The organism is Neobacillus niacini (genome assembly GCF_031456445.1).
GTDB lineage: Bacteria > Bacillota > Bacilli > Bacillales > Cytobacillaceae > Neobacillus > Neobacillus niacini_I.
The window spans coordinates 1-57671 of the sequence record NZ_JAVDUQ010000024.1; the positions used below are offsets into that span (position 1 = coordinate 1).

44 protein-coding genes, 2 pseudogenes and 1 riboswitch (1 of these 47 running past the window's edge) are annotated in these 57671 nt (G+C 40.3%); of the genes and pseudogenes, 7 read left to right on the forward strand and 39 right to left on the reverse strand.

Annotation, left to right across the window (positions count from 1 at the left end):
• Window positions 1-362: 362 nt before the first annotated feature.
• The 5 genes from J2Y67_RS17950 to J2Y67_RS17970 all read right to left on the reverse strand — a co-directional run bounded on the left by J2Y67_RS17950 (window position 363) and on the right by J2Y67_RS17970 (window position 7584).
• Window positions 363-1781, reverse strand: coding sequence for an aldehyde dehydrogenase family protein (locus J2Y67_RS17950; protein ID WP_310176220.1), 1419 nt, complete (start codon window positions 1779-1781; stop codon window positions 363-365).
• Window positions 1782-1799: 18 nt separating this feature from the next.
• Complete coding sequence (gene gabT / locus J2Y67_RS17955; RefSeq protein WP_310176221.1) at window positions 1800-3143, reverse strand: 4-aminobutyrate--2-oxoglutarate transaminase; 1344 nt, start codon at window positions 3141-3143, stop codon at window positions 1800-1802.
• A 130-nt stretch (window positions 3144-3273) separates the two neighbouring features.
• On the reverse strand, window positions 3274-4071 hold the full coding sequence (locus J2Y67_RS17960; RefSeq protein WP_310176222.1) for a carbon-nitrogen hydrolase family protein: 798 nt from the start codon (window positions 4069-4071) through the stop codon (window positions 3274-3276).
• Window positions 4072-4134: 63 nt separating this feature from the next.
• Window positions 4135-5487, reverse strand: a complete 1353-nt coding sequence (locus tag J2Y67_RS17965; protein ID WP_310176223.1) for an APC family permease — start codon at window positions 5485-5487, stop codon at window positions 4135-4137.
• Between the two features lie 363 nt (window positions 5488-5850).
• Window positions 5851-7584 carry a sigma-54 interaction domain-containing protein gene (locus J2Y67_RS17970; RefSeq protein ID WP_310176224.1) on the reverse strand — a complete coding sequence of 578 codons (1734 nt, stop codon included), beginning with the start codon at window positions 7582-7584 and terminating at the stop codon, window positions 5851-5853.
• Window positions 7585-8028: 444 nt separating this feature from the next.
• Between J2Y67_RS17970 and bacA the strand changes: the two genes are divergently transcribed.
• From bacA to J2Y67_RS17985, 3 genes are all read left to right on the forward strand, one after another.
• Window positions 8029-8826, forward strand: coding sequence for an undecaprenyl-diphosphate phosphatase (bacA, locus tag J2Y67_RS17975; protein WP_310176225.1), 798 nt, complete (start codon window positions 8029-8031; stop codon window positions 8824-8826).
• A 186-nt stretch (window positions 8827-9012) separates the two neighbouring features.
• Window positions 9013-9999 carry a metal-dependent hydrolase gene (locus tag J2Y67_RS17980; protein ID WP_310176226.1) on the forward strand — a complete coding sequence of 329 codons (987 nt, stop codon included), beginning with the start codon at window positions 9013-9015 and terminating at the stop codon, window positions 9997-9999.
• A 112-nt stretch (window positions 10000-10111) separates the two neighbouring features.
• The gene (locus J2Y67_RS17985; RefSeq protein ID WP_310176227.1) at window positions 10112-11263 is read left to right on the forward strand and encodes an MGDG synthase family glycosyltransferase; all 1152 of its coding nucleotides are present in this window, start codon (window positions 10112-10114) and stop codon (window positions 11261-11263) included.
• A gap of 21 nt (window positions 11264-11284) precedes the next feature.
• Here the strand turns inward: J2Y67_RS17985 and J2Y67_RS17990 are convergent, their stop codons facing one another.
• On the reverse strand, window positions 11285-12610 hold the full coding sequence (locus tag J2Y67_RS17990) for a S8 family peptidase (protein WP_310176228.1): 1326 nt from the start codon (window positions 12608-12610) through the stop codon (window positions 11285-11287).
• A gap of 200 nt (window positions 12611-12810) precedes the next feature.
• Here J2Y67_RS17990 and J2Y67_RS17995 point away from each other — a divergent pair, with 200 nt between their 5' ends.
• The gene (locus J2Y67_RS17995; RefSeq protein ID WP_310176289.1) at window positions 12811-13569 is read left to right on the forward strand and encodes a TrmB family transcriptional regulator; all 759 of its coding nucleotides are present in this window, start codon (window positions 12811-12813) and stop codon (window positions 13567-13569) included.
• Window positions 13570-13597: 28 nt separating this feature from the next.
• Here the strand turns inward: J2Y67_RS17995 and deoD are convergent, their stop codons facing one another.
• From deoD to J2Y67_RS18020, 5 genes and pseudogenes are all read right to left on the reverse strand, one after another.
• Window positions 13598-14302: a purine-nucleoside phosphorylase gene (deoD, locus tag J2Y67_RS18000; RefSeq protein ID WP_310176229.1), complete on the reverse strand. Its 705-nt coding sequence runs from the start codon at window positions 14300-14302 to the stop codon at window positions 13598-13600.
• A 29-nt stretch (window positions 14303-14331) separates the two neighbouring features.
• Window positions 14332-15510 (reverse strand): MFS transporter, encoded by a 1179-nt coding sequence (locus tag J2Y67_RS18005; RefSeq protein ID WP_310176230.1) that lies wholly within the window; start codon window positions 15508-15510, stop codon window positions 14332-14334.
• A 775-nt stretch (window positions 15511-16285) separates the two neighbouring features.
• Window positions 16286-19696 (reverse strand): S8 family peptidase, encoded by a 3411-nt coding sequence (locus J2Y67_RS18010; RefSeq protein ID WP_310176231.1) that lies wholly within the window; start codon window positions 19694-19696, stop codon window positions 16286-16288.
• Window positions 19697-19849: 153 nt separating this feature from the next.
• Window positions 19850-20691 (reverse strand): annotated as a pseudogene (locus J2Y67_RS18015) (aldo/keto reductase).
• 14 nt (window positions 20692-20705) lie between these two features.
• Window positions 20706-21911 carry an MFS transporter gene (locus J2Y67_RS18020; protein WP_310176232.1) on the reverse strand — a complete coding sequence of 402 codons (1206 nt, stop codon included), beginning with the start codon at window positions 21909-21911 and terminating at the stop codon, window positions 20706-20708.
• Window positions 21912-22091: 180 nt separating this feature from the next.
• Here J2Y67_RS18020 and J2Y67_RS18025 point away from each other — a divergent pair, with 180 nt between their 5' ends.
• Window positions 22092-22460: a winged helix-turn-helix transcriptional regulator gene (locus J2Y67_RS18025; protein ID WP_310176233.1), complete on the forward strand. Its 369-nt coding sequence runs from the start codon at window positions 22092-22094 to the stop codon at window positions 22458-22460.
• 50 nt (window positions 22461-22510) lie between these two features.
• Here J2Y67_RS18025 and J2Y67_RS18030 read toward each other — a convergent pair whose 3' ends face one another.
• Window positions 22511-23446, reverse strand: a complete 936-nt coding sequence (locus J2Y67_RS18030; RefSeq protein ID WP_310176234.1) for a helix-turn-helix transcriptional regulator — start codon at window positions 23444-23446, stop codon at window positions 22511-22513.
• A 140-nt stretch (window positions 23447-23586) separates the two neighbouring features.
• On the opposite strand from J2Y67_RS18030, the gene modA reads away from it, so the two are divergent.
• On the forward strand, window positions 23587-24378 hold the full coding sequence (gene modA, locus J2Y67_RS18035) for a molybdate ABC transporter substrate-binding protein (RefSeq protein WP_310176235.1): 792 nt from the start codon (window positions 23587-23589) through the stop codon (window positions 24376-24378).
• Between the two features lie 42 nt (window positions 24379-24420).
• Here the strand turns inward: modA and J2Y67_RS18040 are convergent, their stop codons facing one another.
• Entirely contained in the window at window positions 24421-25689 is a 1269-nt protein-coding gene (locus J2Y67_RS18040) for an MFS transporter (RefSeq protein ID WP_310176236.1), read from the reverse strand.
• A gap of 228 nt (window positions 25690-25917) precedes the next feature.
• Window positions 25918-26406: a nucleoside deaminase gene (locus J2Y67_RS18045; RefSeq protein WP_396954100.1), complete on the reverse strand. Its 489-nt coding sequence runs from the start codon at window positions 26404-26406 to the stop codon at window positions 25918-25920.
• 169 nt (window positions 26407-26575) lie between these two features.
• Here J2Y67_RS18045 and J2Y67_RS18050 point away from each other — a divergent pair, with 169 nt between their 5' ends.
• Complete coding sequence (locus J2Y67_RS18050) at window positions 26576-27178, forward strand: DedA family protein (protein ID WP_310176237.1); 603 nt, start codon at window positions 26576-26578, stop codon at window positions 27176-27178.
• Between the two features lie 24 nt (window positions 27179-27202).
• On the opposite strand, the gene J2Y67_RS18055 is transcribed toward J2Y67_RS18050, so the two are convergent.
• From J2Y67_RS18055 to mglA, 25 genes and pseudogenes are all read right to left on the reverse strand, one after another.
• On the reverse strand, window positions 27203-28192 hold the full coding sequence (locus J2Y67_RS18055) for a LacI family DNA-binding transcriptional regulator (RefSeq protein ID WP_310176238.1): 990 nt from the start codon (window positions 28190-28192) through the stop codon (window positions 27203-27205).
• A gap of 12 nt (window positions 28193-28204) precedes the next feature.
• On the reverse strand, window positions 28205-29254 hold the full coding sequence (locus J2Y67_RS18060; RefSeq protein WP_310176239.1) for an aldose epimerase family protein: 1050 nt from the start codon (window positions 29252-29254) through the stop codon (window positions 28205-28207).
• A gap of 18 nt (window positions 29255-29272) precedes the next feature.
• On the reverse strand, window positions 29273-30748 hold the full coding sequence (galT, locus tag J2Y67_RS18065; RefSeq protein WP_310176240.1) for a UDP-glucose--hexose-1-phosphate uridylyltransferase: 1476 nt from the start codon (window positions 30746-30748) through the stop codon (window positions 29273-29275).
• A 91-nt stretch (window positions 30749-30839) separates the two neighbouring features.
• On the reverse strand, window positions 30840-31829 hold the full coding sequence (galE, locus tag J2Y67_RS18070; protein ID WP_310176241.1) for a UDP-glucose 4-epimerase GalE: 990 nt from the start codon (window positions 31827-31829) through the stop codon (window positions 30840-30842).
• Complete coding sequence (locus tag J2Y67_RS18075; RefSeq protein ID WP_310176242.1) at window positions 31826-33007, reverse strand: galactokinase; 1182 nt, start codon at window positions 33005-33007, stop codon at window positions 31826-31828. Before J2Y67_RS18075 ends, galE begins: the two co-directional genes overlap by 4 nt.
• A gap of 546 nt (window positions 33008-33553) precedes the next feature.
• Window positions 33554-33985, reverse strand: a pseudogene (locus J2Y67_RS18080) (DMT family transporter); the annotation flags it as partial.
• A 73-nt stretch (window positions 33986-34058) separates the two neighbouring features.
• A complete protein-coding gene (locus tag J2Y67_RS18085; RefSeq protein ID WP_310176243.1) occupies window positions 34059-35807 on the reverse strand; it encodes a sigma 54-interacting transcriptional regulator in 1749 nt (582 codons plus the stop codon).
• Window positions 35808-36018: 211 nt separating this feature from the next.
• Window positions 36019-36513 (reverse strand): prolyl-tRNA synthetase associated domain-containing protein, encoded by a 495-nt coding sequence (locus tag J2Y67_RS18090; RefSeq protein ID WP_310176244.1) that lies wholly within the window; start codon window positions 36511-36513, stop codon window positions 36019-36021.
• Between the two features lie 99 nt (window positions 36514-36612).
• A complete protein-coding gene (locus tag J2Y67_RS18095; RefSeq protein ID WP_310176245.1) occupies window positions 36613-38220 on the reverse strand; it encodes an APC family permease in 1608 nt (535 codons plus the stop codon).
• Window positions 38221-38605: 385 nt separating this feature from the next.
• Entirely contained in the window at window positions 38606-39628 is a 1023-nt protein-coding gene (locus J2Y67_RS18100; RefSeq protein WP_310176246.1) for an ornithine cyclodeaminase family protein, read from the reverse strand.
• 608 nt (window positions 39629-40236) lie between these two features.
• Window positions 40237-41478 (reverse strand): Zn-dependent hydrolase, encoded by a 1242-nt coding sequence (locus J2Y67_RS18105; RefSeq protein WP_310176247.1) that lies wholly within the window; start codon window positions 41476-41478, stop codon window positions 40237-40239.
• 280 nt (window positions 41479-41758) lie between these two features.
• On the reverse strand, window positions 41759-42943 hold the full coding sequence (locus tag J2Y67_RS18110) for an ABC transporter substrate-binding protein (RefSeq protein ID WP_310176248.1): 1185 nt from the start codon (window positions 42941-42943) through the stop codon (window positions 41759-41761).
• Window positions 42944-43101: 158 nt separating this feature from the next.
• Window positions 43102-43833: a hypothetical protein gene (locus tag J2Y67_RS18115; protein ID WP_310176249.1), complete on the reverse strand. Its 732-nt coding sequence runs from the start codon at window positions 43831-43833 to the stop codon at window positions 43102-43104.
• Complete coding sequence (locus J2Y67_RS18120) at window positions 43830-44564, reverse strand: hypothetical protein (protein ID WP_310176250.1); 735 nt, start codon at window positions 44562-44564, stop codon at window positions 43830-43832. Before J2Y67_RS18120 ends, J2Y67_RS18115 begins: the two co-directional genes overlap by 4 nt.
• Window positions 44545-45447 carry an ABC transporter ATP-binding protein gene (locus J2Y67_RS18125; RefSeq protein WP_310176251.1) on the reverse strand — a complete coding sequence of 301 codons (903 nt, stop codon included), beginning with the start codon at window positions 45445-45447 and terminating at the stop codon, window positions 44545-44547. Before J2Y67_RS18125 ends, J2Y67_RS18120 begins: the two co-directional genes overlap by 20 nt.
• On the reverse strand, window positions 45444-45824 hold the full coding sequence (locus J2Y67_RS18130; protein ID WP_310176252.1) for a GntR family transcriptional regulator: 381 nt from the start codon (window positions 45822-45824) through the stop codon (window positions 45444-45446). The genes J2Y67_RS18125 and J2Y67_RS18130 overlap by 4 nt, the downstream gene beginning before the upstream one ends.
• A 391-nt stretch (window positions 45825-46215) precedes the next feature.
• Window positions 46216-46683 (reverse strand): flavodoxin domain-containing protein, encoded by a 468-nt coding sequence (locus tag J2Y67_RS18135; RefSeq protein WP_310176253.1) that lies wholly within the window; start codon window positions 46681-46683, stop codon window positions 46216-46218.
• Between the two features lie 11 nt (window positions 46684-46694).
• Window positions 46695-47741, reverse strand: coding sequence for a ribonucleotide-diphosphate reductase subunit beta (locus J2Y67_RS18140; RefSeq protein WP_310176254.1), 1047 nt, complete (start codon window positions 47739-47741; stop codon window positions 46695-46697).
• A gap of 748 nt (window positions 47742-48489) precedes the next feature.
• A complete protein-coding gene (locus J2Y67_RS18145; RefSeq protein ID WP_310176255.1) occupies window positions 48490-50757 on the reverse strand; it encodes a ribonucleoside-diphosphate reductase subunit alpha in 2268 nt (755 codons plus the stop codon).
• 142 nt (window positions 50758-50899) lie between these two features.
• A riboswitch (cobalamin riboswitch) is annotated at window positions 50900-51099 on the reverse strand.
• A gap of 144 nt (window positions 51100-51243) precedes the next feature.
• Window positions 51244-51765, reverse strand: coding sequence for an RNA polymerase sigma factor (locus tag J2Y67_RS18150; RefSeq protein WP_310176256.1), 522 nt, complete (start codon window positions 51763-51765; stop codon window positions 51244-51246).
• Between the two features lie 30 nt (window positions 51766-51795).
• Window positions 51796-53781, reverse strand: coding sequence for a DUF6449 domain-containing protein (locus J2Y67_RS18155; protein WP_310176257.1), 1986 nt, complete (start codon window positions 53779-53781; stop codon window positions 51796-51798).
• Window positions 53756-54655, reverse strand: a complete 900-nt coding sequence (locus J2Y67_RS18160) for an ABC transporter ATP-binding protein (protein WP_310176258.1) — start codon at window positions 54653-54655, stop codon at window positions 53756-53758. The genes J2Y67_RS18155 and J2Y67_RS18160 overlap by 26 nt, the downstream gene beginning before the upstream one ends.
• Complete coding sequence (locus J2Y67_RS18165; RefSeq protein ID WP_310176259.1) at window positions 54648-55037, reverse strand: GntR family transcriptional regulator; 390 nt, start codon at window positions 55035-55037, stop codon at window positions 54648-54650. Before J2Y67_RS18165 ends, J2Y67_RS18160 begins: the two co-directional genes overlap by 8 nt.
• A gap of 154 nt (window positions 55038-55191) precedes the next feature.
• Entirely contained in the window at window positions 55192-56214 is a 1023-nt protein-coding gene (gene mglC / locus J2Y67_RS18170; protein ID WP_310176260.1) for a galactose/methyl galactoside ABC transporter permease MglC, read from the reverse strand.
• Between the two features lie 12 nt (window positions 56215-56226).
• Window positions 56227-57671, reverse strand: the 3' portion of a protein-coding gene (gene mglA, locus J2Y67_RS18175; protein WP_310176261.1) for a galactose/methyl galactoside ABC transporter ATP-binding protein MglA. The gene runs 61 nt beyond the window's last position; only the last 1445 of its 1506 coding nucleotides appear in the window; the start codon falls outside the window, past its right edge; the stop codon is at window positions 56227-56229.

Consider the following 57671-nt stretch of genomic DNA (forward strand, 5'->3'; position numbering starts at 1 on the left):
TGAGCCAGGATCAAACTCTCCAAGAAAGTTGATGTAGCTCGAATGTTACGTTGGCTTCATTTCGAAAGAAATGAATATTATTGTTTGTTGACGTTTTGTTTGTTTAGTTTTCAAAGAACAAAGTTCAAATTGCCTTATTAAGTAATTCTTGTTTAACGCCTCATCTCGAAGCGACAAAAATTATTATATCACATCGCTCAAGTCATGTCAACAAATAATTATTTTTGTATAATATTTGTTTGCGCATTTCCGAAGCGGCTTTATTAGAATATAACAATTATACTATTACGTCAACATATATTTGAAATTTTATTAAAAAAATTCGGGTGGCGCTAGACACCACTCGAATTTTTTCGGATTCATTATTTTTTAATGCTGATCAATTTCATTTCGGTCATTTCTTCGATGGCGTATTTCAAGCCTTCGCGTCCAATTCCACTTTCTTTTACGCCGCCGTATGGCATGTGGTCGACACGGAAGGTTGGGATATCGTTGATCATGACGCCGCCCACTTCTAGTTCTTCAGCTGCATTGAGTGCTTTAAAGATGTCATTCGTGTAAATACCTGCTTGAAGTCCATATCTCGAATCGTTTACATAGGCGATAGCTTCCTCAACGGAAGAAACTTTGTTAATTAAGACGATTGGTGCAAATACCTCTTGACAGGATACCTTCTGTTTCGGATCGACATTTAGCAGAACAGTTGGCTCCACGATATTTCCTTCACGTCCGCCTCCTGCAGCAACAACAGCACCGGACCGCCTTGCTTCCTCAATCCACGAAAGTGCTCTTTCAGCATCCTTTGGACTAATTACAGCAGAAACATCTGTTTCTGGATCAAGCGGGCTGCCGAGTTTCAGCGTCTTCGTTTGTGCAACGAATTTTTCGACAAACTCCTCATAAAGGTCCTCATGGACATAAACCCTTTGCAATGAAATACAAACCTGGCCAGCAAAGGAGAAGGCACCGGTAACGGTTCTTGGAATAATCGAATCAATGTCAACACCCTTATCAACGATTAACGCTGAGTTTGAGCCAAGTTCAAGTGTTACCTTCTTCAATCCTGCCTTATTACGGAGACCAATTCCTACTGCAGGACTGCCTGTAAAGGTAATCACTTTTACACGATCATCCTGAATTAAGCGGTCACCGACTACACTTCCACTACCTGTTACCACATTGATGGCGCCATTAGGTAAGCCCGCTTCCTGAAGCAGCTCCGCTAAGAAAATAGAAGTTAACGGTGTTTGTGATGCAGGCTTCAATACGACTGTATTCCCTGCTGCAATGGCTGGACCGACTTTATGAGCCACTAAATTCATGGGAAAGTTAAACGGAGTAATTGCTGCTACAACGCCGACTGGCTCCCTTAAAGTAAACGTAATCCGCCCTTCTCCACCTGGAGCTGCATCCAACGGAATCGTTTCCCCATGAATACGTCTTGCTTCTTCGGCTGCAAATTTATAGGTCATGATTGTCCGTGCTACCTCAGCCTTTGCTGTCGTCCAAGGTTTTGCTGCTTCAAGTGCAAGCAAACGGGTACATTCTTCTTCATTTTTCGTTAAAAGTTCCACTAGTTTTTCTAAAATGGATGCCCGCTGATGTGCCGGCATTTTTGCCATAACAGGCCTTGCCTTCTCGGCAGCTGCTATCGCATCATCTACATCCTGTGCATCAGCATAAGCAATTTCAGCTAGAAGTTCATTATTGTAAGGACTGTATAATGGACGATACTCTTTTGTTTCCTTCCATTGTCCATCTATTAAAAGATGTTTTTTCATCTAGAACACTCCTATTCTTTAAACCAATTTTTTAAACACGGATTCAATTGTATCAAGAGCCTCATCCAATTGATCATCGGTAATGACAAGTGGTGAAAGGAATCGCAGTACATTTCCGTATAATCCCGCACTAAGAACAATTACACCTTGTTTCTGACATTCTGCAACAAGCTTGTTTGTTAAGTCCTTGTCGGGCTCTTTTGTTTGCGAATCTTTTACAAGTTCTACCGCACACATTGCACCTAGGCCGCGGACATCGCCAATTACATCATATGTTTGTTTTAGGTCGTTGAAACGGGAGATGATCTTTTCGCCAATCACATTTGCACGGTCGAGAAGCTGATCTTCTTCGATTGTTTCAATAACCTTTAAGCCGGCCACACAACCAAGCGGGCTTCCGCCATACGTACCGCCGATTTCTCCCGGAGCCGCAGCGTCCATAATTTCCGCACGGCCTGTTACAGCACTGATTGGCAGCCCGGCAGCGATTGATTTTGACATGGTCATGAGGTCCGGTATGACATCAAAGTGCTCAATCGCAAACATTTTTCCTGTTCGTCCAAAACCAGTTTGAATTTCGTCTGCAATAAATAGAATACCATGCTGTTCACAAATTCGTTTCACACCTTGTACAAAGGTCTTGGATGGTACAATAAATCCGCCCTCACCTTGAACTGGTTCCATAATAATCGCCGCGATTTCTTCTGCAGGAACTTCAGATTTGAAAAAGTCTTCAAGTTGATGCAATAGATTCGCATCTAGCTCTTCTTGGCCAACACCAAATGGCGCACGATAATAATACGGATAGCGGACTTTATAAGTATCCGGTGCAAATGGACCAAAACCAAATTTATAAGGTTTCACTTTACTAGTTAGTGACATTGCTAGTAGTGTTCTGCCATGGAAGGCACGGTCAAAAGAGAGAATGGCCTTTCTGCCGGTATATTTACGAGCAATTTTTACTGCATTTTCAACGGCTTCCGCACCGCTATTTAGGAAAAAGGTCTTTTTCGCATGTGAACCAGGTGTAATTTCATTTAACTTTTCAGCAAGTTCAATATATGGTTCGTACATCATCACGTTAAAGCCAGGGTGAATATACTTTTGAATTTGCTCCGTCAATGCTTCAACCACTTTTGGCGGGCAATGACCTGTATTTTGTGTACCAATAGCACCCGCTAAATCAATATAAACATTTCCGTCCACATCTTCTAAGACTGCACCATTACCTTTTGCTGCAAAGGACGGCACATTATTCGATACACCCACTGGTACATTTTTTGCTCTTCTTTCTAAAAGGGCTTCAGCTTTTGGTCCTGGAATCGATGTTTTAAGTTCAATTGTTTTTGTTGTTGTACTCATGTTATTTACCCCTTTTTTAATTTATTTAACTACTTATCTACAATGCAAAAAGCGTGCCAAGCGATAAATTCCCTTTTTACCATCATTCACGAAAAAGTTTCATTCAAAAATGAATAATCGATATTCAAAATTAAATGGATTGATAGAGTTCATGTCTGCGGTCGGCTAAATAGTCAAAAGCAGATGAAGATTTTTTAAAATTTTCTTTAGAAAAATCAATGATTTGTACAGTTTCTAAATCCGCACCAAGTTCAGAAATGATTTTTCCATCCGGTCCAATGACTGCACTTTGACCATGGTATTCATATTTTTCATTGGACCCGATGCGATTGCAGTAAACCACATAAAATTGATTTTCTAGCGCTCTCGCCTGAATAAATAGACGATGGATATATTCATATGGTGCCATATTGGCAGAATTCACAATTAAGAGATTCACCCCTTGTAACGCTAGTGCTCTTGCAGGTTCAGGGAATTCAATATCATAACAGGTGAGGAAACCGATGGAAAAGCCGTCTTGATTCACGGCTTTCAGCTCATTTCCCTTGCTGAATAATTCATTTTCTTCTGTAAACAAATGCGTTTTACGGTAATAAGCCAGAGCTTCACCATCTTTCCCAATGAGGCAAGAGGTAATATAGATTTCTTCATCCGATACATACTCTGGAAAAGAATACAGCACAGAAACCGGGAAATTCGCCAGCATGCCTTTAATTCTTTTAAAGCTCTCCCCTTCACGCACCTCCGCTATTCCTTTCAGTTGCTCCTTTAAGACTAAGCCAGTCAGGTTTAACTCTGGTAATATCAAAAGATCCGCCGATTCCTCCGAAGCCCTCTTGATGGCAGACTCCATTTTTCTTAAATTTTCTTCTTTATTTCCATCCACTACATCCAGCTGTGCGAGTGCAATTCTAAAAGCTTTTTCCATTTAAACATCCTCCTTTTTGCGAGAAAAGAAGGACCTGTTTTTCCGAGCCCTTATTTTCATCCATTACACAGCCTCATCTATTTTCTCAAAATGCATTTCAGGCGGCTGCCTTTTAAACATTTTCGTAAGAACCATCAGGTAGACAAATCCGATCACGGCCCATGCCCCACCCAAAATCAGCGCATTCTTATCTAGATTTACAAATAACCAAGCATCAAAACAACAGCCTAATGCAGGAAATAATAAATAGAAAATTTTATCCTTTCCTGACCGTTTTCCACCTTTTATATAAAAGTGAGCGATAACGGATACATTGACTAACGTAAAGGCGACAAACGCACCAAAGTTAATGAATGAAGTAGAGGTTGAGACGCTTAGTTTTAATGAAAGCAAACCAATTACCGCGACTATCAATATATTAAAAACCGGTGTTTTAAACTTTGGATGTAGAACCCCAAAGATTTTCTTCGGAAGCACGGAGTCGCGGCCCATTGCAAACAGCAATCTTGATGCACTTGCTTGCGCGGAAATACCTGAAGCAAACTGAGCAATAATAATCCCCGCTAGAAAAATAGCACTAAATAAATTCCCGCCAATTTGTTTGGCAATTTCAAACCCGGCGGAATCCACCGCTTTAAAATGGGTAAAATCCGGGTGAGCCAAATGAGTGAAATAAGTAGAAACGACAAAAATCACCCCGCCAATTACGGTTGTTAAAATAATGGCTTTTGGAATCGTCTTTTCAGGATTTCTTGTTTCTTCGGTAAAGGTTGAGATTGCATCAAAACCAAGGAAGGAATAGCATGCAATCGAAGCCCCGGCAAGAACAAATGAAAACGATACATGGTTATTAACGAACGGGCTGATGGAAAGAAGTGTGCCTGCTCCTCCCCCTCCTAAAACACTTTTAATGCTTAGAATAATAAATAGTGCAATGACCAAAAATTGAAACACCATCATAATAAAGTTGACCTTGGTGCTTAATTTGATTCCAAGAATATTGATAGCAGTTGTCACGCAAATGAATATGAGGATCCATAACCATGATGGTACAGCAGGAAATGCCGCATTCAAATAGGCGCTCCCAATCAACCAGATGGCCATTGGAATAAAGACATAGTCAAGCAAGGTAGCCCAGCCGACCATAAATCCGAGGTGAGAATTAAGAGATTTCCTTGTGTAGGTGTAGGCAGATCCAGCTACCGGATAGGCTTTAACCATTTGCGTATAGCTGAAGGCAGTAAAAAACATCGCAATTAAGGCAACTAGATAGGCACTTGCCTCAAGTCCATGAGTTACTTCTGCTACGGTTCCATAGATTCCGAAGACAATCATTGGAGCTAAATAAGCTAGTCCAAATAAGACCAGATGTGATAATGTAAGTGAACGTTCGAACGACACCTCGTGATTTTCCATATATTGTTCCCCCTTAAGTCGTCGCAATTTTTTTAAGATAACGCTAACAATTTCCTTCTTTATGCAAGCGCTATCTATTTGACTAGTCCCCCTAGTAGGAATAATCTGAATTTTTAAGTCATGGATTGACGATTCCTTTGTATGACTCCCTTCTACCCTTTTTAGTAAAACAACTTCCTCCAAATATCTATATATCAATCCCTATTATTCTAATATGCATATTTCGTGCCAAACCCCTAGATATCGACATTTCAACCTTTTTAATATGTATAAATCGACAGTTCATTCATTTTTGAATGACGATTATTCAAAAATGAATGAACTGCACATTTTCACTATATTAGAAAAACATTCGTGTTATTTTTAACGTACCTGAAGGCTGTTCTTTAATTTGTTATAAAGCCTGCTAATGGTCGGCTGACTCACTTCCAACACTTCCGCTACTTTTGTTAGGGTCTTATATTTTAATAGAGCTAATTGAAGCAGCTGTCTTTCCGTATCCTGGACTGCATGTTGAAGAGGGATAATGGTATGCACTTCCACTGGATGTTGGTTTTTCTGACGGTTGTCCAATATTTTTACAAGATCGTTCGCTGTAATCATTTGCTCCGCCGTTACGACCATTGCTCTTTCCGTTACATTTTGCAGCTGGCGGATATTCCCCGGCCACTTGTATATCTTTAACACTTCCATCGCATCTTCTGAAAAATACTTTTTCGACGAAAATCTCTCATTATAATAGTCTAGAAAGTGATAAACAATTGGTTCAATGTCTTCTATTCTTTCACGCAAAGGAGGAATAAATAAAGGAATGACATGAATCCTGTAAAATAAATCCTCACGAAACGTTCCTTTGGTAACCATTTCTTCTAAATTTTTATTCGTTGCGGTAATAATACGAATATTGATCGGAATCGCTTTACTTCCACCAATTTTCATAATCTCTCGTTCTTGTATCGCCCTTAAAAGCTTTACCTGTAAATTGAGCGGCAATTCCCCTATTTCATCTAGGAAAAGCGTTCCCTCATTAGCTAATTCGAATAAACCCTTTTTCCCATTGTTTAGCGCACCGGTAAAGGCCCCTTTTTCATAGCCAAACAGCTCGCTCTCCAATAAATTTTCGGGAATGGACCCGCAATTGATCCGAATAAACGGTTTTTCCACTCTTGGGCTCAGCTGATGTATAGCCTGTGCAAACAGCTCTTTTCCTACACCCGATTCCCCGTAGAGGGTAACCGTTGATTCGACCCGGGCAACCCGCTCGACTTCAAACATTAAATTTTTGATTTGTTCAGATTGATAGATAATCCTTTTATCATTTCCCTGCTGGACTTTCTTTAGGATATCTACTTCTTTCCGGTATTTTTCTTTTAATGATTTGGCCTCTTCCAGTTCTTCCTCTAATTTCTTAACAGCTGTAATATCACGAGAGGCAATGACAATTCGTTCTAATTCATTTTTTTGATTAAAAATAGGATTCCCGACAGCCAGGATTTTCCTTCCAAATCGATTATGCTGGACTATCGAAATTTTCTTTTTTTCCTCCATTACTTTTCTTGTAACAGAAGGCTTAAACCAGCCCTTTTCTTCAAGTTCTAAAATATTTTCACCAATGACCGTCTCCGGATTCACTCCCCATAAATGATGCGTGCTTCGATTGGAAACCCGAATAATTTTGCCATAGCTGTCAACTACCAAGACCTCATCATAAACCGATTCGACAATCGCTTCTAAATCAGTGGTAATCGCCCTCAAATCTTTGGAGTACATTTGCTTTACGTACTCTATTTCTATTGATTTTTGATCAGTCCAGCCCATTATATTCCCTGTACTGTTGACCAACAGGGCATAGGAGAAATTATCTTTGAATTGAGATAGCAGCTCCTGGTCCGCCCCCATAATAAAATCTGAATGATAGACCAACTTTTGTTCAGGCTGGTCTTTTTGCATTAAAAGGTGCAAGCTATCACAAATCCCAACAGGCTTTCCCTCTGATTCTATTACCAATAACCGGACACCAGATTGAAGCATAGTATCCAGGGCTTCCTTTACGTTTGTCGAGGTATTGATTACGGCAAAGTCTTTATTATAATTCAAGTGAATTTCTTCCTTTCCCGCTACTTAAAATCATAATCTTGCGATAATTTTTTACTACTATTATGATAACACGGTTCCAAAGAAAAAACCGCTATTAGCAGCGGCTCTACTTACCTGGTTCTTCTCTTATTTTTAAAATATGCTCTAACTGTTGGGAACAGCCTTTTTCAACTTAAGTTTTTCCATTCTACCCGATATAAATCATGTCTGCGGTCGCGCAGCTTCCTTAGTGACCCGGAATTCCGAGATCGCCTCAATATCTCAAGATCAACATCTTCAACACGTAAAAAAGACCCCTACTAAATTAGAATGTTAAGATTGTGTAATTTCCTTGTAATAAGGCTTGAAATAAAAATACAGGTGATACTATACTTCCTTATACATATTGGAATTCATTCTTGATTAAGGTTCAAAACAAATCACAATGAAAGGATTAAGAAGAACATGCATGATCATATCATAGCTTTTATATTAGGAATTGTAGAAGGATTGACTGAATTTTTGCCAATTTCCTCTACAGGGCATTTAATTTTAGTGGGCAGCTTATTAGGGTTTAAAGGTCAAAAGGCCAATACTTTTGAGGTTGTCATACAACTTGGTTCCATGCTTGCTATCTTAGTATTGTATTGGAAAAGATATTTATCTCTATTAAATTTCAGTACGATTGGAAAGCGCGAACAGAAATTAGATGCTGTTCACATCATATTAGGAGTTATACCTGCCGCAATTGCCGGTTTGGTTCTGCATGACTTTATAAAAACTCAGCTATTTTCACCGAAGGTTGTAGTTTATAGCCTTATTGCTGGTGCTATTTTAATGCTATTCGCAGAAAAAAAGCATGGAAAATTCATCACTAATACGGTTGATGAATTGACATACAAACAAGCTTTAGCCATAGGACTTTTTCAATGCTTAGCTGTTATCCCTGGTTTTTCTCGGGCTGGGTCCACCATTTCAGGAGGACTATTAGTTGGTGCAAATCATCGAACAGCCGCCGAATTTTCCTTTTTAGTCGCTCTCCCCATTATGGTGGGTGCAACAGGATTGGACTTAATTAAGAGTTTGAATTTTCTGCATACAAGTGACATTCCCATGTTTGCTATCGGTTTTATCACTGCCTTTGTAGTAGCAATGGTTGTAGCAGTCGTGTTCCTGAAATTAATTCAAAAAATCGGGTTAACTGTGTTCGCCTATTATCGAATTGTATTGGCTATTCTATTTACGGTATTTGTTATTCTTTAATATCGTTCAATACACGAAATCTACCTGCCTTAAACAAACCAAAGAGCCATAAATAAAAGGAGATAATTCTCCCCTTTTATTTATGGCTCTTACAAACTCTTTACATTCTTTTAATAGTTGGCCAAGCTTGAAAACCCGATTTCTTCAATACAATAAAAGTAACTTTATTAATTGGAGAGTGGTCAAATGGACACATTTTCTCATATCATTATTGGTTTAGGATTAGGTGCCCTTGCTCAAGTCGACCCAGCCGTCATAGATCATACATCTTTATCCCAAGCAGTCATAGCAGGTACAGTAATTGGTTCAAATGCACCTGATTTTGACATTATCTATCGCTTTAAGGGAAAAGGAAGCTATCTGCGACATCATCGAGGGATATCTCATTCGCTTCTTGCTCTTCCATTATGGGGTTTGGTTGTATCAAGCATTGTTTACCTCTTCTTCCCAAATTCTCCATTTCTCCATCTGTATTTTTGGACACTTTTAGCCGTATTGGTACATGTGTTTTTGGATTTATTTAATGTGCACGGTACGCAGGTTTTGCTGCCTTTTTCGCGAAAATGGATCGCCTTTGATTCCATCCCGCTGGTGGATCCTTATTTTTTAATCCTACATGTTCTAGGATTTAGCTTACTCCCCTTCTATCAGGCAGGGAAAACCTTTCTAATTATTTATATTTTCTTACTCCTATACCTTGTTATTCGAGCATTTTCCACCCTTTTAATAAAGATACACTTACAAAATCATTTTCAAAATGCAGTTCGATTAAAATTAATTCCACGTATGACTATGTTTAAATGGGATATTATCATTGAGACCAAGGAAGAGTTAATATTTGGAGTTTTCTTTAAAAATAGCCTTTATATTGACCACACTTTCTCCAAAAAGATTAACTTTCCGGAATTGGTCCAAGAAAGTAAAAAGGACCCTTCCGTTTTAGACTTTCTATCTAGTACACACTATGCCTATCCTTTTGTTCAGGAACGAAAAAAAGGCTTTTATGTATATTGGAAGGATTTAAGATTTCGCACAAATAAATTTTTCCCTTCACTTGTAATAATGTTCATTTCCTCTGACCTCAAAAACAAAAAGAGTTTTATAGGGAATTTTCATTCCTTAAAACAATACAAAAAAGTGCTTAGAGATTTAAAACGCATCGATTCAAATTAGTAAATTCATTTACCCGGTTTGTAAAAACTTAACATGGTTTTTACACTACTCAAATATGGAATTATTCATTTTTTGTTATGGTTTTACTAGGTCAATATGAGAGGCTGATAACATGGGGAAAACTGTACTTATTATTTCTTCAGATTATACTGGGCAAGGTCATAAAAGCATAACAGAGTCTTTATGTGAAAAAACTGAATCTCATCCTACCGTTAAAATTCATGTTGTAGATGGCTTTTCACTAGGTGGACCATTTCTAATGAATATCGGCAAATTGTATGGGCCCATTACAAGAAATTCAGAAAATCTATGGAAGTTTTTGTGGAAATTATCAGCAATTAAACCATCGTTCGTTAACAATTTGATAGAAGTTCTAATAAAAGATAACCTTCAAAAATTATTGGATGATGTGAAACCTGATATGATTTTATCTGTTCATCCTAATTTTAATGGTTCAATATTAAACATCTTAGAGAAACAACATCTCCCAATACCTTTTATTACGCTTATAGCAGATCTTGTAAATATTTATCCTTTATGGGCAGACCTAAGGGCAGATTATATTATCAGCCCCACTTTCGAAGCCCGGCACAGGTGTTTAGAATTTGGGATTTCTAATGAGAAAATAAAAGTTTTAGGATTTCCAGTGCGTTCTAGATTTTTCAAAAAAAATAAAATTGAAAAAGTTCGTTATAAAAAAGAACAACCCTTCACATGCCTAATCATGAGCGGCGGTGAGGGCGTTGGAAATATGAAGATGATCGCTGAAAACTTGCTTAATCATTTTGATTGTTCAGTAAAAATTGTAGCTGGAAGAAATGAAAAACAAAGAATTAAGCTAGAAAAATTGCTTAAAAGTCAATATGGAGATAAAGTAGAAATTTACGGTTTTATCAAAAACATTCAGGACCTAATGTTAGCTTCTGATATCATTTTTACTAGAGGAAGTCCTAATGTCATGTTTGAAGCGATTGCTTCTAATACTCCTCTAATCATCACAGGGGCCTTGCCAGGTCAAGAGGAAGATAATCCTGCTTTTGTTGAAAAATTAAATTTGGGAGTGGTATGTAAAAATCCGAATGATATTAAACATACCATCAACACATTGCTTGAAAATAACGGTGAAAAACTAAACATGATGAAGAAATGCCAGCAGGAATTTATCAATTCAAATGCTGCAGAAGATATCTTCCGATTTATATTAGAAGCTGCAGATCCTTATTATGAAGTGAAAATACTACCCAAAAAGAGGCGATTACTATAATAATCGCCTTTCTTCCATTATTTATGGAATCGAATTATTTGCGTTTATATAACCTGCTCCGTATATATTGTCATCTTTTTCTCTCCATAAGTCGGCACCGTTTTTTAGCATGTTTTTTACATCATCTGGCTTTAAATTAGGATTTTGCTGCTTGATCAATGCTATAATGCCGGCACAAATCGGTGTTGCCATCGAGGTACCGGATAAAACAAAGTAATCATTATCTACCCGGCTTGATTTTTGCAGCTTGTCCAAATAAGAATTAGGTGAACGTAGTGAAATAATGTTTACTCCTGGTGCAAGGATATCCGGCTTTGTTGCGCCGTAGATCGTCGGTCCTCTACTCGAAAAGCTGGCCACATCATCATCACTTCTCGTCTCAGCCGTATTACGGTCATCTAATGCCCCGACTGTGATGACTTGGTCACTAATACCAGGACTTGCGATTGTTTTCGCATCCGGACCTTCATTCCCCGCAGCCACGCACACAACAATTCCAGAGACCCAAGCTTCCTCGACAATTTTTACCATCGGGTCATCATTTTCACTTGAAAACTGCTGTGCTGAACTGCCTAATGACATACTGATGATATCAATTTTATTTGGAGGATTTGTCTCATTATACTGAATGCACCATTCAACCCCATCCATGACGGTTTCTAAAGAACCCGACCCTAATTTATCCAGCACCTTCACACCAATCAGATTCGCTTCCGGTGCTGGTCCAGCATAACGAAACCCGGATGCCAGTCCATTCCCTGCTGCATCACCGGCGCAATGTGTCCCGTGGCCATTATCATCATAAGGATCTGTTAGGTTATTAATAAAATCCTTAAAATTGATAATTCTTTCCCCTAAATCCTGGTGTGAGTAAATTCCCGTATCGACAATCGCGATTGTTACTCCTTTGCCGGTTAACACCTGGTTGTTTCTAACCACTTTTTTTGCTCCAGCTGAAGGGATAGCCACATCAAGTAAGGCTTTCACCTCTCTGTTTAAATAGATTTTATGAATATGTTCACAGCCTGATAGTATCGCTTCTAATCCATTGGGGGTTACATCGGCACTGCAGCACGATACCCTCGGAAAATCCCGCTTCATCTTATTTCTTACATGTTGGTTCATGATTTCCTTTACGTCATCGCAGCCCGTTTGATAACAGCCTTTTTTAAACTCGATAATGACGGAAAGCTTTTTTCCTTTTTTGATAAATTCCTCAAACATGTTGTGCAAAAAACAAGGTGTCCATTTGAATGGTTTATAAAGGTTCAAAATTTCTTCACGCAATGGCCGTTCCAGCTTATGTGCATGGGCTCGTACCATTTGGACCATTGAATAACCAAACATCAGCATTCTCCTTTTCATAGTTTTTTTATAGACTATGAAAGAAAGAAAATATCGTAACGGTAGTAGTCTATTCTTTATAAAAAAGGCTCTTATTTAATAGATTAATGATTACAGCTGTTTGCATTGATTTTACAAAAATTCTGTATTCCAATATGATAAAGACTATATCGATGAACTTTTCTAAAAAAGAGGGCGGAATGATGCTGCAAAAGTTTGGTTTTTCACAGTACGAAAGCAAGGTTTATGAAATCCTTTCCTCCAATGATGGGCCGCTCGATGCGACACAAATTGTAAAATACTCCGGGGTCCCAAAAGCAAAGGTATATGAAGTGTTAACACGAATGATTGAAAAAGGGCTGGTGCTGGATTCTGTTTCCGAAAAGAAAAAGCTCTATACGGCACTGCCGTTGAATCTTGTTATAGAAATGCTGACAAAGCAATTCCAAGACAATATCAATCATTTGAAACAAAATTCATCCAAAAAACAAATTACCGATGACCGGGTGTGGAGCTTAAAAGTCGATTCCTCGATTCAATTAAAATGTAAACAATTGCTTCAAGAGGCAAAGAAGTCGATTCAGATTTCTCTTTGGAAAGATGACTTTCAAGAAGTTTTGCCCATTTTACTCGAAAAAGAACAAACAGGGGTGAAAGTAGAGGCACTTGTTGTTGGGGATGTGGAAGCAGACGTTTCTTCGCTCACGGTTTTGTCTCCTAATGAAGAACACCGCATGTTGGAGAATAGCCGCTTAATCATTATTGATGAAGAAGAGATTCTGTTCGCAGGTGTCGAAAACGATGCATGGCAGGCGATGATTACAAAGTCACCGCCATTTGTAAAATTTTTCGCCGACTTCTTTTATCACGATGTGGCCTTAGCCAAGATTACGAAAAGATTTGAAGACATTTTAATGCAGGATGAGGAAATCAAGAGCCTTTTAATGAGGCTTCGATATTAAAAAAAGCAGCGGGGTTGACCCGCTGCTTTTATTTTATAATCGTTTCAAGCGCAATAACTGCCATATCATTAAATGTGGTTTGCCGTTCTTCGGCTGTTGTTTCTTCCCCGGTAAAAATATGATCACTAACGGTTAAAATCGATAGGGCATTCACGCCATATTTTGCAGCCAGCGTATATAATGCGGTGGTTTCCATTTCCACTGCGAGCACACCATAATCAGCCAGTTTTTTCACAATATCCATGCTGTCACGGTAGAATACATCCGCAGACAATACATTGCCAACCTTTATTTCCATGCCTTTTTGTGTGCCTGCTTGATAGGCATTCTGCAGCAAATTAAAGTTGGCACACGGCGCATAATCAATTCCTGGAAAAGCCATCCGATTCGAATTGGAATCTGTTGAGGAAGTCATCGCTAGAACCACATCCCGGACGTTTATATCCTTCTGAATTGCCCCGCAGGAACCGACACGAATTAGGTTTTTCACCCCGTATTCACGGATTAATTCATTTACATAAATAGAAATTGATGGAATCCCCATCCCCGTACCTTGAACGGATACTCTTTTCCCTTTATAAGTTCCTGTGAAGCCAAGCATGCCGCGCACTTCATTATAACAAGTAACATCTTCCAAAAAAGTTTCCGCGATATATTTGGCACGCAAAGGATCTCCCGGTAGCAAAATATTTTCTGCAATTTCCCCTTGTTCTGCATTGATATGAACACTCATTCGACCATGATCATGGAGAGGAATATCCCCTACTCCATCATCATGCTCACCTCCTCTTTTCTATTTTCAGTTGTTTTTCTTGTAATGGAAAAAATGGCGCAAAGTAATGAAAGGATGATGAATACTCCGCCCACCGACGCATTCGCTTGAACTGAATACTGATTGATAACCATTCCTCCAATTACGGAACCTAAGGCAATCCCAATATGCAAGGCTGAGTTATTCAAGCTTTGCTGGATATCTGACGTTTCCGGCGCAGTTTCAATTAAATAGTTTTGCTGCGCAGGTGTAATCGCCCAGCTTAACATGCTCCAAACCATCATGACGATAACAAAAAGTGTAATCGAGAAAGTGACAGTCGGCAAAATAAACAGAGCAACCGCAAACACTACCACAATGGTTATGATGCTTTTCTTTGAACCCCATTTGTCTGCCAGCCAACCGCCAAAGCCGCCGCCGAAGACAGCTGAAATGCCAAAGATAAAGTAGAATATGCTGACCCAGGTTGCATCTAAATGTAGGGTTGTTTTTAAAAATGGAGTTAGATACGCATAGAGAGTTAAATGCCCCGTTAAAAATAAAACAGATGTTAATTGTGCTGATAAGGTCTTTGAATTTTTTAATGTTTGTAATTGCTGTTTTAGCGAAATCATTGGTTTAGGCTCAATTTTATTTAAAAAGGCATACACCCCGGCCATCGAAATCAGCGTTAACACCGCGATAAACAGAAACGGTGAGCGCCAGCCAAAATGGTTCCCAATCACAAGTCCAATCGGTACCCCTAATACAAGTGACCCGCTGATTCCCATAAAAATGACTCCGATCGCCCTCGCCCGATACTTTTCTTTTACAATACTTGAAGCAATGGTTACGGAAAGAACCACTAATAGTGATCCACTTGCAGCTGAGATGATTCTTGAAAGAAATAAAACGAGAAAATTAGGGCTGAGAAAGGTCATCATATTCCCGAATAAAAAGATAAGTAATGTCCAAAGCAGCAGCCGTTTTCTTTCGATTTTTGCCGTTACGGTCAAAAGGACCGGTGAGGCAATAGCAAAAACAAGCGAATAAACCGTGATGAGTTCTCCCGCGGTACTAATTGAAATGCCAAGACCGTCTGAGACAATGTCAAGAATCCCGCCGACTATCAACTCAGCCATTCCGACCACAAATGAAACGATGGCTAAAAGATAGATCCTAAAATTCAATTGGTGACTCCTCCTTTCGGCTGGTTAGTTTTTTAAATGTTTATTTTGGTTACTACTATTATAGTAACCTTAATAAATATTCTATGCAAGGATTTTTTTTAGCATGGAAAAATCAATGAAATCTTAGGAAAAACTAGCTGGAAGGTTCTATGCGACCGAATCAAGGGAAGAATCTCGTCCACGGTAGTGTAGCCGGGCTCTATGCGACTGAATCAGGGAAAGAATCTCGTCCACGGTAGCGCAGCTGGGTTCTATACGACCCAATCAGGGGAAGAGTCCCGTCCACGGTAGTGTAGCCGGGCTCTATGCGACTGAATCAGGGAAAGAATCTCGTCCACGGTAGCGTAGCTGGGTTCTATGCGACCCAATCAGGGGAAGAGTCCCGCCACGGTAGCGCAGCCGGGTTCTATGCGACCCAATCAGGGGAAGGGTTCCGCCCACGGTAGCGTAGCTGGGTTCTATGCGACCCAATCAGGGGAAGAGTCCCGCCACGGTAGCGCAGCCGGGTTCTATGCGACCGAATCAGGGGAAGGGTTCCGCCCACGGTAGCGTAGCTGGGTTCTATGCGACCGAATCAAGAGAAGAGTCCCGTCCACGGTAGTGTAGCCGGGTTCTATGCGACCGAATCCAGAAAAGAATCCCGTCTTCGGTAGCCTATATAAATTCTTTTAATGACAGGCACCACGTGAAGAACTGCAAAATACAGCACCCAACAAAAAAAGGCGGTTCGTTGAGCACTTGTGCACTCAGGTAACCGCCTTACTCTGTACTTCCGTTATTTTGTTACTTTGATCGTATATGGCTTGATTGTTGCGTTGCCATTTACATCCCTAACCTTGATATAGTATTTTCCTTTTTTGAGATGAACGCGCATGACTTCCGATTGCCCTTGCGCATAATAATCTGCATAGGCAACTCTTTTGCCTTTTTGGTAAAGGGAGATTACCCCATCAATCTCAGGACCGCCCGAAACCGAAATGTATCCATTCCATTTGTCCTTTACATTTAACACATACCAGTCCTCGTCGCCATATCCGACACCACTGTTTAAATTACCAGTAGCCATCAGCGTATGGGAGCTTGTCTTTTTCAAGGCAAGCGGCTTGGAAGGAATATTGTTCTTTACTTTCGATTTTGCGTCTTCGTCCTTTGCTGGAACTGGGGTAATCGATAAATTATACGGTACCAATGAAATTTGTGAAGAACTAGCTGTGAGCCCAATAATCACCACGATATAGTTGCTGCCCTTTTCCACTTTAAAGGAGCCGTAATTATTGGGTGCCCCCTCAAACAGTCCTTTCGCCATGACGCTGGCCATTTCTGCATCTGCCTCATCAATTTTCCGATTCTTATTGACATCCTTGTAAACAATCGCAGCTCCGTAAATTTGTGAGAAAAGCTCTTTTGGATATTTTTTCTGCAAAGCAGCACTAGGTTTTCCGCTCTCAAATAGCAGACTGTAAATACTTGATTTTTTCCCTGTCAAATAAAACATATCAACATCATTTGGTGTCGCAAAATTCCCATGAATCGTCGAGGGCGGAAGATTTTTTGGAACTGTATCATTGTCCTCATACTGATCTCCGGCATTCGTAATGATTAACTTCGATGATAATTGATACGGATCAAAGGAAGTACCTCCTCCTGTCATTGGATTCCCCATAAAGTGGATAAGATAGGTTTCATTCTCTTTCAATCCAGCAAAAATGTTATTGGTTAATTCTCCTGAAAACCAGCTCGCATCATTCATATTGGATCCTACTAAATTAAAATCAACGATGTCTTTACCATTTTCATCCTTTCCGTTAAGCACATGCACAATTTCTATATAGGGCTTCCTTAAAAGTCCTTTAGGCAGACTTAATTGATAAATCCCCGTTTTAGACGGCTTAATCTGATACCAATCCTCATCATCCGGCGTTTGCAAATAACCAACAAGTGTTTTACCGGCAGGCGAAGAAACGGCGCCATCTAAAATCGATTGATAATAATCAGAAAGAGAGCCATCCGGATTCGTATTACTGCTATGGTCTTCATCCGGCGGAATCACCTTTCCTTGAATTTTAACGGTATAGGGCTCAAGTGATGATTGCGCTTCCTCACTCGACTTGTCAACAAGAACCATCCCTTTATCATCTGCAAATTCCAGCATTGGCTTGCTCGAAACCTTGACTAAATATTCTGTATTAGGCTGAGCAGGGAACGTCAACGTTTCCCCTTCACCCATTCCTTTACTATCTGCGGCTGCAAGTGGCGGGAGCTGATCAAGCGGTACATTACTATCCTTGCCGTTTTCATCCTTTTTTTCCGTATCTCCGTTCACCGCAGACAGACTATAGACTTGAATATTTGTATCAATCCCCGGAATCCCAGACAGCTCTACTTTCGCAGCATTCTCATTTTTCGTCTTAAGAAAAAAGTAATCATCATCCCCATTTTCCCCCATTAACCTTTGCTGTGCGGATGTAAAGGGCAATGATGTTACCGCTATTGGGGCGTCCGATGTCGACTCGTCAGCAGGCATTTCAGCAGAGCGTTTAATGGAAAGATGATAGGTTGACTGTTTTGCTGATGAATCGTCATAATTTCCATTGATATCATTCACACCAATTGCCATCATTCCGGAAAAAGGAACCTGGATTAGTTTCCCTTCTGTTTTTCCTGCTTGTACCTTGTTTACATCAATCGAAAGGCTCTGGTCCTCTCCATAAACGCGAAGGGTCATTTTATAATCAAATTGTTTTGCCCCCGCAAGCGCCGTTTGGATATACTCACCCTTTTGAACAGGAAACTGGTACCACTTTTGCTGCCGTGGTTTCATTAACGATCCTGTTACTTCCTTTGTTCTTTTCACTGTAAGCGCCGTTGCATTTTGCAAAATTTCCTTCTTCGTCCATGCGGTGCTTACAAAAGAAGGAAGTTTTTTAATATCATATTTCAATGCTGCAACGGGATTGACGAGACCCTTTCCGTATGTAACGTCGTATCCTTTCGCTCCTAAATCGTTGGCTGTATGCTCAAGAATATATTCAACCTGAGCTGGTTTTAATTTCGGGTACTTGGATATAAGCAAGGAGGCTACCCCCGCCACCATGGGTGAAGCCATGGATGTTCCGCTCAAAGTTCGAAAGGTTGATTTTTTCTCATAATCATAGAATGGGGCATAAATATCCTCCCCTGGTGCGACGATGTCCATCGATGGACCATAGGACGAGAAATAACTTAAATGCTTCGATTTATTGATAGAGCCGACCCCAATGACACCTTCGTAGCTTGCCGGATAATTCGGAGCAGAAGTCCCATCATTTCCGGAAGCTGCAACAATGGTTACCCCTTTTTGAATCGCAGTTTTAACCGCATCTCCTAAAATAGAAGAGGGAATGGGCGAACCAAGACTCATATTAATCAATTTTGCACCGTGGTTTGCTGCGTATAGAACTGCCTGAGCAATCGTATAGTCCGTAATAAAACCATCACGATCAAAAACATCGATCGGCAGTATTTTTACATTCGGATTGATTCCATAACCGCCAATGCCATTTCCTTTTGCTGCAGCAATAATACCTGTCACATGGGTGCCGTGCTGGTCAGGGGCTCCATGATTCATTGGATTAATTTCATTTACGGCTGGAAGCACTTTTCCTTTTAGTTCTGGATGGTTCCCGTCAATTCCTGTATCAATGATGGCAATCGTTACTTTACTTTTCCCCGCTAGTTTTTGGGCTTCGGTGATATTTAACATCGATAGATAGTATTCATCCTTTTCCTTCGGATCTGAAGGTACCGAAAATGGTTTATAGAGGACACTTCTTTCCACCGAAAGAACCTTGCTATTTTTTTGAAATGCTTGGGTTACCTTTTGAAGATTGTCCTTTTTTAGCAGCTTGACCACCATGTATCCCAGCTTTTCCACATTTTGAACGACAATATAATCTTTGTTTGCCCCTGTTACTTCACCGAGCAAAAGTGGCTGCTTATACTTGATGATGAGAGTATCTTCGCTAAATAATGGAGTCTTGTTTTCCTCAAGCCTTTGCTTTAGTGATGCTGTTTTCTGTTGAATCAATGCCTTTGATGTACTTAACTTGCTTGCTGCCGATACATTGACAGTGGTAGTCATAAGTGTCGATGTCACTAGTGTTGCGCCAATTCCAATTGCACTAAGTTTTCGCCAAACTGACTTCATGGATCTCCCTCTTTTCTATGAAACTAGCAATATCATACCATATGTTTCCAAAATATAAGTATTTTGTTTTAGGTAAATTTCCACTCTTTTTCGACAAACATAGGGGGCAAAAAAAGAGACATCAGGTCTTAAACCCTGATATCCCTATGCTTTTTAAAAATCAATATGATCCGGATCTGGTCCAACTCGATGATTTTGATTCAACTGGTCAATCCTCCCCATCTCTTCTTTCGTCAACATAAAATCAAAAACCGAGGCGTTTTCGACGATACGATACTCTTTCGTAGATTTCGGAATCGTCACAACCCCATTTTGCAAGTCCCAGCTCAAAATGACTTGTGCAGCTGATTTATTATACTTTGAGGCAATTTCTTTCAGTACAGGGTTATCAAGCAATTGTCCCTGCATCAGCGGCGACCAAGCCTCCAGCTGTATATCATGCTCCCGGCAAAATGCTTGAAGTGTTTTTGGGTTAGGCGAGGATGGTATTCAACCTGGTTTACCACTGGTTTGATTTCTGCGTCTTTCATTAAAGCCTCAAGATGGTGGATTTGAAAATTACTCACCCCTATTGCTTTAACCCTTCCCTCTTTATAAAGAGTTTCTAATGCTCTCCAAGCCTCTTTATATTTCCCATCAACAGGCCAGTGAATGAGATATAGATCCAAGTACTCTAAACCTAGTTTCTGCAGGCTTGTTTCATAGGCTGCTAGAGTGGATTCATATCCTAAGTCGGAGTTCCAAACCTTTGAGGTTACAAATAATTCTTCTCTAGCAATTCCAGCCTCTTCTAGTCCTTTACGAATCCCCTTTCCGACTCCTTCTTCATTTCCGTAAATCGCAGCTGTATCGACACTGCGATAACCATGTTTTATCGCAGTTCTAACCGCATGGACCAGCTCAGGACCTTCTTCTACTTTAAATACGCCAAGGCCAAACCAAGGCATTTTGACACCGTTATTTAATAGTGTTGTATCTTGTAAGTTTTTCATCATTATCCTCCTCATTTTTAAGAAATCTTTTGTAAAACGATTTTTTCATCCTTCCGTTCTAAAGCAAGACTCCAACCTGTTAGCATAACAGCACCTAAAACCATTAATGCACCTGCCTCGGCTGTATGAATCAATCCAATCGAATCGGTAATGACACCGCCCAAATAAGACCCAATTGCTATTCCAGCGTTAAATGCGGCAATATTGATTGCAGAAGCGATATCTACCGCACTCGGTACAAAACGCTCAGCCAACATCACAACATATACCTGTAATCCTGGAACATTCATGAAGGCTAATACCCCCATAAATATAATCGTGATTAAGCCGGCGACTTTATATGGAGCCGTAAAGGTTAAAACGAAAAGCACAATAGCTTGTAGAATAAACATATAGAATAAGGCTGAAATCGGCTTTCGGTTGGCTGCTTTTCCGCCAATCACATTACCAATTGCAATCGCGAGTCCATATACGAGTAAAATCACCGCTACAGACCCTTGTTTAAATCCTGTAATTTCTTGAAGTAAGGGCGATAGATAGGTAAAGACTACAAACGTACCGCCATACCCTAAAGCGGTAATAATGAATAGAAGTAATAACCGGCCATTGGTAACAAGTTTCAACTGGTCACGGAATGTGGTCTTGATTCCTTTTGGCATATCAGCAGGTATTAACAGACTGTTAGCAATGAAAGCAATCACCCCAACCGCGACAATTGCCATAAAGGCGAATCTCCAGCCAAATTGCTGACCAATAAAGGTTCCGAACGGAACACCTGTCACAGTAGCGACGGTGAGCCCTGTAAACATAATCGAAATTGCACTTGCCCGGCGATTTTCCGGTACTAGATTCGCTGCAATGGTGGAGCCAATTGACATAAATACACCATGTGAAAACGCAGAAACAACACGGGCCACAAGCAAAATCTCTACCACGGTTGCACTTGCAGCAATACTATTTCCGATAATAAAAATAATCATGATCCAAAGCAATAATGATTTTCGCGACATTCTCGATGTCAACGAGGTTAGAATCGGTGCTCCAAAGGTCACTCCCAATGCATATAACGAAACGGTTAATCCTGCAGTTGTAACGGATATTTTTAAATCCTTCGCGATAAGTGGCAGCAATCCGACACTGATAAATTCTGTAGTTCCAATTGCAAACGCACTGACAGCTAAAGCGATTAGAGCAAAAGTACTTCTTTTTTTATCTAAAGCCATTTTTTCTCCTCCTTATTAATTTAGTTGTTTCTGGCAAACTATATAAATGTATGGTTTTTATCGGTCGGCAAATGTTATTATGAGATATAGATGACATAAAGAAAAGTACGCACTTTAAAGTGATATAAGCACCTAAAAGTAACATAGGTACTTTTTAGTTCCTATAGGAAGGGAGAAAAAATGCAGAAGAAATACAATATTTCAGTTGAAGCAACGCTTGAAGTAATCGGCGGTAAATGGAAGTGTGTGATTCTTTGCCATCTGACTCATGGAAAAAAACGGACTAGTGAGTTAAAACGTCTAATGCCAAACATTACGCAGAAAATGCTTACTCAACAATTACGAGAATTGGAAGAAGACGGGGTTGTGAAGCGAATTGTCCATAACCAGGTCCCTCCTAAAGTAGAGTATGAGCTTAGTGAATATGGATGGAGTTTAAAGGGCATTTTAGACTCTCTTTGTGCATGGGGAGAAAAACATATTACCAAAGTATACGGGGATAAATTTGCCGTCTTGGAAGAAAACATATTAAATGATCATTTGAAATAATAGGTAGAAAAAAGAAGGCAGTTGAAAAAGAATTTTCAGCTGCCTTCTTTTTAATAGGTTTCATAGATAATTTTTCCTGTCTGGGTGGTATCATAATCTCCCAAAGAGTTAATTTCCTTTTTAAATTGCCTAGAGGATAAAATCCCTTTTATCGTAGTAATCAGTTGTTCTGTTTCCAAAGTTTTTAGAATCACCAGATCATAACGTTCTGTAATTAAGGGAATAAAATCGATTCCAACGATCTTGGCTGCTTTTTCGATTCCGACTCCTACATCAGCCGCCCCTGAAGAAATAACGGATGCAACACTTAAATGGTTTGACTCTTCACGCTCATAGCCATTAATATCTCGTGGTGAAATTTGGTTGAGCCGAAGTTGCTCATCAAGAAGAATCCTTGCTCCCGACCCTTTTTCCCGATTAACCATTTTTATATGATTCTGTTTTAGGTCTGTCCAAGAAGTAATATTTTGAGGGTTTCCCTTTTTCACATAAAAACCAGCTTTTCTTGAGAGAAGGTTGAGTAAAATATAAGGATAGCCTACTAAAATTTTCTTTATGTATGGGAGATTATATTCTCCTGTATCCCCATCAAAAAGATGCAAACTCACAATATCACCTTCGCCATTGTACATGGAGATAAGACTGTTCAAACTTCCTGTATAAGAACGGAGCGGCTTATAGGAAGAATTCCCCTCAATATGTTTACCGAGAATATCCAAAACCATGTCCTGCCCGCTAATAATAATATTGTTGGAATCCTTTGTATCGTTTCTGTGAAGGTCGACAACAGGTGCTTTTATATTTGTCCTTTGATTGGTTTTTTGATTGTTAATATAATGGTCAAGGTCTACTGCATCAATTCTCATTTGCCGTCCCACACGAAAAGCAGGTAGTTCCCCTTTTTTCACAAGGTCATAAAGCGTTAATTTCGATACTTTTAATAGCTGTGATACTTCTTCAATCGTATAGGATAGCTCCTTCGACATTTGCATCTCCTCCATCTATATTTTAACTTACTGTTTGAAGAAAAAAAATGAAGCATGTGATATTTCTTATACTATTTTTCGTTATAACCAATTATAATTAGTTATAAATGGTTATATCTAGTTATAAGGGGAGATGAATGATGAAGAAACAATATCTTTTATTTTTATCGATGATGCTGTTATTACTGGGAGTGGCTGGGTGTTCAACGAATGAGCAGATGAAAAAATCGGATGATAAGAAAAAAGTAGAAATAACGGTTTCAGCCGCAGCAAGTTTACAAAATGCCTTAAACGATATTAAGACCGATTTTGAAAAAGAACATCCTAATGTCGTCATAAATTATAATTTTGGTGCTTCAGGAGCCCTTCAACAACAAATTTCACAAGGAGCACCTGTTGATCTCTTCTTCTCCGCAGCAGAGGATAAATTTGATCAATTGGTACAGGACGGCTTAATTGAAAAAACAAGCGGAACAAATTTAGTTGGAAATGACTTGGTACTAGTGGTTCCAAAGAATTCAAATAAAGGAATCCAATCATTCAAAGACCTCATTAATGCCGATAAAATATCCATTGGTACACCTGAATCTGTACCGGCAGGGCAGTATGCCAAGGAGACACTAGAACATTTAAATATCTGGAAAGTAGTTGAAGGAAAAGCGGTTTATGCGAAGGATGTCCGTCAAGTACTTACATATGTGGAAACGAACAATGTGGATGCAGGGATTGTCTATAAAACAGATGCACTGATTTCTCCGAAAGTTAAGATTGTGGCAACCGCAAAGGAAAATACTCATGGACCAATTATTTATCCTGTAGGAATGATTAAAAAAAGTTCCCATCCAAAAGAAGCGCAGCTCTTTTTCGACTATCTTCAAAGTCCATCATCAATGAAGATTTTAGAAAAGTACGGGTTTAAAGGGCTTCATTAGAAAAGAGGAAGCAATTTTGCTTCCTCTTTTTTAAATAATAACCTATACTCTTACTTCGCTCGTTTGCTTAGCTTCCTGCCGCTGCTCTTTGATTAAAACTCCACCAATCAAGCCTAACAATGTGAAAATTACAGGAATGATAAAACCGTATTGGTAGCCAACACTGGCTTCTGAGGTATGGAAATAGTCTAAAACCTTCCCAAAAATACTTGGTAGCAAGACTGCACTTAAAAATCCACCCGTATTAGCGAAGCCTGATACGACTCCAACCTCTTTGATTGGAAACGATTTTCGGACAACCGCAAAGGTTAAAGAGCTTGCCCCGTTTCCATATCCAATCATAAAGAAAAGAAGCATTAACATATAGAATGGTGGTTTACCATTAAATAAAAGAAATGCAGCCCAGCTTATAAAAATAATTACATGAACAACCATATAGGGACGTTTGATGGAACCAATACGATTGGAAATCCATGTGGTCAACGGTGCCCCGATAATTGCCCCAATCAGACCAATCATGATGAACTGGCTGGCATGCGACCGCGTCAATCCATAGACATGCATCCCATATGGTACGGCCCATGAACCGATAAATCCTACATACGTACCGACAGCTCCAAAATGGCAAAGGAAGGTCGCCCAGGCTTGCCGTGTCGAGAAAATCCTGCGTAACAATTGAAGTGGATTTTCCTGTCTTTTCACCATTTTAACCTTTGGTGCTTCGTTCTTAAAAATCTGTTTTGGCTTTTTAACCAGTACGAAATATAGAAGAAATGCACAAAGACATAGAATAATACCAATAACCAAAAAGGGCGGGCGCCAACCAAATAAAGAAATCCATGATGAAAATGGAACGGTCGCCAGCAAAAATCCCATACTTCCCGCGACACCTGCCAGTCCCAGCAGTCCGACAAATTCTTTTACTTTGAACCATTGACTTAAAATTAATACAAGGTTCACCCAAATGGTCGCATCCCCCATGCCCACTAATAATCGGGAAAGAACAAGGATTGCTCCATTGGGGGCAAGACTATAAATCACTGTTCCTATCGCATTCAGCAATGCACCGATAATAAGAAAAAAATTGGGACCAAACCGATCTGACAAGATACCAATCGGAATTTGCAATCCGGCATAGGCCAAAAATTGAATACTTGTCATTAACCCAATGGTGGATGCAGTTAAATTAAAATCCTTCATTAATTGGTCCGTAATTAACCCCGGTGCTGTTCTTTGGCTGACAATTAAAAAATACGTAAACAATACCGAGGCAAAAACAACCCAACGGTATTTGCTATTTTGTTTATTCAATGGTCTCTTCTCCTGCTCGTTTTTTCTTCCTCATATTATACTCTATATTTATTTCGAATATGGAAATTTCCACTCATGGAGGCGTTTACACTTCAAAAAAAGTTTTTTCCATAAAAAAAAGGAAATACCGGAAAGATAATTTCCCTGTACTTCCTTTTAAAATTAAAGAACAGTCCACCCCTAAAGGCAAAATCAGCCTTTTGTCGACGAACGGTGCCTGTCACTCTTTTAATAGTGGGTTTTAGCGGATGTGTGCTGCCATGCTTGGAAGGGTTGCTGGTAGTTTTGGGTGAGGATTTGGGTCATTGGAATGGTGCGCTGATTCTTAGGCAGACAAAGTTGTTCATAAATAAATTGATCATTAAAGCCAATTTGTGCTGCATCCTCTGAGGTATTTGCATAATAAACGGCTTTTAATTTCGACCAATAAATGGCACCCAAGCACATTGGACATGGCTTGCAGTTTGTATAAATCTCACAATCCGTCAGTTTATAGCTGTTCAAGTGTAAACAGGCGGCACGGATGGCTTGAACTTCAGCATGGGCTGTCGGATCTTTTCCTGCTACCACTTGATTCCGTCCCGTGCTAATAACCGTTCCATTTTTGACAATAACGGCACCGAACGGGCCCCCGCTATTGGTCAGCACATTGTTAAGAGCAATATCTACTGCAGCTTTTATAAATAGGTTGTCGATCGTTATCCCCCCTGATTCCAATAAAACAATATAAGTAATAAAGCTGGTTTTTATTCACTCCTAGTATATTGCCTATAGGGGTGTATGATTCCCCATTTCTTCCCCCCCTCGACAATTTGCATATCCCAATCCATTTTAGGAAAAATACATGAGTGAGGGCTTTAATAAATCTAACTGGAAGTGTAAAAACATGCATCAACTAAGTTATCTGATTGCTCATTTCGGCTACATGGGAATCATTATCGCCCTAATTGGCGGCATTATTGGACTGCCAATTCCAGATGAGGTTCTTCTTACCTATGTGGGTTATAACGTTTTTCAAGGCAATATGAGCTTCATCCCATCCCTTTTTTGTGCGGCAATTGGCGCTTGCGGCGGGATTTCCTTAAGCTTTCTCCTGGGAGTCAAATTAGGGGTGCCCTTTTTAAATAAGTATGGCCCCAAGCTCCACATAACTGAAGCACGTGTAAATCGGACGAAAAAATTATTTGTAAAAATGGGGCCCTTCCTCTTATTTATCGGATTTTTCATTCCCGGGATTCGCCATATTACCGCCTATCTCGCCGGGATTAATAGCTATTCTTATAAAAAATTCGCCTTATTTGCCTATTCCGGGGCACTGATTTGGTGCTTTAGCTTTATCACATTGGGAAGGGTACTTGGGGAAAACTGGACGGAGGTTGGCGCCTATTTTTCAAGGTACAGTATCTTTTTAATCATCCTTTTCATCCTTCTCACCATTATTTTTTATACGTATAGGCGAAAAAGAAGAGTTGGACTAAGAACTCCTTGAAATTTGTTTCAAGGAGTTCCCCTATTAGAAACTGCTATTCCGCAGAATCAGCTTTGTGGCAATCATGATTTTTTTCGCCATTTTTCTGCCTTCTATTCTTTCTAAAAGCGTATCAACGGCTGTTTCTCCCATTAGTTCGGTATAAACCTTCACCGTGCTCAAGGATGGAAAAACATATTTTGCGAGGCTGATATCGTTCACGCCAATGATGTTTACCCGTTCCGGTACCGAGATTCCTTCCTCTAACAGTGCCCGAAGCGCACCGACGGCAATCGAATCATTTGCGGCAAAAAAGGCCGTCGGCAATTGCTCCCCATTTTCGTGAATCGCCTTTTTCATCAGCATATGACCATCCTGAACGGAAAAGCTGCCATTGTACATATAGGCTTCATTTAGCAGCCCTTTTTCAGACAAATAGTGCTTAAAGGTAGTTTCCCTCGGGTCTTCAATCATCGAAGTTTTATCTTTAAACACTTCCCTGCCGCCAATAAAACCAATCTTTTCATGACCTTTTTTAATCAGATGGCTGAGTACTTTTTTTGTTGCCTTTTCAAAGTCAATCACAATCGAATCAAATTGCTCCTCATCCGGAGAGTAATCGACAAAAACAATATTTTTGGTAATCGCACTCAAGTCTTTTACCTGTTTGCTGCTGAACTTGCCTATCGCGATCAAGCCTCGCAAATCATCCTGCTTCAAATCCTCGATATTGTCCTGAAAGTAGGCTGCCATTTGGAGATTATGATGGCGGCAGCGATTTTCTACCCCTAATCGAATCGACATATAATACAAATCTTCCAGCTCTTCTTTTTCCGTATACCACTGGAGAAGTGCGATTTTTCCGGATTCCTGCTTTCGTGCCGGCAGTTTTTTATAAGAGAGCTCTTCCGCTGCTTCAAAAATTCTTTTTTTCGTCTCATCACTGACCGACAGGGTGGTGTCATAATTCAATACGCGGGAAACCGTCGCGATTGATACGCCAGCTAATTGGGCAATATCCTTAATGGTAGCCATATTTAAAACTCCTTACTGATTAACAAAGAAACGGTATGTTGTTTTCCCAAAGTATACTTCTTCTGGATTTAAAATGATAGATGGAAACTCTGGATGATGAATCGCATCAGGAAAACCTTGTGTTTCCAAGCAAACCCCTAAATAATTCCGAGCCGGAACACCAGAAATCGAATAGGGACCTTCTAAAGAGTTTCCAGTATAGAGGACGACACATGGCTGATCTGTCGTTACTTCAAGCGTACGCCCACTTCCTTCATCTTTTAGCAAGATGCTGTTTTCGCCATTTTTCGAAAAAATCAGCGGGTGGTCGTAGCCATTTCCAACTAGAACATTTTGTTCATACGTTGAATTCATCCCATCCCGAAGCTTTCTGCCTTGGCTAAAATCAAATGGAGTTCCTTCCGCCTCGATCCATTTACCGGTTGGAATTAAATCCGGTCCCAATTCTAAAAAGCGATCGCTTTCTAGCTGGAGGATATGTTCGGCAATATCCCGTTTTAAATGACCGCTCAAATTAAAATAAGAATGATTTGTTAAATTGACCAGTGTTTTTTGATCCGTTCTCGCTTCAAACGTAATTTGTAATTCATTATCCTTTGTTAAAAGATACGTAACTGCCGTCTCTAAATTCCCTGGATAGCCTTCTTCACCATCCGGACTATGATAAAAAAACTTCACTCCGGCTGCCTGTTCCTTTTCCAGCTTTTTAGCCTGCCAAAGACATGAATTAAAGCCTTTTTGTCCGCCGTGAAGATGGTTGGCTCCCTCATTTTTTTCCAAAATAAATTCTTTTCCGTCCAATTCAAACCGGGCATCTTTGATTCGGCCTACCACCCGGCCGCAGGCGGCGCCAAAATACGGAGACCACTCTACGTAATCATTGAAGTTGTCAAATCCGAGCACCACATTTTCCATTTTTCCGTTCCTGTCCGGGACCATGATCTTCGTAATCACACAACCGAAATTTAGGCAAGAGACAGACATGCCTGAATCGGTGACCATTGTATATTCGACTACCTGCCGACTTTCAAATTCGCCGAATAATTGCTCTGTTATTTTCATCGATGATTGCTCCTCAGTTTATAATGTCGTAATAAAGCGTTTAAACCCGGCAGTTCCCGCTTCATTTCTCTTAAATACACCAGCATCCTCAAGTACCCGTAAAAACTTCTTGCCCACTTCTTCTTTTACGAATAAAACAGCATTCATTTCGTTGGAAAAACGTGCTTTTAACTGCTCAACCCACTCTAAATGGTAGTCCGCAACCACGGCTGATTGCCCTTGGATGAACGTTTCAACCTCTTCGAGTTCATCCTTTAATCGCGCCGGCAAAACGGCAAGCCCCATCACTTCAATCAATCCAATGTTTTCCTTCTTAATATGATGAACATCGTGATGTGGGTGGAAGATTCCCAGCGGATGCTCCTCACTCGTCCGGTTGTTCCGAAGAACCAAATCCAGTTCGAAAAATTCACCCTTTTTACGGGCAATCGGGGTAATGGTATTATGCGGCGTTCCGTCCGTGGCCGCGAGGATTCCAATCGAAACATCACAATAGCTTTTCCATTTGGTTAAAATATGTGCAGCGGCTTCCACAAGCGTATCTTTTTGTTCCGAACGCAGGCGAATCACCGACATCGGCCATTTCACCACAGAACCTTGAACCGTCGGAAATCCATCCATAGTAAAGGTCCAGTCGGATTCGGCTTTCGCCATCGCAAATTCGTAGTTGCCGCCCTGGTAATGGTCATGGGATAAAATCGAGCCGCCAACAATCGGCAGATCGGCATTTGAGCCAAGAAAATAATGAGGGAATTGCTCTACAAATGTTAAAATCCGCAAGAAGGTTCCCTGGCTTATTTTCATGTCTGTATGCATTTCAGACAAAACAATGCAATGCTCATTGTAGTACACATAGGGCGAGTACTGTAAATACCAATTTTGCTCCAAAAGATTCACACGGACCATCCGGTGGTTGGAGCGGGCGGGGTGGCCAATTCTTCCGGCATAGCCTTCGTTCTCAATACAAAGCAGGCATTTCGGGTAATCGTTCTTTTTCACTGCCCGCTCTAGCGCAATACTCTTCGGGTCTTTTTCCGGCTTTGATAAATTAATGGTTATATCTAATTCACCATATTCGGTAGCTGCTTTATACTCGATATTTTTGGAGATTCGTTTCATTTGGATATAGTTACTGTTTTTACTTAAGTTATAAAAATACTGGGTTGCTGTTTGTGGACTTTGTTTATATTTTTCATAAAATAACTGATTCACCGTTGACGGTCTTGCCATCAAACAGTTCATCACCTTACTTGAAAAAATTTCTTTTTCATCAAAAAGGTCCTCAATGATTCCTTGCCCGCAAGCATATTCGACAATCTGGTCAAGTAAATCGGGGATGGACGGGTTTGATTCTGTCAATGGCTCAGGTTCCTTAAACTCGGGTAATTGCAGCAGGGACAAGATTTGATTTCGGGCATAGATCTCATCTTCCTGCTGTATTAATTGGGCCGCAAGCGCTTGGTCCAGTAATAGCTGGAGAACTTGTTCAATCATTATTTTCACCTCTATTTTTGAAAAATGTGCATGAATTCTTTTTAGTCTTGATAGCCATTCGGGTATCGGTAAAATGGGTCGCGAATCCTTTTTACTTTTGATAGCCATTCGGGTGATGCTGATGCCAATTCCATGCATCACGGATGATTTCACTGATGGATGTTCTTGTTGGATTCCAGCCCAATACCTTCTTCGCTTTTTCCGAAGAAGCGATGAGAGTGCTCGGGTCTCCAGAACGGCGTTCGCCCGTAACAACAGGAAGATCAATACCCGTTACCTCTTTGGCAGTCTCAATCATTTCTTTTACCGAAAATCCTTGGCTACTGCCAAGATTGAACACATCGCTCTCCCCGCCATTTTGCAAATATTTAAGAGCTAGCAAGTGAGCAGCAATTAAATCCTCGACATGAATATAATCGCGGACACAGGTTCCATCTGCTGTGTCATAATCCTCGCCAAATACGGTTACGGCAGGTCTTTTTCCGAGGGCCGCTTCCAAAACAACGGGGATTAAATGTGTTTCCGGGTTATGGTCCTCGCCAATCTGCCCGTCCCCTCTAGCCCCGGCCACGTTAAAGTAGCGAAGTGAGACATACTTAAGATCAAAAGCCTTTTCACACCACGACATCATTTTTTCCATCGTCAACTTTGTTTCACCGTACGTATTGGATGGGACCGTGGCCGCCTCCTCTACTATAGGCATAATCGTCTGTTCGCCATAAACGGCAGCTGTTGATGAAAAGACAATGTGTTTCACCGCGAATTCCTTCATCATTTCAAGCACGATTTGTGTACCATACACATTGTTATCAAAGTATTTTAACGGCTCCGCCATCGACTCGCCTACTATAGAGTTCGCGGCAAAATGGAGAATGCCCTCAATGCTTTCTTTTTCAAAAACCGACCGCATAAACTCACGGTCGCGAATATCTCCTTCGTAAAAGTTTGCTTTTGGATGGACTGCATCCCGGTGTCCTGTTTGCAAATTATCGATTACCACGACTTGAAAATTTTGGTCAATTAACTGATATACGCCATGCGAACCAATATAGCCCGCCCCTCCTAAAACAAGAATGCTCATCTTACCGCCTCCAATTCTACTTCTTTTGCTCCGTCCCCAATACTTGCTACGTAGAAATCCGCATCATAGCCAATTTTTTCGCGATAGGCTACCCCGACATTGGCAATAAAGTTCTCTACTTCTTCATTTGCGACAATCGCAATCGCGCAGCCGCCAAAGCCGGCTCCTGTCATCCGTGCTCCTAGGACCCCTTGATGTTTCCAGGCAGCTTCTACTAAGCTATCAAGCTCGATTCCAGTTACCTCATAGTCATCCCGTAATGATAGGTGAGATTGGTTCATTAATTGACCGAAGGCCACTAGATTTCCAGCTTTTAATTCTTGAAGTGCCTTTATTGTTCTCACATTTTCATAGACCGCATGTTTCGCCCGTTTGCGAACAGTTTCGTTGGTGATGAGGGATTGATTAGCATCAAACTCTTCTTCTGAAAGCTGTCCAAGTGCTTTGATTGGCAGCTTTTGCTGCAGCTGTGGTAAGGCCTCTTCACATTCACCTCTGCGCTCATTGTATTTGGAATCCGCTAACTCGCGGCGCTTGTTCGTGTTCATGATTAAGATTTTGTGGTTTTCAAGTTTGATAGGCGCGTATGCATAGCTTAGTGTCTGGCAATCTAGTAAAATCCCGGCATCTTGTTTACCCATTCCGATTGCAAATTGGTCCATGATTCCGCTGTTGACCCCGATGAATTGATTTTCAACCTGTTTTCCAAGCTTGATTAACTCTAGGCGTGAAATCTCTAATTGATATAACCCGTTCACAAGAACCCCGGTCAAAAGTTCAATCGATGCTGATGAGGATAGCCCGGCACCATTTGGGATGTTTCCTTGGATGACGCATTCAAAGCCTGTCGGAATTGGGTATCCCGCTTCGATCATATAGCGAATCATCCCTTTTGGATAATTAGCCCAGTTATCTTTTTTTACGTAATCAAGCTGTTTCAAGTCAAATTCGATGATGCCTTTGTCCGGGAAGTTTGCTGAGTACAAACGGACCAGCTGGTCTTCACGCTTTCTTGCGACCGCATAGGTGCCATAGGTAATCGCGCAGGGAAATACATGACCGCCGTTATAATCGGTGTGCTCGCCGATTAAATTGATTCTTCCCGGGGCAAAAAATGCTTTTTCGGGTTCTGTTTGAAACAAATCTATGAATGTAGTTTTTATTGTCGTGATGTTCATTTCAGTATCCTCCATTTTCTAGGAATCTGTTACTTAGTTTTATTTTACAGCTTTTAGTAAAATTTTCGCAATTGTTTTACTAAAATTTTTACTAAAATTCAATAAAAAAGAACGGGTGGTTAGTCCGTTCTTTCGAGAGGGTATTGGGGTTTGGTTTATTGGCGACAATTTGGCTTGGCTTTTCGCCGATTTTGTCGCTTATCCTGGCTGTTGGGAACACTTTTACTCTAGTTCACGCCGATTTTGTCGCCTATCGGGCTTATTGGCGACACTTTTACTCTAGTTCAACCCAATTTTGTCGCCTATCGGGCTTATTGGCGACACTTTTACTCTAGTTCAACCCGATTTTGTCGCCTATCGGGCTTATTGGCGACACTTTTACTCTAGTTCACGCCAATTTTGTCCGTCTATCGGGCTTATTGGCGACACTTTTACTCTAGTTCGCATCAATCTTGTCGCCTATCGGGCTTATTGGCAACACTTTTACTCTAGTTCACACCGATTTTGTCACCTATCGGGCTTATTGGCGACACTTTTACTCTAGTTCACGCCAATTTTGTCATCTATCGGGCTTATTAGGGACACTTTTACAATCTTTTTTAAAGTAAGGGGTTCTTTTAAAACGAATCGAGCAAATATCACAATAAAGGCTGGCGTTGCCGAAGTGATAAGAGAGCCGGTATGGGCATCCGAAAGCTTCATTCCAATAAACTGGAAGGAAATCAAAGCAAAATATCCAATAAATCCAATCCAACCTATAATCAGCCAATCTTTCTTATCCATTTTGGCATGAACTTTTGTTTTCCTTTGAACGATATTTAAAATGGCATACAAAACAACAAATCCAATCGCATACCGTAACCAAACCAGAGTGATAGGGGGGATAAATTGGAGTACATACTTACTCACAACATACATGCCGCCCCAAATACTGGCTGCTAAAGATAAATATACTGCTCCTAATATTGAATTTTTCATTATTTATTCCCCTCTGCCTAATTGAATGAAATTCTAAAAAATCTTTAGGCGGACAGTTTTAACCTTGGAATGCTCATTTAAGGTTATACTTTTTTAAACGGTAATGTAGGCGTTGTCTACTCATACCTAAATCTTCTGCTGCTTTGGCAACATTTCCATTGTTCCGTTTAAGGGCATCAATAATGTTTTCTTTTTCCTCTCTTTTAATTTCACCTAAAATATTCGTATGAATCGTCTCATTGGCAATATCCATTTTGGTTTCGCTATTCATTTTGAAGGAATTCCTTAAATATTGAGGTATATGTTCGAACCGAATAAAAGTTTCATCAAACGAAATCAAGTTCATGGCACTTTCAAGACAATGCTTTAATTGTCGAATGTTCCCGGGCCACTGATAAGTGCGAAACATATGCAAAACCTGAGGATGAACTCCCTTAACATTTTTGTTCATTAAGTGATTATAGGACTGAATAAAAAATCCAATAAGAAGATCTAAATCGTCTAAACGGTCTCGAAGGGGCGGAATAGGTAAATAAATGACTGCCAAACGATAAAACAAATCACTTCGCAATTGTCCCTTTTCGACAGCTTCTATCGGTTCTATATTGCAACTACTAATAATTCGTACATCAACAGAAGTTTCTTGATTACCACCCAATCTCATAATCTTTTTTTCTTGCAACACTCTAAGCAATTTACTTTGTAAGGTTAGCGACATGGAGTTGATTTCATCTAAAAACAATGTTCCTCCATTGGCTTGTTCAAATAACCCCTTTCGGTCAATGGCCCCCGTAAAAACACCTTTGGTAGTTCCAAAAAGGATTCCTTCTAAAAGATTTTCCGGGATAGCTGCACAGTTTATTGCCAAAAATGGGCCTTTTGTTCGTTTACTAGCCATATGAATACTTTGGGCAAACATTTCTTTACCAGTTCCTGTTTCCCCAAAAAGGAACACTGGTGATTCACTCTGGGCAGCGGTTCTTCCTAATTTGATACTCTCTAAAATTTGCGCACTCTCACCTAAAATATCATCAAAAGTAAAATAATGGTTTTTCTTCGAATAGTTTGATTTACTTTGCTCTTGTTTGGACAATCCTATTTGTAAGATTTTATCAGCAATTTCTTTGAATTTTATAAAGTCCTTGGTAATTGCGGCCGCACCAATAATCCTTCCCTCAAAATATAAAGGTACAGCGCTGGCAACGATACTTACGTATTTTCCATTGCGAGTCACATAATTTTGAAATCTGTCTAAAATCGGTTTGCCGTCATGAAGTGCTTTTAAAACCAAAGAAGAACCTTCTGTTAAGTCATAAATATCCGTCCAGTGTTTACCAATAATGTCTTCTGATTGATAACCGTCCAATTTTTCTTGTGCAGGGTTGATAAAACGTACATATCCATTTTCATCAGCAAAGTGTATTCCCTCGTCAATGGAATTGAGTACAGTTTCGTACATTTCATTCAACCACTTTATTTCTTTATATTCATGAGTAAGTTTTATATCAATAGTAGTTTCTGATACAAGAAGGATTTCTAACTGGTTATTCCCTTCCATCATTCCCTTTTTCCTTACGACAACCTCTTTTTTCATGGATGGAATTTGGTATTGCACAAATTCATGGTCATTCATTTTTAGTCCAGGCATCAATTCTTCAATTGACAAACCTATAATTTCTTTCTCGAATAGTCCTGTTATCGTTTCCAATCTATGATTGCATTTTTCAATCTTCCCTTGACTGTTTATAACAGCAATTCCATCTTGAACATTTTGGAAAAGAAGATCGAACAAATGATGATAAATTGAATCTTTTTTGTTCATTATCGGGTCACTCCTTATATGTAAACAACTTTAATTTTAGTTATGGTAACGTTATTGATTATATTATCATTGTTTACAACAAAAAAAAGAATCTCGAAAATGTCAAGGGAGAATTCATCATATTTTCTAAAAGGAAAGTCCCGAAAATATCGGGACTTTGTTAAACATAGGAACCAACAGGTAAGCTATTTTAATCAAAACTATTTAAAAACTAAAATTGTACATATGAAATAGGATTTTTTGTCCAATCAAGAAACCTTAAAAAGTCTCGAACGGAAAGGTTTAGAGTGGCCGTATTCACATTCGGATGAAAATTGATTGTGTCTTTATCAAGCAGCTCACTGTCTAACAATACATGCACTTGCTTCTCCGTGTCATTAAGCAATCCAAAAGGACTGACTGCCCCAGGATAAACGCCCAAATGATTATTCAATCTTTCTGACGAAGCCAAACTCAGAGGAGTGCTGTTGATACGCTGAGATAAACCTTTTAAGTCTACATACTTGGCATCGGATACAATCACAAGATAGTGCTTGTCTCCTTTTCGATTTCTTAGAAACAAGTTTTTACAATGTTCCCCGGGAATAGGAGTATCCAAATTACGTATTTCTTCAACAGTAAATACAGGTCCATGTTCATAGCGTTTGAAGAAAATATTAAGCTGTTCTAGCACATCATATACCTTTTGTTCCTGCTCGGATTTCATATTGTTCTTTCCCCCCCTGAACGATGTGTTTATATAAAAATACTCAAAGTTATCTCATGTTGGTGAGCAAATCTAACAAAAACATCAGATTTATAAACCTTATCGCGCATTATAGGTTGGTTCAGCTGTTTCTACTTCTACTTCATCTTCATCATCATCGAACACTGCTTTTGGTAAACCGGTTCTTCCTCCCCAGTAATACGAAATTAAAGCTATGATAGCAATTGCGATTTGATCCCATGGACTTTTAAGAATTTTGGTGCCCCCAAAAGTGCCTAGATACGAGATAACGATAATGGCCGAATAATAGAAAACAATCCACCAAGAAGATTTTATTTGTTGTGCAAAACTCACTGTTTTTGTAGGTACAGAGTTCTTAAAGAATAGATAAATTACAAACATAACCAATTGCGATCCCAGCAACCAAGAGTTAACGCTCCATCCTCCCCAATAGACCATAAGTGAAGCGATAATAAAGGAAAGGGGTCCGACTACACTCATACCTTTTAAGTAAAACGGCCTTTGTAAATCCGGCGCATTTAACCGTAATGCATAGGCTGAAACCGGGGCTAGTGCGTAGGTTAGGACAAGTGCATTCGAAACAACGGCGATCATTGCATCCCATGATGGGAACGGCAATGTCCAGAAGATGGATAGTATTAACGAAAGCCAAAGCGCCGGACGTGGTATACCGGATTTCTCATCCACTTTTCCAAAAATCTTAAAAAAGGTACCACTCCGTGTCCAACCAAAAACAAGACGAGATGTCGTATTGAAATAAACATTGCCTGCTCCGCTGGGAGATATAACAGCATCCGTAACGATCATGATGGTAAGCCATCCTAATCCAAGTGCCACAGCAATATCTTTATAAGGGAGCAAGAATTGGCTGCCCACTGTCGCCCATCCGCCAGCCAACATATTCGTTGGAATACTTCCAATGAACGCGAGCTGAAGAAGCACATAGACGATGGCTGATAAAACGACAGATAGAATTAAAGCTATGGGTACCGTACGTTGTGGATTTTTAGCTTCACTGGCGACGGTTACAATTGGATGAAGCCCTAAATAGGCAAAAATAACTCCCCCAGTTGATATAGCGCTTTCAATTCCGGAAAAACCGAATGGAGAGAAACCATGAATATGGAAATTGGCTGATTTCAAATTTAAGAGTAAAATGATAATAGTCAGCACTGGAACGACAAACTTAATAATGGTGATGAAAATGTTTGATTTCGCAAACGTTTTGACACTCCAGTAATTAAGCAGGAAGAATGTCAAAATCAATATAAATTGCACAACCCAGCCTAATAAAGAAGGTGAGCCTGATGAACCCGGTTGGTCTAATGCGGGCCACCAAGAGGAAGCATATTGACGTGCCGCTTCGACTTCAATCGCAACAAGGCTTGAATACGCGATTAAGGAAGCGAAACCCATTAGATACCCAATTAAAGGACCGTGCGAATAAACTGGATAACGAACGATACCACCAGCCCGGGGAATGGCACCACCGAGTTCAGCGTACACAAGGCCGAGTAAAAGGATAGCAAAACCAGCGATAATCCACGAATAAATACCAGCGGGCCCCGCCATTGAAGCTACACGACTCCCTGCAAAAAGCCATCCTGAACCAAACATAGCCCCAAACCCTATAAATACAAGATCTCCCAAAGACAAATTCTTTTTAAATTTTCCATGTCCCGACATAATGTACCCCCTCTAAATAATTTGCAAATAATAAAAATCTTCAGAAAACTTTAAAGAGAATATGTTGTACAACTATCCAACTGAAAATCCAACCCAATTCCCTAAGTCTAAGCGTAAATACTAGAAGCCATTTCTCCATCCATATGTGCTGCAAACATCGCTAAATACACCAGCTAAAAGATAACTGGAACCGCAGCTGCTCCAGTAACATGAATGACAACCACATGGCATGGTCATGTATATCTTTTTTGAGGATTTGAGTTTCTATTCCTCTGATGGGGAATAGAAACTCTGCAACTATTCAAAACCCCTTGAAAACAAACAGATTCAAAATCTCAATGATAGGCTGCATACGGGTAAAACCGCGAAAATTAGTAAGCGTTTTCTATAATGTCAACTTAACTCCCACGTTGTTCGCTAATGCCTGGTTAAAGATTTCTCTCCCTACGACTACGTCACATACGGCCATTCCGATATTGCTGCACACGATCAATTCTTCTTTCGATTCTCTGCCTTTTTTAACTCCGGCAATGATTTCGCCTGTTTCACATACAATCTTTGGCAATCCATCCGGGAAATACCCCATCTGGTCAAATAATTCATGCTCTTCGATACTGTCAACGATGTATTTATCGGCTCTTTTCGATGTAACCGGATCCAAAAACGTATTCATATCGCAAGGGATAATGGTTTGACCCCTCGATACCCATTCATCTTTAATCACGGCAAGTGGTTCTTTTAAGATAACAGTGGCAGAACTTAACACTTCACAGCTTTTGGTGACCTCTTCCGGATTTTTCCCTTTCACAATCTCCACACTGATTTTAGGTTGAACCTCTTGGATCAATCGATCCATGGCCTCTTCTCTCACATCATAAATATAGATCTTTTTAAGTTTCTTTAACGTGTGTCCGATATATTTCACATGCTCAATCCCCTGAATCCCACATCCGAACATGCCAAAGGTTTCAGCATCCGGGTGTAATGCCTCAGCGGCTAAGGAGGTAACGGCAGGAGTTCTCATGGCCGTAATCCAGGCGGAATCCATTAAGGCGATCGGACAACCGGAAGATACATCGTTTAAGATCAGCAATCCCGTCGTTTGTGGTAATTGAAATTTGCTTGGATTATTAGGATAACACTCGATCCATTTCGCTCCTACGGCTTGTTTCGATGGCACATAGGCGGGCATCGCATGAAAAAAGACTTCCGGAAAAGGGTGCACACCAATTTTGGCAGGCATTTCGTATTCTTTCTTCCCATGGGCAATCAAAGCATCTTTCGTTAAATTCAGAATTTCTTTTTCCGATAGTCCAATGCCTAGCACTTCTTTTTGAGATAAATAAAGCATTTCCTTCCCAATCTCGAGGGATTCTGAGATCCAATTGTGATCCGAAGTAAAGTTCATTTTTATATCTCCTCTCATGTTGTTATCACCCTTGATGCTTTTATTAGGGGTTCCCCTGCACCGGGTTTCTTTATTATCTAATGCAACTTTCATGCCAACACACGAATCATAGATGAAAAGCAACGTTAATCTTGATTGTGAAGGGGGAGTAATATTGTTTTACAAGGATTCAAAAAATTTTGATAAAGCGATGAATAGGATTTTAAATCTAAAAAACATGTTAAAAAGTTTATTTTCCTTTATTACAAATTGGACATTTTAGACATTTTGGACATTTATCAGACATTTTAGACAAGCGTTCAAGGTGTTTTTGAAGATAGGCTTCAGGTTACAGTGTAATCAATATATTGTAACGCCCCACATATTAACGCCCAGTAGGCATATGAAAAAGCACCTCCTTAAATTGATACGTTTATAGTACCAGGAGGTGCTGCTCTTTTTATATGCGTTGTTTGAATACGGGCTGACAGCTGTCACAATGATAACAGCGCTTTCCATAAACTAAACTCCCCCATGATGTATACTTTAAAAGTTAGTCAACCATTCAAAGTACATGCATGATAGAGCTTACTTCTACCCTTCAGATATAAGAAATTAAATCTTGGGTTTTACAGTGAATTTAATGATAACAGTGCAAGCGTCGTATCTAATAGAATGTTTACACCTTTTTCACATTCTTCCCATGTGGTCAGTTCTTCCTCACAATGACTTTTTCCGTTTTTGCTTGGCACGAACAGCATCGCAGTTGGAACGAGGCTTGCGATGAATTGGGCATCATGTCCAGCACCGCTCACCATTCGCTTATTGGAAAAGCCCAGCGACTGGGCGGATTGCTCCAGATGATTCACGACTTCTTCATCAAACCAAACCGTGTCGCGTTCCCACAGCTTCGTTACTTTTATATCACAGCCTTCATTTAAGCCTAAGTTTGGTAAACTTTGGACAAAGTCTTTAAAGGTGCTGACAATCTCCGTATCCTTGTGGCGTGCTTCCAATGAAAAGACTACCTTATTCGGAATGACGGTATGAATACTTGGATAAACATTTACCCGCCCTATTGTAAATACCAAGTCCTCATCCAATGAACCTAAACGGCTGCGTATTTCATTTATTAAATTGTTTGTAGCAAATAAGGCATCTTTTCTCATGTTCATTGGGGTGGTTCCGGCATGATCGGACTCACCAGTTACCTCGATTTCGAAGCAGGCCATTCCGACAACACATTCAACGACACCAATGGAGAGCGCTTCTTTTTCAAGGATTGGTCCTTGTTCGATATGCAATTCTAAAAGTGCAGTGGCTTCTTTCAAACGGTTTGCCTCATCACCAACATACCCAATTTCGTTTAATGCATCCCCAAAAGTAATGCCGTCACTATCTTTCTTTTGTAACATAGCAGCTTTGTCAAATTTGCCGGCAATGACCCCGGAAGCCATCATCGAAGGTTCAAATCTTGCCCCCTCTTCATTTGTCCAGTTCACAATTGTAATCGGAACTTTTGGCTTTACGCCATTTTCCACGAGGGATCTGACTACTTCTAATCCGGCCACAACCCCCAGCACTCCGTCAAAACGGCCGCCTTTTTTTACCGTATCCAGATGCGAGCCAATAACGATTGGAGGTTTATTTTCCGTTCCCGCAAGTGTGGCGTACATACAACCCATATCATCCACCTTGACTGTTAAGCCGAGCTCTTCACAGCAGGACTTGAAATAATTCCTAACTAGACGGTCTTGCTCCGATAGGGCGAGGCGAGTGACCCCATTGTTTTCGGTACGGCCAAAATCGGCGAACCGCTCTAACTCCTGGTGAAGTCTTTCTCCATTAACCAATAACTTTTGACGTTGCATGATTAACCACTCCTTTTATAAAGTGAAACTTCAATCAGTGTTAACTTACTACTTTAGCAATGTTGATGTAAGCGTGTTCATTTTTTTTAATAAAGCCGGTAATCCTCATTTCAAACAGTCACAGTTATGCCTTTATGTAAATATTCAGACTTGTATATAAAATTATATACCATTCTAGCTCGTTGTCATTAGACAAAACATAAAATCTTTTCCATGAATTGTTTTATAGTTTGTAAAGTTTTTCTCCATAAAAAAACAGGAGGCATTGCCTCCCATTTTTTTATGGATTGATTTTTGTTTTGAATACTTGTTTACCATCTTTATATTCTAGAATTGTTGCTGATTTAATCGGGTTATGATTTTTGTCGATGGATACAATTCCGGTTACAAGTGATAAATCTTTAGTTTTTGCCAATGCGTCTTTGATTTTGGTTGAGTCTGTGCTGCCAGCACTCTTAATTGCATCTGCTAATAGATAAACCGTATCATAGCCAAGCGCGTTGAAAGCATTCGGTGATTCACCATTGTTCTTTTCTTTAAAAGTAGATACAAATGTTTGAATCTTTTTATCCGGGTCTTCAGATGAATAATGGTTTGTAATAAACGTATTATTCAAGGCATCCTTACCAGCGAGTTCTACTAGTTTTGGAGAATCCCAGCCATCGGCACCCATCAATGGAACATTAATTCCTAATTCGCGGGCTTGTTTAACAATTAAACCTACTTCTTCATAATATCCTGGGATAAAAATGAATTCAGGATTTTTCGACTTAATCCGAGTTAACGTAGCACGGAAGTCTGTATCCTTTGCTACATAAGCTTCTTCTGACACAACCTTGCCGCCGGCAGCTTCAAAGGTTTGTTTAAAAGCAGCGGAAAGCCCTTTTGCGTAATCACTAGAGCTGTCTGCAAAAATGGCTGCATTTTTAACTTTTAATTCTTTCGCCGCAAAGTTGGCTGCCACTGTTCCTTGGAATGGGTCAATAAAAGAAGTACGGAAAACATATTCATTTAATTTTCCATTATCTCCAACGGTTACGTTTGGACTTGTTCCAGATGGAGTTAATATCACTGTTTTTGTATCATTTGCAATTTGTGCCTGTGCAACTGTGTCACCGCTAGTAGCAGCGCCAATAATCGCATTTACATGGTCTTGGCTTGTTAATTTGATGGCACCATTGGTAGCTTCGGCAGCATCAGATTTATTATCCACCTTTACTATATCAATCTTTTTGCCGTCAATGCCGCCTTTTTTGTTGATTTCATCAACTGCAATATTAATCCCGTCAGCCAGCGATTCACCATAAGATGCAACGCCGCCTGAGAGCTCCAAGTTTACCCCAATTTTAATCGACTTGCTGCTATCGGAGCCTGAACTTGAGCCTCCATTTGCTCCCGAGCATCCAGCTAGAATTCCAGCCACTAAGCTCGAAGCCATGAAAAGTTTTGCCATTTGCTTTTTCATAAAAGTAATCTCCCTTTTCTGATTTTGTCTCTCTGATGTAATTTTTGATGTTTTCAGAATATAACTTATGGACGACCCTGTCAATGTTTTTTCAGAATAATTTTTAAATTAATTATATTTAGCCTAATCAAATCCACGAACAATTCCGGTCACTATTTTTAGTTATTTACGTACTGGAGGTCAAATTCGGATTGTGCTTCAAGGTCGAGGTCTTTTGGGATTTGCAGGTAAACAATGCCTTGGCCTTCATAGAAGTTGGATTCATGATTGAACCAGCCCGAACCGCTAAATTGATTGACCGTAAAGGCGTTTTCAAACTGAGAGAATTTCAGCTCCACTCTTTCTTGTTCGCCCAGCATGAGTGTAGCCTCTGATAATTGTATTCTTATTGGACGTTTCTTCTCGCTAATTTCACGGTGGTCCACACTTGACCTTGTTTGATAATAGACAGCTTCGATTTTCCCGTCATTCCCCTTCTTTCGTTCCACTACAACTCTTTCATTAAAGAATTCTCCGTTTTCGGACGTAATGTTCAGCTTTTTCCCATGATAATCAAAGTCCCATTTTTTCACGATAAATTGATTTCCCGTTTCAGCAATTTTCCCTTCTAAAGCCGCAACATATAATTCCGAGTTTTCTCTATTAAGGTCTTTTTCTTTAACTATTTTTCTGTCCTCCATCATGCCATTTACAGGATGTGCCACATCGAAAACAAAACAGACTAATAAAACGGTAATATATCCTCCTAATATCCAGTAAACTCTTTTTCTAAAATGATATTTTCCTTTTCGCTTACCGCTTCCTTTCATCATTTTTACCACTAAGAAGGCAATGGCCAATGCGATTAAAATAATAAAAACGATCGGTACCAGCAAATTAGCAAGCATCATGACCTGACCTCCATTCGATTCGATAAAACCACCGAACAGTAAAATAGCAATGAGGCAGTAGCGATGATTTTAATGACAAAAATAAAAGGGGAGGACTCAGTAAAGAAAATAGCAAATAGATTGATCAACAATTTTTCCTTACCAATCCCAATTCCCAAGAAAACAACCGGCAGTACGATGATGAATATTTTATGGATTTGAACAAGCATCCCAACAAAATAACCTAATGCACAAAATAGAAAAATATAAAAACTAGTTGTTATTATGCCCAGCAGAAATTTTGATGGGATAAACATTGTGCTTGAAGAAGCTACCAATTGATAACCTTTAAAATACACCATCATAACCTTTATTAAAGAAGCTGACAGCATCGATGTGACCCCACCAATAATACCTGCTGCTAGTAAAAACAATATATTCGATAAATTACTGCTGACTCTATTTGTTACAAATGCGAAATCATCATAACGATACGCCTTAGTTGTTAAATTGATAGCGGTAATAAACGCCCATAAAAACGTAAAACCGACGACCATGTCCGCTGAATAATATCGGATGCTAATATCGATGCTTTGGCTGCCCGAACCCATTTCCCCAATACCGTTAAACGAAAAGAAAACCGCAATGATCTGGATAATGACCAGTGTAATAAAAACCTGCTGGTAGGCTTTGAGTTTATAAAAAAATTGTTTTTTCACAACCTGCCCCAGACTAGGATTCGATAAAGACATCATCAATTCCACCTTTCGTTTTACCAGTTAAATAGACACATAGATCGCTAGAGTCAACCGCTGAAATCTCAATCCCGGCCGCCCGGATTTCTTTTAACTCCTCTTGGGAAAAGTCACTTTTCACCACTGCATATAAATAATTCTCTCCGATAGCCTGAGAATATAGGATTCCCCTATCTTTTACCCATTCCGTTACAATGGCAGCACTCCCCTGCAGACCGACTGCCCATTCCTTCAAATGGGTTGCCGGGATATGGAGCAGTTCCTTTCCATCTTTTATCAGCAGGATATCCTCGATTAAATCTTCTATTTCATTCAAGTGATGGCTTGAAATGATAATCGTCCGGGGATGGGCAATATAATCCTTTAGTAAGGCGCGATAAAAATCCTTGCGGACAGCGGCATCCATTCCCGATGTTGGCTCATCAAAAATGGTAAGCGGGCATTTAGCCGCTAGTCCTAAAATCATCTTAAAGGTACTTTTCATCCCTTTTGATAGACCATCAAATTGCTGGAGTGGATGGAAGGAGAAATAGTCAAAAAGACGATGAGCTAGTTCCCCATCCCAGTTTTCATAAAAGCCGGCGGCGGCTTCTAAAATCTCCATCAATCCCAAGGCTGAAGGAAGAGTCATATGCTCATGGATAAAGATGAGGTTTGCCGAAACCTTTAGGTTATTAAAGGGTTTTTCTGAAAAAGCCTTTATTTCACCGGATGTCTCTTTTAAATGGCCAGCGATGATTTTCAGTAGCGTAGTTTTTCCCGCCCCATTTCGTCCTATCAGCCCGGTAATTTTATTTTCTGCAATTTGAATTGTTATTCCATTTAATGCATTCTTTTGGCCATAGACTTTAATCAATCCATCGCATTCAATCACATTCATTTCTCTTCCTCCCCGATTTCTTCCTTTCTAATCATTTCAATTAATTCATCTTTACTTACGTTGAGTCTTGCGGACTCCATTACGATTTCCGAGACTAAACGCTTGAGCGTTTGATTTTTCCGTTTTTTTAGGATTCTATCTTTTGCGATCTCTGCAACAAACATTCCGAGTCCGCGTTTTTTATAGAGAATCTCTTCATCCGCCAATATATTGAGTCCTTTAGCAGCTGTCGCCGGATTAATATTAAACATCTCCGCAAGCTGATACTGGGAGTAAATTTTTTGGTCTTTTTCAAAATTCCCATTCAAAATTTCCGTCTCCAACCACTCTGAAATCTGTACATAAATTGGTTTTGCTCCATCCAATTGAGGAATCACCCTGCTCCTCCTCTCCTAACACGGTACATTAGTGTTGTAATGTAGTATATTATAATTTCCAAATGATAACAATAGTCTTTTGGAATTTATTTCAATAAATATAAAAAGGTGCCTGTCACCATGAAAATACATGTGACAAGCACCTTTCTTTTAAACCAATCAGAATTTTATATTACCCAACAGATCTTTTTATGCTTCTACAACTTTTGAATTTTGGTGAACTTCTTTTTCAAATTCCCCTGCGTCCTTACTTGTTACACATATTCCTATTGGTCAAGTCGGAATTATAAAAAAATTAAACCTCTTTGAAAAATACAAGGTCAAAATTCCTCCAAATAAAAAAGGAATTCCTGTCACCATTTACATGATGACAGGCACGGCCCGTGGACTTTTAGCTGATTTTGTCCATTCCAGCTGGACAGTTTTGCCGTAAACGACTCACCACGATCTCTGCAAACTTTCGACAGCGTTTAAGGTCTTGTAACTGCGGTGTTAACTCAATCTTCAAGGTAACGGCTAATTCGCTCTGGACATAAAGCATATCCCGGAACTTGTCGACAGCCCCACAAAAGTGGGGATAGAATTGATCCCCTGTACCAAAAACTCCTGTTACGATTGTCTCGGTTTCCTGATTTTCAAATGCCCAATACAGTGGCAGCATCTCTTCGGGAATTTCTCCGTTCCCCCATGTATAGGTCCCGATTACCACTGCATCATATTGACCTAATTGCCTTAGAGGAAACTCTTCAATTGAAAACATCTGAACATCTACGCCAAAGCCCTTGATAAATCCTCCTAAAATAGCTGCAAGTTCTTTCGTATTCCCTGTAACTGAGGTATAAATGATTGCTAGGTTCATACCGGGTCCTCCTACAGTTCATCAAATCCATTTGATTGTGTTACCTTTGAATAGGTCCTTGATTTTTGCTCAAAGAAATCGGACTTAGTATCATTGATCATTTCATCGCTAAATACATGGATCCACGGCATTGGGTTTTCCCGATCCGGATAGAGATTTTGTAAACCCAGCTGCCGTAGGCGTTTATTTGCCAGGTATTCAACATAATCGCTGAATTCTTTTAAATCAATTCCTTCAATATCCTTTAATATAAAGGCAGCCCACTCTTTTTCAAGCTTCGTTGCCTGGTCGATTGTTTCGTAAATATACTCCACATTTTCCTCTGTATTCAGTTCCGGATTTTCACTTAAAAGAATCCGGATAAACTGGGCGATAAAATAGGCGTGCTGCATTTCATCACGCTGGATATAGCTAATCATCGTGCTCGTTTTGAGCATCTTTTGCTGGCGGGCAAGATGATAGAAAAAGGCAAACCCGGCATAAAAATATATTCCTTCTAGATTGATAGAATTTACGGCTAATTTAAATAGGCGTATTGGTGATGGGTTTTGCCGGAAGTTCTCGTATGATTCTAAAATTAATTGGTTCCGTTTCCGGACAATGGGATCGTTTTTGGCTTGGTCGAACCGCTTATTTTGTTCGCTTAACGGCACTAGCGAGCTCAAAATATAAGAATATGATTCGGTATGAACCGCCTCCTGCTGTGAAATCACAGCAAAAATCGCCTTAAAGCTTGAGTCTGTCACATAATCCATGACCTGGCTCATGGTTGGGGTTTGCAGGCTGTCTAGGAAAGCTAATTGCGTATTAATCCTTAGAAAAACGTCCTGCTCGACCGGTGAAAGGAACTCCCATTGCTTCAGGTCATCCTGCATATTAATTTCCTGCGCCTTCCAAAAGTTTGATAGCAAGGTTTGATACAGGTCATACATTTGCGGGTAGGCAATGTCATTCCAGTTTAGCAACCCGGAGGATTTTCCATTGATGATTCCGGTTGATTTATTTGGGTATTCCGGGTTTAATAGTTTTATTTTTTTTAATGGTTGATGGATAATCATTTTGAAGACCTCCTTTAATTCTCAGGTAATTCTAGAGTTGCTTGAAGGACATTTTCTTTGTCCCCTTAGTCAAGTCCATTTATTTGTGTAAAAGTGTAAACAATAATTCAACACTATTAAAAGAATTTGTATATGCGACCGTGGACCGGATTCTTCTCTGGATTCGGTCGCATAGAACTCGGCTACGCTACCGTGGACCGGATTCTTCCTTTGATTCAGTCGCATAGAACACGGCTACGCTACCGTGGACCGGATTCTTTCCTTGATTCGGTCGCATAGAACACGGCTACGCTACCGTGGACCGGATTCTTTCCTTGATTCGGTCGCATAGAACACGACTACGCTACCGTGGACGGGATTCTTCCTTTGATTCGGTCGCATAGAACTCGGCTACGCTACCGTGGACCGGATTCTTTCCTTGATTCGGTCGCATAGAACTCGGCTACGCTACCTTGAACGGGATTCTTCCCTTGGTTCGGTCGCATAGAACACGGCTATGCTACCGTGGACGGGATTCCTCACTTGATTCGGTCGCATAGAACTCGGCTATTCTACCGTGGACGGGATTCTTCCCTTGATTCGGTCGCATAGAACCTGGCTACGCTACCGTGGACGGGATTCTTCCCTTGATTCAGTCGCATAGAACCTTGCTCTCCGCTAAATTTGTCCTTTTAAAATTTCTTTTAGGACATTTTCCCAAGCTCTCCTCGGTAATTTTATCCTTAATCCTTACAAAAGCGTATTTACGCTAGCTATGACAAGCCTCACATTCCTCTATCTCCGCCTGAGAAGTGCTCCGCACATAATAAGTTGTTTTCAGCCCCTGCTTCCATGCCTCCAGATGAAGATTCAGTAAATCCCGTGCCTTAATATCATGGCGAACATAGAGATTAAAACTGATTGCTTGGTCGATGTGGCGCTGACGGGCCGCATTTTGCCGAATACTCCAAACCTGATCCAAGTCATGGCGGGCCCGGCGGTAATATTCATAAGTCACATGATTCAAATCCGGTGCCGTCACCTTAAACTTAAAGTTTTTCTTCTCCTCCGCGTATTCAACCGAATAAATTGGGTCGATACCATCTGTTGACCCACCAATTTTGGCCGTCGAAGAATTCGGAGCAACTGCCATTAACCAGCCATTGCGGACCCCGGACCTAGAAGCCTCCTGTTTCAATGAAAGCCAGCGGTCAGTCACATATTTTTTACGCTCAAAATACTCCCCAGTCTGCCATTCCGAACCCTCAAACTTGCTGTATGCACCTTTTTCCTTAGCGAGCTTAACCGAAGAACGAATCGTATAATAAGCAATCTCCTCATATAGCTCATCCGCAAACCCCACCGCCTCTTCCGATTCCCAGTGGATTTTTTTCAAAGCAAGCAAATGGTGCCAGCCAAAGGTTCCCAGTCCAATTCCACGATACTTTTGATTCGTAACTTGTGCTTGCCCGACAGCAATCGTATTCAAATCAATCACGTTATCCAACATCCGGACCTGAATTGAAATCAGCCTCTCCAATACATCGGCCGGAACTGCTTTTGCCAAATTAATAGACGATAGATTGCAAACCACGAAATCTCCCGGTCTGCGAACAATGACAATATTCCCATCGCCATCGACGTGTTCATTAACAACAGTTGAAGCAGACATGTTTTGCGCAATTTCCGTGCATAAATTACTGCAATAGATAGAAGTCCGCCCCGTCCCCAACAAGTGTTTGTTTGGATTTTTCCGGTTCACTTCATCCCGATAGAACATATAAGGGGTCCCTGTTTCCAATTGCGAAACCATAATCCGTGCCATGATCTCCATTGCCCTATAGGTCTTACGGGGAAGAAGCGGATGGCGGACGGCTTCCTCATATTTTTCGGAAAAATAAAGCTTGCCCTCTTCATCGTAAAAATCCTCTAAGCCTAGGGGATTACCCAACTCATCCTTCCAGCCCATTATCTGTTTCACTTGATGCGGACAAAACGTAGACCACTGGCCAATACTTCTTCCGTTCTCATCCACTTCTTCAAGCTTTTTCATAAATAAATCCGGGATTGAAATGCCTGTAAAAATATCGTGCGCTTTGCGGCGTTCATCACCGTTATTCGTTTTTAAGTCAAGAAATCCATTCATAATATCCTTATGAAAAATATCTAAATAAACCGCGATGGCTCCCTGTCTTTGTCCTAACTGGTCAACACTTACCGCTGTATCATTAATCAGCCGGATCCACGGCACAACACCAGACGAATTGCCTTTAAAGCCTTTAATATCGGATCCAAGCGCACGCACCTTCCCAAAGTAAATTCCGATTCCTCCGCCATCCTTACTTAATCTGGCACTATCCCAATTATTTAAATAAATCCCGTCTAGCGAGTCATCGACCGTATCGATAAAACAGGACGACAGCTGGCCAAAGCTTTTTCCAGCGTTGGACAAGGTTGGCGTCGCCACGGTCATATAAAGATTGCTCATTGCCCAGTAAGCTTCTTTGACCAGAGCTAATCGGCGGTCAGGATGCTCTTTTTGCATCAGTGTCATCGCAATGACCATGAATCTCTCCTGTGGAAGCTCGAACAAATTTCGCTCATGGTCCTTCGCCAGATAACGGTCCGCGAGTAAAAATAATCCTATGTAATTAAACAGGTGATCTTGTTCAGCGATGATTTCCTTGCCCAACTGGTCGATTTCTTCCCGCTCATAAGAATCTAATAGTTCAATAGAGTAGATTCCTTTTTCCGTTAAAGTCTTAATCAACTGATAAAAGTCGCCATACCGTTCCTTCCGTGAATAACCGCGGTTACTTGCTGCCGTCGTATACAATTCCTGTAAATACAAGCGTGCGGCAACAAATGTCCAATTGGGCTGGTCCATCGCAATCTGGTTCAGTGCATATAATAAAGACTGTTGACCTCGTTCTTTTTCCGGTGCTAGTTGTAATTTTTCTAAAAGCTTTGACGTGTCAAGGTTATATTGCTCTCCAGCCTGCTGGATGGTTTCTAATACGTAATCCTGCGTTATCATTTAAAAATTCCTCCCATAATAAAAAAATCCGCTCGGGGCGGATTTGAGCGGATGAAACGATAACAGAATAGTAGGATTTAAAGGAGGCAAGCCTTCCTTATCCTAATTTGCCACCGTTCCAGCTCCCAATCCCCGAGGAAGTGAAACATCTCAAATTAGGACAGGTCTCCTGACTTATGCTTCTCCCTACTTTGAGCCCTTCCCGTATAAGCACCTATTTTCACAAGAAACTTATACAGTGGTCATCGCTCATTTCGTCTGCATTTACAGTTGCGGGGGCAGTTCTGGGCTCTCACCAGATTCCCTTTTAAGCCGTACGGCATCCTAACTCAAGGCTAACACAATATGTAGTTGTCGAATTTTCCTTTAAAATCAATATATAGTAATACTAATAGAATCCAACAGTTTTTTCAAGTTTAAGATCTTAATTGTTTATATAAAAAGAGCCTGCCCACTAACTCAGAGGGCAAGCTCAGATTTCATGTATCAAGCTGAGACTTTTTCAGCAAATACATGCTTCAGCTGTTTTCGAGCCCGATATAGACGGGTCTTAACAGTAGCCGATTTAAGATTTAGCAGTCTGGCAATCTCATTTTCTTTTAAACCATAATGAATTTTTAGAATCAGTACTTCTTGAAACTCTCTTGATAAATACCCCATCGTCTCGTTTACCTCTTCTTTAAATAGGCGGATTCCAACCTCCTCCTCAAGATTTTCCCCGGACCGTTCCAGCCCGATGATCGGTTCCATAATCGTGGGGTCAACGAGCATCCAGTTTTTTCGTTTTTCCATCCGTAAAAAATCAATCGCAGTCCTGGCTGTAATGGCGGACAGCCAGGCACCCAATTTATTCGAATCTTCCACTGTATCCAGTTTCTTATAGGCTTTCAAAAATGCTTCCTGGACAATATCCTCGGCAAGAAACCGGTCTTTCGCGTATGAATAAGCGATATAGTGCAGGCGCTGTGAATACTCTCTATATAATTGATTGAAATCAATGAAACCCATGATTCCACCCCCTTTATGAGATAAGCACAATTATTTGAAATGTTCTTTTACAAAATCCGGCGCATGTGCTTCATCAAAAAATAAAACTTGTTTATAGTCACCTTTCTTATAGTAAAAAACAACCGCATAATCCTTTTGAAGCTGTTCACTGGCGCTTTGTAGTGCAAGTTCAATTTGCAGCTTGTTTGTACTTTTTAGTGAATCTGTATCCTTTTCCATCTGTTGAATCGATTCCTCTGAATCAAATTCGTGGGAGAGGTCTCTCTTTACAACTAATATTTTTGAAATATCCTTAGGGGTTACCGTTGCTTTTTCCAGCAGGTTCTTTTTCTTTAACCATTTTTGGAAATTCACGTAAGTTGGCTTTAAGGTAAGGTAAAATGTCCTTCCTTTCCCCAACTCCACTTCAATCCTTGAACCCCGCTCCTGGTAATATACACTGTCCTCATAGGATTCTGCCAAAATATCAGACTTCAACAAGGAAATCGCTTCCTTGATTTCGTTCTCATCTGCTAAAGTGAGTTCTCTTCCACCGGGCGTGTTGTTGCTGATATAAATGGCCCTGATTTTACTTACATCAAGATTAAAAATCTCATTCATCGCCAGCTTATATTCTTTAGATTCATTGATTGTTTTAAATGAATCATTGTAAAGCCGCTTATCCACCCTGTACTCACGGGTTACATACTTGCCATTTTTCAATTTATATCTTAAAAATAAAACTTCGCTCAGACCCGCTTTATGTTCTTTATTCAGCTTCTTGTTTGCAATAATTTGCGTATGCAGCTTTCTAATGGCCTCAATGTTGCCTTCTTCCTTTAAGGGTTTTGGCACGTAAAACTTTTCAGCGGATGAATATTGATTATTAAAAAGATAAGGATTATCTGTAATTAATACGTTTTGAATCTCGCTTTGTTCCGGTACCCGTTTTTCATAGACTCCTAATGTCTTAACTCCTAAAAAAAACACAGCAGTAACCGCTAAAAAAATAACCAGTCCCTTTAAGCGTTTGCGGCTAAATACCCGCCATGTTTTTTGTAAAACCATTTCCGCAATAAAATAGCCGAACACGGCCCCTATCACATAACCAAAGATGGTCCAGCCTGTGTTTGAATTTTGATAATTCTGAACCTCAGTGAAATACATTCCGCCAAGCAGCATGACGCAAATCGTTACTCCATATTTGAACACTAAACGTAAATTGACAATTGCGATTGCTTCAGAGGCAGCTTCCAATTTTCTTTTTTTATAAAAAAACAGGGAAAGGCCGTAGAGTAAAATCGAAAACAACAAATAAATGACAACGTATTTCCAGTCAAGAGTTTTCGTATTAAAGCTGGCAGCCATCGTGATGGGCGACATATTCTCCAAATTGCGATTCAAAAGATAGTCACTCGGAAACCCATAGAGCAAAATTTTTAAATTGGAGAAGACTAATATAGTAATCCCCACTGGGAACAAGACAAAAATATAAGTTAACACGGCCTGAACTACCGATAATCCTGTCATCATCGCAATAAACATACCGGCAGTAAACAAAAGCAAATCAAATAAAATGGTGGTCCCTGCCCAGGTGAAAATGTCTGTTGTGCTAAAAATCGTAGTAAGATCAAGATTTAAGCAAATAATGAATAACAAAAGAGATGTGACGGCAACCGGTAAAATCAAAAAGATGATTCCCGTAATTGCATAATGATGAAAGATTTTTTCCCTCTTTAAAGGGATACTGTGCATTAGGTCTGATGCCTGCTTCACGTGTAAAAAGCGGAATAAAAACACCGCCAGCAAAACAGGGATTATGACCATTAATCCAATTTGAATCTCAAAATCAGTTTGGAACAGACTTTGAGTATTGTTGTAATAGAATTTTTTCTCTTCTTCCGAAGAATACATCAACACCAGCTGCAGCGGTAAGGCGAACAGTAAGCCAAGAAAATAAACAATCGAAATCCAGCCCGTGCTTCTGCAAATTTGCAAAATAAGTTCTTTGTTAAACGATGACATTTTTGATGGCATAGCCGATATCCCCCATTTCGTAAATAAAGATTTCTTCGAGAGTAAGCGGCAGCAGGTCAAAAATGACCGGATTCGTCTGACGGATTTGCTTGGCGATTTGGTCCTCGTCTCCTCTAATAATGAACAAGTAAATGCTGCCCCGTTTTTCTTTATGGAGCAGGTCAAGATTTTTTAGAAGGTGTTTCGGAAGTCCATCCTTATAAGCCACCTGAACCTTTTGAACATTGGCTTTCAAATCATCCAGCTCTTTTTGCAGGATGAGCTCTCCTTTATGGATAATGCCAATATGGTCGCATATATCCTCAATTTCACGAAGATTATGGGACGAAATCAGAATAGTCATTTCCCTTTCGGCCACATCGTGAATCAGCAGATTCTTCACTTTTTTCCTTACGACTGGGTCAAGACCGTCCATTGGCTCGTCAAGAATGAGAATTTCAGGATTAGTCGAAAGGGCAAGGATGAAAGCAATCTGTCTTTGCCAGCCTTTTGAAAACGTTTGGATTTTCTTGGAAAGGTTAACTTCAAATAGTTCAGCCAGATTATAAAAACGCTCCTCGCTCCAGGTTGGATAGATATTTTTATAAAAACGTGCCATTTGCTTGGTTGTATAATGGGATAAAAAATACGGCTGATCTGGTATGTAAAAAACCTTTTGCTTCAGGCTGATGTTTTCAAATACAGGTTGACCCTCCACCGTAATTTCGCCTGACTCTTGGTGATAAATACCGGCAAGCAGCTTGATTAAGGTTGTTTTCCCCGCCCCATTGGATCCTATTAACCCGTATATGGATCCTTTTTGGATTGAAAGATCCACTTGGTCCACCGCTTTAAAGCGATCAAATGTTTTGCTGACATTTTTCATTTCAATCATTGCTTTCGCCTCCCCCTTTTGCAGCGTCTAACTCTTCGATTAATTCGATGATTTCTCTTGCCTGGATACCCAGGTATAGTGCCTCTACAATTAGCTTTTCTAGCTCCTTTTTAACCTCAGTGATTTTCTCATTGTCTCTCACTTGGCTGTTGGGACTGACAAAGCTTCCTTTGCCTTTTATAGAGTAGATAAAACCTTGGGTCTCAAGCTCCCGATAAGCCTTCTGGATGGTATTGGGATTGATGGATAGTTCAGTGGCAAGCGCCCGGACTGATGGCAGCTGCTCATCAGGTTTGACCACCTCATTCATAATCAATTCCTTCATTTTGTCGACAAGCTGTTCATAAATGGGCTTACGGCTTCGAATATCAAGCTCAAACATAAAGACCCCCATCTGTACTAAGTGTACTATTATTCGTAATACAGTTTGTATTATATTCCATCTGCTTCCAAAAGGAAAGGGAAATTCTGAAAAAATATAAAAAGCCCAGCTCAACCAAGAACCAGGCTTTGTGATATTTAGTATTTACAAGTTTTTATTTTTTCTTTGCATGTTTGCGCATGTCGAAGGCGACTGCGACGATGATGATGGCGCCTTTAACGATGAATTGGATGTATGGGCTTACTCCAAGGAATGCTAGACCGTAGTTGATGATTTGGAAAATTAGTACCCCGGTGATGACACCAGGAACAGTTCCAATCCCACCAGATAAGGAAACCCCGCCGACAACGCAGGCTGCAATTGCATCTAGCTCATACATATTACCTGTATTGTTGGTGGCACTACCAACACGTCCTGCTTCAAGCGTTCCAGAAAAACCGTATAAAATACCGGCAATCATATAAATGATAATAATGTTTCTGGCAACGTTTACCCCGGATACCTTGGCGGCTTCAGGATTTCCCCCGATGGCGTACATGTTTTTACCAAGTGTTGTTTTATTCCAAACCACCCAAATGATAGCTGTAACAATAATGGCATAAAGAACTAGATATGGAATCTCGTATTGTCCTATAGGAGTGCCACGCTGCGCAAATGTGGTAAATTTTTGGCTTAATCCGCCGATTGGCTGTGCACCGTATGGAGGACGGTCAAAGTAGATGGATGTGATCCCGTAGACACCAATCATCATCCCTAACGTGGCTATGAACGGCGGCACATGGAATTTGGAAACAATCACACCATTTAATACTCCAATAAGTCCAGTGATGGCCATTGCAATTAAAATCGGCACAAATAATGGTAATTCATGCAGGTGAGGATACATTTTATATGCATAGTCAGAAGCCTGTAAAAGAGAGGCAGACACAACAGCCGCCAGTCCAACCATCCGTCCAGCCGATAAGTCCGTTCCAGCCGTAATCAGAATTCCGGCCATTCCAAGAGCAATGATAATCCGTGAAGACGATTGGCTTAAAATATTTATTAAGTTTGTTACGGAAAGAAAGTCAGGAGAAGCAATGACAATTCCCACGACTAATAGAATTAAAAACACATAGATTACATTATTAACAAGCCATTTAGATACACTAGTTTTTTGTGTAGCCTGATTATTCATATGCATCCCCTCCTAATACAAAGCTGCTAATCGCATGATTTCTTCTTGCGATGTTGTAGCCGTTTCCACGATTCCAGCTGCTTTTCCATTACTCATGACTAAAATTCGGTCTGTAGTACCTAAAAGCTCCGGCATTTCAGATGAAATCATTATGATTCCTTTTCCCTCAGCTGCTAATTGGTTGATTAATTGGTAAATCTCAAACTTTGCGCCAACGTCAATTCCCCTCGTAGGTTCATCGAGCAACAGGATATCAGGTTTGGTTAATAGCCAGCGGCCAATGATGACCTTCTGTTGATTTCCGCCTGATAAACTGCCGATTGAGGTCTTTTGCGAAGGTGTCTTAACTTTCATCGAGTCTATTACCCATTTGGTATCATCAAAAACCTTTTTATCGGACAGGAACAAGCCTTTTGTCTTATATTGCTTCAAGTTCGAAATGATAGAATTAAAGCTGATACTAAGCTCCGGATAGATCCCCGTTGTCCGTCTTTCCTCGGTAACAAGCGCAAAGCCATTTTTGATGGCATGCTGTGGAGAAGGATTTTGGACCACTTTCCCATTCACTTCAATCGTCCCTGATTTTAAGGACCGCATCCCGAATAACGATTCCATCACTTCTGTTCGTTTCGAGCCAACCAAGCCGGCAATTCCTAAAATCTCCCCTTTTCTAAGCTCAAAATTAACGCCAGAAAAAGATCCTTCTGCTTCAGCTGTTAAATCGGACACCTTCAGAATGATATCTCCCGGCTGATTGATTTTTGTAGGGAAGCGCTGGGAGAGGTCACGTCCAACCATCAGCTTGATAATTTCATCGGTGGTTAAATCCTTGGCACTTTTTGTTGCGATATACTGTCCATCACGCATGATCGTTACTTCATCAGAAATTTTTAAAATCTCTTCCATTTTGTGCGATATATAGATGATGGCAACATTTTCACTTTGCAGCTTCCTAATAATTTTAAATAGATGATTTACTTCATTCTCTGTTAAGGAGGAAGTTGGTTCATCCATCACAATGATTTTCGAGTGGTAGGAGACGGCTTTTGCAATTTCCACCATCTGCATTTCAGAAACAGATAAGGCACTGACCTTGCTTCGTGGATCTAGATTAATATCAAGACTTTTAAAAATAGCAAGCGTATCGTCATACATTTTCTTCTCATCAATGATAATGCCTTTTTTCGGATAGCGGCCTAGCCAAATATTATCCATGAGATTTTGCTGGCGTACTTGATTAAGCTCCTGGTGAACCATGGAAACTCCGTTTTCAAGTGCTTGCTTGGAATTGGCAAACGCCACTTCTTTTCCGTCAAAAACAATCTTGCCTTCGTCCATGGAGTAAATCCCAAATAGACATTTCATCAATGTTGATTTTCCGGCGCCATTTTCACCCATTAAGGCATGAACGGATCCAGCTTTTACTTTGAGGGAAACATTTTGCAGCGCGATGACCC

Bases quoted from the DNA above. Each gene is read 5' to 3' on its own strand.
- J2Y67_RS17950 (WP_310176220.1), bottom strand. From the start codon at position 1,781: ATGAAAAAACATCTTTTAATAGATGGACAATGGAAGGAAACAAAAGAG.
- gabT (WP_310176221.1), bottom strand. From the start codon at position 3,143: ATGAGTACAACAACAAAAACAATTGAACTTAAAACATCGATTCCAGGA.
- J2Y67_RS17960 (WP_310176222.1), bottom strand. From the start codon at position 4,071: ATGGAAAAAGCTTTTAGAATTGCACTCGCACAGCTGGATGTAGTGGAT.
- J2Y67_RS17965 (WP_310176223.1), bottom strand. From the start codon at position 5,487: ATGGAAAATCACGAGGTGTCGTTCGAACGTTCACTTACATTATCACAT.
- bacA (WP_310176225.1), top strand. From the start codon at position 8,029: ATGCATGATCATATCATAGCTTTTATATTAGGAATTGTAGAAGGATTG.
- J2Y67_RS17980 (WP_310176226.1), top strand. From the start codon at position 9,013: ATGGACACATTTTCTCATATCATTATTGGTTTAGGATTAGGTGCCCTT.
- J2Y67_RS17985 (WP_310176227.1), top strand. From the start codon at position 10,112: ATGGGGAAAACTGTACTTATTATTTCTTCAGATTATACTGGGCAAGGT.
- J2Y67_RS17990 (WP_310176228.1), bottom strand. From the start codon at position 12,610: ATGTTTGGTTATTCAATGGTCCAAATGGTACGAGCCCATGCACATAAG.
- J2Y67_RS17995 (WP_310176289.1), top strand. From the start codon at position 12,811: ATGCTGCAAAAGTTTGGTTTTTCACAGTACGAAAGCAAGGTTTATGAA.
- deoD (WP_310176229.1), bottom strand. From the start codon at position 14,302: ATGAGTGTTCATATCAATGCAGAACAAGGGGAAATTGCAGAAAATATT.
- J2Y67_RS18010 (WP_310176231.1), bottom strand. From the start codon at position 19,696: ATGAAGTCAGTTTGGCGAAAACTTAGTGCAATTGGAATTGGCGCAACA.
- J2Y67_RS18020 (WP_310176232.1), bottom strand. From the start codon at position 21,911: ATGGCTTTAGATAAAAAAAGAAGTACTTTTGCTCTAATCGCTTTAGCT.
- J2Y67_RS18025 (WP_310176233.1), top strand. From the start codon at position 22,092: ATGCAGAAGAAATACAATATTTCAGTTGAAGCAACGCTTGAAGTAATC.
- J2Y67_RS18030 (WP_310176234.1), bottom strand. From the start codon at position 23,446: ATGTCGAAGGAGCTATCCTATACGATTGAAGAAGTATCACAGCTATTA.
- modA (WP_310176235.1), top strand. From the start codon at position 23,587: ATGAAGAAACAATATCTTTTATTTTTATCGATGATGCTGTTATTACTG.
- J2Y67_RS18050 (WP_310176237.1), top strand. From the start codon at position 26,576: ATGCATCAACTAAGTTATCTGATTGCTCATTTCGGCTACATGGGAATC.
- J2Y67_RS18055 (WP_310176238.1), bottom strand. From the start codon at position 28,192: ATGGCTACCATTAAGGATATTGCCCAATTAGCTGGCGTATCAATCGCG.
- J2Y67_RS18060 (WP_310176239.1), bottom strand. From the start codon at position 29,254: ATGAAAATAACAGAGCAATTATTCGGCGAATTTGAAAGTCGGCAGGTA.
- galT (WP_310176240.1), bottom strand. From the start codon at position 30,748: ATGATTGAACAAGTTCTCCAGCTATTACTGGACCAAGCGCTTGCGGCC.
- galE (WP_310176241.1), bottom strand. From the start codon at position 31,829: ATGAGCATTCTTGTTTTAGGAGGGGCGGGCTATATTGGTTCGCATGGC.
- J2Y67_RS18075 (WP_310176242.1), bottom strand. From the start codon at position 33,007: ATGAACATCACGACAATAAAAACTACATTCATAGATTTGTTTCAAACA.
- J2Y67_RS18085 (WP_310176243.1), bottom strand. From the start codon at position 35,807: ATGAACAAAAAAGATTCAATTTATCATCATTTGTTCGATCTTCTTTTC.
- J2Y67_RS18090 (WP_310176244.1), bottom strand. From the start codon at position 36,513: ATGAAATCCGAGCAGGAACAAAAGGTATATGATGTGCTAGAACAGCTT.
- J2Y67_RS18095 (WP_310176245.1), bottom strand. From the start codon at position 38,220: ATGTCGGGACATGGAAAATTTAAAAAGAATTTGTCTTTGGGAGATCTT.
- J2Y67_RS18100 (WP_310176246.1), bottom strand. From the start codon at position 39,628: ATGAACTTTACTTCGGATCACAATTGGATCTCAGAATCCCTCGAGATT.
- J2Y67_RS18105 (WP_310176247.1), bottom strand. From the start codon at position 41,478: ATGCAACGTCAAAAGTTATTGGTTAATGGAGAAAGACTTCACCAGGAG.
- J2Y67_RS18110 (WP_310176248.1), bottom strand. From the start codon at position 42,943: ATGAAAAAGCAAATGGCAAAACTTTTCATGGCTTCGAGCTTAGTGGCT.
- J2Y67_RS18115 (WP_310176249.1), bottom strand. From the start codon at position 43,833: ATGATGCTTGCTAATTTGCTGGTACCGATCGTTTTTATTATTTTAATC.
- J2Y67_RS18120 (WP_310176250.1), bottom strand. From the start codon at position 44,564: ATGTCTTTATCGAATCCTAGTCTGGGGCAGGTTGTGAAAAAACAATTT.
- J2Y67_RS18125 (WP_310176251.1), bottom strand. From the start codon at position 45,447: ATGAATGTGATTGAATGCGATGGATTGATTAAAGTCTATGGCCAAAAG.
- J2Y67_RS18135 (WP_310176253.1), bottom strand. From the start codon at position 46,683: ATGAACCTAGCAATCATTTATACCTCAGTTACAGGGAATACGAAAGAA.
- J2Y67_RS18140 (WP_310176254.1), bottom strand. From the start codon at position 47,741: ATGATTATCCATCAACCATTAAAAAAAATAAAACTATTAAACCCGGAA.
- J2Y67_RS18145 (WP_310176255.1), bottom strand. From the start codon at position 50,757: ATGATAACGCAGGATTACGTATTAGAAACCATCCAGCAGGCTGGAGAG.
- J2Y67_RS18150 (WP_310176256.1), bottom strand. From the start codon at position 51,765: ATGGGTTTCATTGATTTCAATCAATTATATAGAGAGTATTCACAGCGC.
- J2Y67_RS18155 (WP_310176257.1), bottom strand. From the start codon at position 53,781: ATGCCATCAAAAATGTCATCGTTTAACAAAGAACTTATTTTGCAAATT.
- J2Y67_RS18160 (WP_310176258.1), bottom strand. From the start codon at position 54,655: ATGATTGAAATGAAAAATGTCAGCAAAACATTTGATCGCTTTAAAGCG.
- J2Y67_RS18165 (WP_310176259.1), bottom strand. From the start codon at position 55,037: ATGTTTGAGCTTGATATTCGAAGCCGTAAGCCCATTTATGAACAGCTT.
- mglC (WP_310176260.1), bottom strand. From the start codon at position 56,214: ATGAATAATCAGGCTACACAAAAAACTAGTGTATCTAAATGGCTTGTT.